The organism is Shewanella morhuae (assembly GCF_900156405.1).
Classification (GTDB): Bacteria; Pseudomonadota; Gammaproteobacteria; order Enterobacterales; family Shewanellaceae; genus Shewanella; species Shewanella morhuae.
Genome location: NZ_FTNN01000002.1, coordinates 3,149 through 60,819, shown reverse-complemented (window position 1 = coordinate 60,819; position 57,671 = coordinate 3,149). Strand labels below are relative to the sequence as shown.

Below are 57,671 nucleotides of genomic sequence, written 5' to 3'. Positions count from 1 at the left end.
TGGTGAACAAGGTCGAAGTGAAAAATGGTCGACCACCGGTGCGTATCGAAGCGATTCCACTCACGGATCAGGCATGTTTTCGTCTGTTAAAAAAATATGAAACGACTGCGGTATTTCAGCTTGAATCCCGCGGGATGAAGGATTTGATTAAACGTTTACAGCCAGACTGTTTTGAAGACATGATTGCCCTCGTAGCACTATTTCGTCCAGGGCCGTTGCAATCGGGCATGGTTGATAACTTTATCGAACGTAAGCATGGCCGCGAGAAAGTCTCTTACCCCGATGCTGAGTATCAACACGAGTCACTTAAAGAGCTGTTATCGCCGACCTACGGCATTATTCTCTATCAAGAACAGGTTATGCAGATAGCGCAGGTGCTATCGGGTTATACCCTTGGCGGCGCTGATATGCTCCGCCGCGCTATGGGTAAGAAAAAGCCCGAAGAAATGGCTAAGCAGCGTGGCACCTTTAAAGAAGGTGCGATCAATAACGGTGTCGACGGCGACTTGTCGATGAAGATTTTCGACTTAGTAGAAAAATTTGCTGGCTACGGTTTTAACAAATCTCACTCCGCCGCTTATGCACTTGTTTCTTATCAAACTTTATGGCTTAAAACTCACTATCCTTCGCAGTTTATGGCGGCAGTAATGTCGGCCGATATGGACAATACCGATAAAATTGTCACCTTGGTCGATGAATGTGAACGCATGGGTTTACCGTTAATTCCGCCAGATGTGAACAAAGGCTTATTTAAATTCACCGTCGATGATGATCTGCGCATTGTATATGGTATCGGTGCAATTAAAGGCGTAGGTGAAGGTCCGGTTGAATCGATTTTAGAAGGGCGTAAAGACGGTCCTTTTATTGATTTATTCGATTTTTGTGCCCGTATCGATTTGAAAAAACTCAATAAGCGCGTGATTGAAAAGCTGATCTGCGCCGGTGCTTTAGATTCTCTTGGACCGCACCGCGCCTCTATGATGGCAACCTTGCCCGAAGCGATTCGTGCCGCCGATCAACATGCGAAAGCCGAGGCCATTGGTCAACACGATATGTTTGGTTTGCTCAATAGCGAACCCGAAGACAGTAAGCAACAGTTTGTTGAATGTGCGCCTTGGCCAGATAAAATTTGGCTTGAAGGTGAACGTGAAACCTTAGGTTTGTATTTGACGGGTCATCCGATCAATCAATATTTAAAAGAGCTTAAGCATTACACCTCTGGCCGTTTGAAAGACGTGCATCCCACAGAGCGGGGTAAAACGGCTAAAGCGGCGGGTTTAGTGGTGGCAACGCGAGTTATGTTGACCAAGCGTGGCTCGAAAATGGGGCTGTTGACGCTTGATGATAAAAGCGCTCGTCTTGAAATTATGTTGTTTACCGAGGCGTTTGAGAAGTTTAATCATCTGCTAGAAAAAGATCGCATCCTGATTTGTGAAGGAGAAGTGAGCTTTGATGATTTCGCCGGCGGCAACCGTATGACGGCGCGTAATATTATTGATATCAGTGAGGCGCGCAGCCACTTTGCCAAGGCGCTAGAAATCGATATGGATGGTAGTGAGTTAACGCCATCAGCCCTCGATATCTTCGAGCAAGCCCTTAGCCCGTGGCGTAACGGCGCAGTGCCTGTGGTGATCAACTACACTCAAGCCCAAGCCAAAGGTCAGTTTAGACTCGCTGATACTTGGCGGGTGAACCCGACCGATGACTTGATGCTATCGCTTGAATCGCTCCTTGGGCCGAACAAGGTAAGAATATTATTCTAATGCGGTCAAATATCTTAAGTAAATACAGATGAAGTTAACCTATGCCGACTCAGTTTGATGCTCCATTGCTAGCGGTTGATCTTAGCGCGCATATTAGCGCCTTTTTGACGGCGCAGTCGTTAGCGCCTGACTGCAAGTTAGTGCTGGCTTACAGTGGTGGGGTAGATTCTGAAGTCTTAGCCTATGGTTTAAGTCAGTTTGCACAGCAACATTCCGAGTTTAATTATCAGCTGATATATGTGCACCATGGCCTAAGTGATAATGCAGACATTTGGGCGCAGCATTGTATTGCGCGTGGGCAGCATTATGGCTTGCCTGTAATCGTTGAGCGCGTAAGCGTCAATCGTGGCCCAAGGTTAAGCCTTGAAGCCGAAGCGCGTAAAGTACGTTATCAAGCCATTGAGCAGCATTTAACTGCAAATGATGTGTTGTTGACTGCGCATCACGAAGACGATCAGCTCGAAACTATCTTATTAGCGCTCAAACGTGGGCAGGGCCCTAAAGGTTTAGCGGCCATGGGACAAGTGCAAGCGTTAGTGCAGGGCAAGCAGTTGCGACCTTTACTGGATATCAGTCGTGAGCACATTGAAGCCTATGCCAAACAGCAAGGTTTAGTGCATATCGAAGATGAAAGTAATCAAGATGATAAATTCGATCGTAATTTTTTACGTTTAGAAATTATTCCGCGCTTAAAAGCACGTTGGCCGAGTATCGCTACGACTGCAAGTCGCAGTGCTACATTGTGCGCTGAGCAACAGACCACGCTGGATTTGCAGGTGAGTGAACGTTTACCTATGTGGTTAACTGTGGCTCCTTACCATGCACAAACCGTATTTAAACTTGATAGCTTTGCCGAACAATCAGTGGATTGGCAGGCGTTACTTTTACGCGGCTTTATTCAATCCCAAGGTTTTGCTTTGCCCTCAAAGGTGCAACTTAATCAGATTATCGTTCAGCTTCTTACCGCAAAGGATGATGCTAAAGTACATCTGCGTGTGGGCGAGTGTGTAATACACCGTTTTGCCAATCAAGTGTATTTATTTAAATATCAGAGCTACAAGCATTGCAATATGCCATTTAATTGGGTGCTTTCTGACGATGTTCTCGTGCCGTTATTGCAAGAAGATCGCACTGAGTTAGTGGTAACTCCCCAAGGGGGATTTTGTGATGCTAACATTCGGTTTAGTATTACAAGTCAAGGGCCTAGAGCTCGGTTACCTCTACCTGATGAAGTGGTCAGCGTGCGCTATCAACTTGCGGGGCAGTTTCGTTGCCATCCCCATTCACGTGATAAAGGCCGCGAATTAAAAAAATTATGGCAAGAATTTGCTGTTCCACCTTGGATGCGTGAAAAGATAGGCTTCGTGTTTTATGGTGAGGAACTCGTGATGGCGATTGGGCTATGGGTAGAAAAGAATTTTAGTGTGGAGTCAAATGAACTTGGCTTGCAGGTAGATAGGGAAATATTGGTTTAATCAAATCTGTTAGTAATTAGTAATGAGGTAAAGCGAGTAAAAAGATGAATGACAGCGCGTCAGTTTGATATAAAGCTTTACTGTTACGCGCTGCGAGTAAATTTTGCATCTCATTTGGCATCCCTGCGCGTATTAAACGAGTTGGTTTTGGCTGAGTTTAAAGCAATTGCGTCCTGCTGCTTTGGCTTGATACAGTGCTTTATCAGCGAGTTCATAAAGCTGTTCAGCCTCGATGGTATCGTGTGATTCTGCGGCGCCTAAACTGCAACTAACCCCAAATTGGTTGAAACTAGGATGTTGATTAATGGTCACAACAATCCGTTCACACAATAAGCTAGTGGCATGAATATCCCCTTGCACAATAATGACAAACTCGTCTCCACCGATACGAAAGGCTTGATCCGTATTGCGAATAGTCGACTGAATAATATCGCCAAACTCCTTTAGAATATAATCACCACACTTATGGCCAAACCTATCATTAAGTTGCTTAAAGTTATCCAAATCTAACACTATGAGTGCAACAGGGCCTTGTTTTCTATGGGCTCTTGCAATCGCCGTTGTTAAACTTTGGCTGTAGTAGTGCCGATTCCCTAAGCCGGTTAACGAATCAAACATGGCTTGTTTCGACATTTCCTCATATTGCATGGCATTTAATAACGGCTGTAATAACAGCGGCTCCATTTCTTGCATATCAGAGGTTTGTGACGGCGTGAGCGGTGTCAGTAACTGATACTGAATATGCAACGTTTGACCAGCAAGAATCAGTTGGCGCTTAACGGTAATACCATAACGTTTACCCCAGCTTAATTTATATTGGCCGTAGGTTAAGCGCGCACCTTGGATCGGCAAATGTTGTCCCAGTATATTGCCATAGCAGGCAAAGACTGTTCTTGGATCTAAACTAGCATGCAGTTGTTGGATCGTTTGTATTAAGTCCAATGGGTTATTGTTGGAACTATAATTCGCTATTTGATAGCGATATTCGTCTGGATATAGCTCGGTGGCTAGGCCAAAATCCATCATCATCACTCCCGTTAATGTCAGTGCGATACACCTTTAAATGATCCATAGCAAATATTGTGCCGCAATGTTCACTACTGTAACTAGTCCTTGATAGTCATTGAGTTAAGGCTCCACTCTATTTTGAATCACGAGTTATATTTTGACATGGCAGTATTTTGACAGGCGCTGTCGAGCGCAATAAACATATTACTTTTCAAACAAATCCTTGGGGACGACATCTAATCCGCTTCCCTAAAGGGATTTGAGCTTTGCTTGGAATGATGTTTTAGCCACGGATAATAGTCACTGATTTATAGGCGAATAGCACATTGATGATGTTTGTAAGTTGTGTAATCGATAAAAAGATTACTTTTGCGATACGTAATGAAAGGTTGTTAGTGTGCTGATGCAATTAGGTAATGATAACAGTATGTTGTGGGTGCATTAACGCTAGAGTTAAAGACAATGCGTAGTGATGCAGCCGAAGTAGGATATCTGGAGCAGTATTTTGTTGATGTCGAGAGTTTTGAAGCGGTCAGATAAAACAGACACTCAAATTTCACAGATACAAAGCTAATGAATAGAATAATTTTAATAGCAGATGAAAATAAGCCAAATTGTAGATATAAAAATGCCGACATAAGTCGGCATTTTTGTCTGGAACTCGTTAACTTAAATTAGACAAAGTCTAATTACAGAATAACTACGTTCGCAGCTTGAGGACCTTTTTGGCCTTGTTCGATATCAAAAGAAACCTTTTGACCTTCAGCAAGAGTTTTAAAGCCTTCTGAAACGATTGCGCGGAAATGAACGAATGCGTCAGCGCCACCATTGTCAGGAGAAATAAAACCAAAACCTTTATCTTCGTTAAACCATTTAACTACACCAGTAGTTTTAGACATGAATGTCTCCAAAATTTTTCAAACAAATAATTCGCAATTATGCGGTATGTTAGCCAGAAATAGAATTATTTACATTGATGATAAGTTATGAGTGGAAAGCTTCATGACAGCAAAAAAAATATTACAGGCGTAGCGAAGGTTTTCAAATACATAATATTGCTTATAAATAGGTCTGAATCACAGGCCGGATTGAAGATTAACACACTCTAGGGGTTTGTATAGTTTTATTTTTAAATATCGTCTCAATGACAATACGTTTTAAGTGTAATAATGGAGTGTTGTAAAACAATATTTTTTATTTTTCAGCATGTTGCAGTCGTTTATTGCGTGTCTTTAAATTTAAAATTATTTTATGTGTGAACCTAGATTTATTTGCAGTATACATTTAATGCTGAATACGCTGCCTATAAAAGTCGAACGTAGTATCGAAAATACGACTGTGCTACGGCTAGATGTGGGTATCAAAATCAAAACTTAATCACTAATTGCTGAAAACTAATTTTTATCGGCTTTACGATAGTAAAAAACGTGTCATGTCTGTAGATAAGTTTGTGGCTGTATCTTGGTGAGGTTGTTTATGATGGTTATCATTCTGGCTTTCGGCTAAGGCTTTCAATACAATCTCATACAACTCATTGATAAATTTCGCAAGGCAATGGTTGTTATTGCCTGTATTTGATATTTTTAGTTTCAAGGCTTTTAGATGAATCGCTTGTCCCCCCAAGATCCTATTCAATTGACTCGAACCAGCATTGAGTCATTATTCACGGCGCCAACCTTAATGCGTGCCCGTGATTACGTGATGAAAAAACGGGTATTAAGCGCTAAAGCGAATGCTGATTTTCGTCATATTGAAGGTCGCGTAATGGGAGCTGAGTCCCAGCCTTATCGGCAAGATATTCGTCTGGTGAGTGTCAACCATAAGCTCATTATGAATGGCTTCTGTTCATGTCCTGCTACAGGGCATTGTAAGCATCTTGCCGCAGTCCTTTATAGTTTGCTCAGTGATAAAACGGTCGAAGATCAACGTATCGCCCAGTGGTTACATCTCCTGGATGAAAGTGATGACCTCACATTATCTAACGTCGATTTACTTTATGATGACCGCGTGCTGTACGTATTATCTAAAGACGATAATGGAGTTTATCTTGAGTTAAGAAAAGGCAAGTTGGCAAAGAAAGGCGACTATAACAAAGGCTCAAAAATCGCGTTATCGGACGTGCAATACTATATGCCGGCTTGGATTGGCGCCGAAGACGTGCTGATCATCAACCTTATTATGTCTACTCGCCGCCACGGCGCCTCACGTTTATACCTAAAAGCCCAGCTAGGCGCTATGGCGCTGGATAAAATGCTGCTGTCTGAGCGATGTTTTTGGGAAGAGAGCCGTTTACCGCTCACCCGTGGCGCGCCGATAAAACCTGAATTTATTTGGCTTGATAAAGATGTTGAACATAAACAAATGCAGCTCTCGCTACCCAATAAAGATAATTGGGAGCTGATTCCTATTGAGCCACCAAGTTATATTGATTTAGATTATTTTACGGTGGGAGCATTAGAGACCGAAATCAGTGTTGAAAAAATGTTATTACTCAGCCAGATGCCACCAGTGCCAAGTTCACAAATTGAGTTGGTGAGTCATAGGTTAATTAAGCATTTTTCACTCAAAACGGTACCCACACCACTGGCTATCGATTTTGTTGAACTAGCGGAGCCACTGCAAATTAGGTTGACAGTCACCTCGCAAGATTTACCCGAGTTTGCCATGGCGCAGCCATTGGTGCTGCTGGAGTTTGTTTATCAGGACGTGGTGCTTGGCGGTCAATATCCAATCGAGCCGTTATCTTTAGTCACTCAACAGGGAAAAACCTATCAAGTTACGCGCCAGTTAGCGGCAGAAAGGGATGTCATTAATCGTTTGATGACATTGGATTTTGTCGAGCTAGCTCCTTCTTTTATGCCTAATAGCGGCAGCTATGTCAGCATTTGGGGTTTAGGTTCACTGCCTGAAGCGATTGACGCTTGGTTGCAGTTTATTCAACAGGAAATCCCGAAATTAGAAACCTTGGGCTACCAGGTGCATTTTGCCGCCAATTTTAATTTAAATGTTATTGATACTCCGCTGGCGATTGAGCTGGATGATACTGAGGCGGGTTGGTTTTCCCTATCACTTAATGCTGATATTGATGGCCAAATCGTGCCAATGCTACCGTTAATTGCCACTTGGCTTAAACAGTATGGTGAACCTGCTGACGATGCTGAATTATTATTGCCAAGCCCTAATGGTGATTGGTTAAAAGTTAAAGCCAGTGCAATTAAGCCGCTGATTAGCATTATCTTAGAGCTATTTGATGGCAATAAAGGTAATAGCGTGTCTTTGCCTAAATACCGCGCACATTTATTAAATGATTTTGCCGACAGTGACATTCGTTTGCTCAATGGTGAGCGAGTACGCAGTTTAGCAACTAAGCTCGACAGTTTTAACGGCGTGGTGGACGTCACAGTGCCTAGTAGCCTCAATACTGAGCTACGTCAGTATCAACAACAAGGATTAAATTGGCTTTGTTTTTTAAAGGAATATCAGCTTGGCGGTATTCTGGCCGATGATATGGGACTGGGTAAAACCATTCAAACCTTGGCCTTTTTACTCAAGCAGCGAGAATTAGCTCCTGTGGGGGCGAGTAGTGCACCGAGTCTGATTATTTGCCCGACTAGCTTAGTGGGTAACTGGGCGAAAGAAGCGGCAAAATTTGCGCCTTCATTAAAGCTTGTGATTATTCATGGCGCATTACGCAAGCCGTTGCTTGAACGCTTAGCTGAGTTTGATATTGTCGTGACGACCTATCCGCTGATAGTGCGGGATAGTGAATATTATCAAGGGTATGTGTTCGAGCATATTGTGCTTGATGAAGCGCAGCAGATTAAAAATGCGCAGGCGAAAGTGACTCAAGTGATTAAAGTGATTAAAGCGCCGTTTAGATTGTGCTTGTCTGGCACCCCGCTTGAAAATCACCTCGGTGAACTTAAATCGTTACTGGATTTTAGCTTGCCAGGATTACTCGGAACCAATGCCTTTTTTAATAAGTCTTTCAGGCACAAAATTGAGCGTTACGGCGATATAGAACAAGCGCAAGTATTGAGTCAACGCATTGCGCCTTTTGTGCTACGCCGCACTAAAGATGAAGTGCTCGGTGAATTACCGCCTAAAACTGAAATATTCCAGACCTTAGCGTTAGAGAAAGATCAGCGGAATCTCTATGAGAGTATTCGATTGGCGATGGAGAAAAAACTACGGGATTTATTTGCTACTCAAGGCGTTGGCAGCAGTCATATCGAATTTCTCGATGCCTTACTTAAATTGCGCCAAGCTTGCTGTGATCCGCGCTTAGTGAAATTAGAGCAAGCGCAGAAAGTAAAGAGTAATGCAAAGTTAGATTGGCTTAAGCAGAACTTACCTGAGATGGTACAAGAAGGGCGTAAGATTTTGATCTTTAGTCAGTTCACTAGCATGTTGTCCTTGATTGAAGCCGAGCTGGTAGACTTAGGACTTAATTACAGTAAGCTCACCGGACAAACTCGTCTGCGCCAAGCGCAAATTGATAAGTTTCAAGAGGGTGATACCCCCGTGTTTTTAATTAGCTTAAAAGCCGGTGGTACTGGGCTAAACCTCACGGCAGCAGATACCGTTATCCATTATGATCCTTGGTGGAATCCAGCTGTAGAAAAACAGGCTACAGATAGGGCCCATCGTATTGGCCAAGATAAGTCGGTGTTTGTGTATAAGTTGATTGCCGAAGGCACAGTAGAAGAGAAAATTCAAGAAATGCAACAGCATAAGCAAAGTTTAGCAGATAGTATTCTTGAAGGTAAAGGTAAGGGCACATGGCAAGGTAGTGCCGATGAACTGTTATCGCTTTTTAGCTAATTAAATTAATGGCTATTTTCTTAATTGATCGCATCATTTGACTGAGGTGAACTATGCAGTACCAAGTCGACACTCATACTCATACCGTGGCTTCAAGTCACGCTTATAGCACGATTCATGACTATATCGCTGTGGCAAAGCAGAAGGGTATTCGTCTTTTTGCCAATACTGACCATGGACCCGATATGGCTGATGCGCCGCATTTTTGGCATTTTGTGAATTTACGAGTATTGCCGCGTATGGTCGATGGTGTCGGCATTTTGCGGGGTATTGAAGCCAATATTAAAAATATCGATGGCGAGATTGATTTCTTTGGTGATTATTTAAAGCAGCTGGATATTGTACTCGCGGGATTTCATGAGCCAGTTTATCCACCGTCAGATAAGGCTACTCACACCAAAGCTATGATTAACGCTATTAAAAGTGGCAATGTTGATATTATTACCCACCCAGGAAACCCTGCTTATCCAATTGATATTGAAGCCGTTTCCCGCGCTGCGGCCGAGTATGGTGTTGCGCTTGAAATCAATAATTCTTCCTTTGAAGTCTCCCGTAAAGGCAGTGAAGCTAATTGCACAGCCATTGCTCAGGCGGCTAAGGAGTTTGGTACGATTTTAGTCATGGGTTCTGATTCCCATGTAGCCTTTAGTTTGGGCGGCTTTGCGCGCGCGCAAGCGATTATCGATGAAGTGGCTTATCCGCCATCACGGTTACTCAATCGTAGCCCCTCGGCATTATTGGCATTTTTAGCCGCGCGTGGTCATGAAACCGTTAGCGACTTAATCGCTTTATTTAACGATGATGATATTGGCGATGGCGCAAATAACTAAAACGACACCAGCCCCATGTGAAACATCGACGATTATAGAAGCTAACTTCCCTGACGTTGTATTAATAACCGGCGCTAATAGCCAGCTGGCGCAAGCGTTACTGCGAGTTGCTGCCGAAGTGGGTTATCTATTCTCGAACACGGGTATACCATTTAAGCTTTGTGCGTTAAACCGCAGCCAATTAGATATCACCAATGCCGCCAATATTGCCGCTGTATTTTCTCAATATCGACCTAATTGGGTGATCAACTGCGCCGCCTATAACGCGGTTGATGCGGCTGAAAACGATATCGTTAAAGCCCATCGCGTGAATGCGCTCGGCCCCGAGTTACTAGCGCAGCAATGTTTGCAGTCGGGCGCGCGCTTACTGCATGTGTCGAGTGATTATGTGTTTGGTGGCAATGCAGCTCACGATATTGACCACAATGCTGAGAATGTGAGTGAAGGTGTTATTGACCCCGCTGCCAAACCACATTATTTAGCATCTCCCTGCGTTGAACTTGATCATCCAAAGCCGCTTTCTGAATACGCTAAGAGTAAGTTACTTGGCGAACAAAAGGTATTTGCGGTTTTGGGGGATCGTGCCACGGTTGTGCGCACCTCATGGCTTTACGGCCAAGATGGGCATAATTTTGTCAAAACCATGCTGAAATTAATGCAAACTCAGCCTAGTTTACAGGTGATTGACGATCAAATTGGTTGCCCAACATGGAGTGATGCACTTGCGCGGGTGATGTGGCAATTAGTGGCGGCGCAGTGCTCGGGGTTATTTCATTACAGTGCTAAGGGCCAATGCAGTTGGCATGAGTTTGCTGTTGAAATTCAGCAACAAGCCTTAGTGCTCAATTTGTTAAATCAACCAGTGGTTATCCTGCCTATTTCTAGCACTGCCTATGCTAAGCAAGCATTAACGCGCGGCGTGAATGTGGCAAAAAGGCCGAGTTATAGTGTGTTAAATAGTGACAAATTACAATTCACTCTGGCTACTCATGCAAGGCACTCAATGTTTGATAACATTGAGTGGCAAGATTGGCGTCAGCAACTGAATCAGATGCTGCGGCAGTTATCTTGATAACGATGAGATTTATAGCATTGATGTAGACTCGCTACATGAAAACAAAGACGGTAAATATCCAATGCAGCTAGTCTAAAATCTCTTCTGTGCCTCGATGACTTGCCTGAGTATCGTCAGCACTTTGTGTGTTTGTGGCTTTACAGTGGACATTTTAAGCAGTAAGTCTTAGTTTATTTTGCTTGATGTATGATGAATTTGTTCTTAATTCTGTTTCGATGACAATGGCATAATACCAAGATATTTAACGCATTAAGGAAATCCGAGTGACAGATAACACGACAACAGCGCAGACATTGACGAAACAAGATCTGCTGCAAGTGGTGGCGATTGCTAAAGCGGCCGGCGATGCCATTATGATGGTTTATGGTCAAGATGACTTTTCAGTTAACCATAAGGCTGACGATAGCCCTGTGACCGCCGCCGATTTAGCCGCGCATCATGTGATAGTGGCGGCATTGGCGCAGCAGTTTGTTGGTATTCCTATTATGTCTGAGGAAGCGGCGGATATTGCGTGGGACGTGCGCCGTCAATGGCACACCTATTGGTTGATTGACCCTTTAGATGGTACTAAAGAGTTTATTAAGCGCAATGGCGAGTTCACCGTTAATATTGCGCTTATTCATCAAGGGGTTGCTGTCGCGGGTGTAGTATATGCGCCTGTGCTCGATACGTATTATTATGGCGCTAAGCATTTAGGTGCATGGCGTCAACAAGCAGGCCAAGAAAGTCCATTATTAGGCGCAAAAACACCACGAGAAATACCGATTATTGTTGGTAGTCGCTCTCACTTAAGCCCAGATATGGCGCAATATTTACAACAGTTTGGCAAGCATGACATCTTAAGCGTCGGTAGCTCGCTTAAGTTTTGTATGTTGGCTGAGGGCAGTGCAGATTTATACCCAAGGCTTGGCCCTACCAGCGAGTGGGATACCGCAGCGGCGCAGGCTGTGCTCGAAAGTGCTGGTGGCACAGTTGTCTGTTATGACTCAGGTGAACCATTAACTTATAACCAAAAATCTGACATTTTAAACCCTTATTTTATTGCCACTGCCCCAGATTGGGTAAAACAACAACCTAGCATTGATGCTTATTGATCTAAATGGCGTGCTAAACATTGGAGTCGTAATTCATGATGCGAATAGGCGTCGATTTAGGTGGAACAAAAATAGAATTAGTCGCACTGAGTGATGAAGGCAATGAGCTATTTCGCAAACGTGTGACTACGCCGCGCGACTATCGAGGCACACTTGCTGCCGTGGTTGATTTGGTTGAAGAAGCAGAAACCACACTCGGCGAAAAAGGCACTGTTGGCGTGGGCATTCCTGGTGTGATATCGCCCTATTCAGGTTTAGTCAAAAATGCTAACTCAACGTGGATTAATGGCCATCCCCTCAACGTGCATTTAGGTGAAATGTTGCAGCGCGAAGTGCGGGTTGCCAATGATGCAAACTGTTTTGCGGTATCAGAGGCGATGGATGGTGCTGCTGCAGGTAAATCTGTGGTATTTGGCGTGATTATCGGTACTGGTTGCGGCGCTGGCGTGGCAATTAACGGCAAAGTGCACGGCGGTGGTAATGGTATCGGCGGTGAATGGGGCCATAATCCTCTGCCTTGGATGACGAAGGAGGAATTTAATACCACCCGTTGTTTTTGTGGTAACCCTGATTGTATCGAGACTTTTATTTCAGGCGCTGGCTTTGTGCGTGATTACAATGTGGCGTTGGCAGCATCAGGTACATTGCGCGCTGCTGCAAAATCAGGTGTCGATATTATGTTATTAGTCGATGAGGCCGATGCTATTGCACTCGCTGCGTTTGAGCGTTATATCGATAGGCTTGCCCGCTCACTCGCCCATGTGATCAATATGCTTGACCCCGATGCTATAGTCCTAGGCGGCGGTATGTCTAATGTTGCGGCAATTTATCCAAGGTTACCGGCATTACTGGCCCATTATGTTTTGGGGCGTGAGTGCCATACACCTGTGCTACAAAATCTTTACGGTTGCTCATCGGGTGTGCGCGGCGCCGCTTGGTTGTGGGAAAAGTAATCTTCGCTTGGATATATGTACTCATTGAGTGAGTTTATTAGGCTTTGAAATCAATGCTTAATGGCCTATGCGTTTGGTAAATATTAGCCCAGCGAAACGCTGGGCTACTGTTATCTGCGATGCGTTTCGCCGTATTTTGATGCTGATGGTTGCGCTCTTTTGGGTTGCTTGGCATGAACATCATGTTTTGGGTTAAGAAAGTTGTTTCACAGGGGATGATGCCTATTCCCTTTATCCTATTGCTTTTACTACTTTCTTTTTTAGTGTGGCGTCGCCGGAGTATGGCGAAATACTTAGTTACATGCGCCTTCTTGCTGTTGCTTTTTTTAAGCAGTCAACTAAGTGTCAATACCCTAGTGCGGCCTTTAGAATCTGTTTACCCTATCAATTCTACCACCATTACTGGCCCTTGTTTTGTGATGGTTTTAGGCTCAGCGCATTCTGATATTCAAGGCGCGACTGCGGTGCAATCTTTATCGACTGTGGCGCTTGCAAGGCTTACGGAAGGGATACGGCAACTTAACTTAGGTCAAGAATGTCAATTGATTGTTAGCGGTTGGGGCGGCGAACTTACCCATATTTCCCACGCTGAAATGATGGCGAATGCTGCGATTGAGTTGGGTGTGGATAAACATCGAATTATCCAATTCCCACTGGCGCGAGATACCCTAGAAGAAGCGCAATATTTGCAATCGACGTTAGGCCAAGTCTCTTTTCGTTTAGTCACCTCAGCGACGCATATGCCAAGGGCCATGACTATTTTCGCTGCTAAAGGTTTATATGCTGATGCCGCGCCAACAGATTTTATTGGGCGGGCTGATTTTTGCTGGCGTTTAAGCGCCGATAATTTAGTGGCATCTCAGCGGGCGATTCATGAATATATCGGCCGCTTGTGGTTATGGCTAAAAACGTTAAGTTAAAGGTGATAGTTTGCGAACTTGGCTATGAGTATATTAAGTGTTAACAGGAATAATAATGACAATTGAGTCCGAAGTGGTGTCAGTACGGCCTTTATCAAAACGAAATGGTTTAACCTTAACTTGGTTGGGTGGGATAGGTCTTGTGCTGGGGTTTTGGCTATTTATCTCAATGCCAGCCCTGTTTGCAGTGGGGTTAGTTTTTTTTAGTTTTGGCGCCATTGCATTAATTCTTGGTTTAGCCAAAGTTTATGAGCCAGAAACAACGTTAGCATTAGATGAGAAAGGGCTGACTTATTTTCATCGCCGCGGCAAAGTGTCCATCGCTTGGGATAATATTCAGCGGGTCGATATCCCGAGGGTAACCAATGGCTTAGATACGATAGAGTTATCCTATTTAGGCATTAAACTGAAGCACTTAAATCCTATTCTCGATAATATTTCCCTGCGTCTAGCGACGGGCTTATTAACCGAGCAACGGCCTTTACTGGTGACAGCAGCCTCTCAAGATGAAGACTTAGCGACCTTGGAAACCTACCTTGGCGCTGAGTTTGGTCCGTTAGTGATAGAAGGCGACCGTTATCGTGGCGTGTTGGCGATGTTTGGTCATCGCTGCGTGATGTTAGATACGCGTTTGGGTTATCACTTGTATATTCCCCAAGACAGTTTAGATAGAGAACCTAAGGACTTTATCACGTTACTTAGGCAACGTATCGCGCAATACCATCGCTTAGCAGACTAAGTTTTTACCGCACTGATTTGAATATTCATCTGAAATTTATCGACAATAAAAAAGGGGACCAAGGGTCCCCAATGAGTTGCAGAGATGAAGTTGGGCTGTGCAGGGCAGCCCTAAGGTACTAGTGTGCTACCTCTGCGTGTACCTTATCTACGCCATAGGTTTTACCTTCAGCATGACAGGTTGCGCAAGATTCTACTGGTAGGTTAGGATCTGTCATTGCATCTGCTTCAACGACCGCGCCGTTACTTCTAAAGTGAGCGACAGCCGCCGCATCAGAGTGAGCGTGACAAGTACGGCATGACTCGGCAACTGGGCTAATGTAGTAGTTACCTACTTTGATTGAACGCTTGCCTGAGGTTAGGCCACCGTCAGTTGCAAACAGTTTAGCATTGTCTTTATGACAAATCGCACAATCTGTTTCTGGCGCGGGATAACCAACCAAGCCACCTGTCGCATCGCGGAAAATCCCTTCGACTTCACCAAAATTACCGCTGTGGAAACGGTGAGACACAGTGAATAAGTCTCTATTTTTAAACGTAACGTTAGGATCGCTAACTAAAACACCGTCCTCACCTTTGTAACCTGTAGCTGAATGATAAGAACCACCCGTGGTGTCATTATGGCAGTGCATACATTGGTCAAAGGTATAAGTACCGTGTTTTGGACCTTTGGCGTAATCTAAAGTGCCATGGCAAGCATTACATTTGGCTTCTTCGACAGTGATGCGAGTGGGATCTGTCATGCGTGCTTTAGTGACTGCGCTACTATCAAGGCTATAGAATTTAACTGCTGCATCATTACCGATAGGGCTCGTTGGACCAAACTCTATCCCCGCAGTATTACAACTAACCACTTTACCTGCTTTAGCACAGAAATTAGCTTCTGAACCTAGATAGATAGTGCCCGTCGCTTGTGCATCAGGAATATCTTTTACAATAGTGAGCACACCGCCAGCAAGCGTACCGTTATTTAGTTTTATGCTGATTGTAGGTTGAGTAAATCCCCATGAGTACACAGTGCCATCAGCAGTTACATTGCCAATCAGCAGGCCGTTGGTAACGAACATAGCCGTAGGATTACTGGTTACATCGTAAGTTGTTAGTGATGTGCCATCAGCAATTGGCGCACCATTTAAACTAACGTTGGCTTTTATGGTAAGTGTTTTCATGCCCAGCGTTGCAGAAGGCACTGTTGTGGCGCTGGTAAAATCAATTTTAAATAAAGATGCATACTCTGCACGTTTACCCACGCTGTGAACCACAGCAGGTGACAGGTTTCCGCTGCCGTGGCAAGAGTTACATTGAGTATCATCCGCTTGGGCTAGGGCAAATTCTGAGTGGTTTTCACCCGTCGTGAAGTTGACTGTCATATGGCAGCCTACACAAGCTTGAGCATAAATGGTGTTATAGCTTGGTTGGTCTGTCGTGTGGCAAGAGGTACATTCTTTCAGCGCAGATGGAAAGCCAATCTCGCTCCATTCTTTCGCTGTTTTATTACTAACATCAAAGTTTGCCGCGTTTTCTGCACCTGAGTGGATCCTGTGAATCATGGGCGCAAAGTCAAATATTAAACCTGCAGCTAAATCAGCATCGCTTGGTAGTTGATCTGGGTTATGGCAGGTGACACAGTTTTTAACACCTTGGTAGTTATGGTGTGCAGAAATATTGGCGATATGACCATTCGCTTCACCGTGACATTTTTCACAGGCTGCATCACTCACGGTATCTTTACCTGATGTAGCCAGTTCGTCAGTGGCTGGAATAAAGTCAACGGGCACTGATAAAATCTTGTCAGATAGGACGACACCAGTGCTATCGGCGATGTTATAAGCCCGTAAAAATATTCTGTGTACTGCATTGGGATTATCATTTGGATTGATAATGGGCGCAGCGCCTTCATGTGTCCAAGTTGCAGTATAAGTGCCTGGTGTTGCAATATCTTCGGTTAACGTACAAGCATTTTTAGTTGCGTCAAGTCCATCTAAAGTACAGGTAAATGAACTACCTGCCGCATTTGCTGTGACATTATTTTGCCATTGAATAGGTGCGCCAGTTCCTGAAGTATTTTCATTAGCCGTTAATGAATAAATAGCAATCTTGTTTAGTCCGGTGAAGGGGACATCTTTATTTGCATTTTTACCGGTAAGCATAAATTTAATACTAAAACCTTCACTACTGGTTACTTTAATGTCGGCGGGGCTTAAAGTGAATGAAAGATCTGTGATGGATTGCGCTGTTGTTGCAAAGGAGCCTGCAGGGGTTCCTGGTATTCCGGGAGCTCCAGGTGTGCCGGGCGTACCCGGTGTTCCGGGAGTGCCATTTTCACCATCACTTCCGTCCCCGCAGGCGGTAAGACTTAAGCTACTGACGAGAGCCAGCGCCAGTAGAGATTTATTATAGTTTTTCATCATCGCGTCCTTTTTCTATCTATAAGACTGCGTGTGCAGTGCCACCAATATAGGAGCATTCACCTACTTATAAAGTGGTTTTTGTAAGTTTGTATCTATTATGTGAACGGTGATTTAACCGCCGAGAATGGCAATTGCAAAATTTGAATTTTGCTATTTTACATATTCAAATTAAGCTCTGTTTTTATGGTGGGTTTCACAATTGTTATATTTCAACTTAGACGTCTAGGGATAATTCATTTTCGGTTAAGTAAAATGAACGAGGCTTAAATAGCCTATATCTTAAGTGTGGATTTAATATTTTTAATATGAAAGTGATGGGAGAAAGTTGTCTAAAGTTAGCGTATGAGTCGTATTTAAGACTATTAAATTGTGCTTTTTTGGACGTTGAGTCATAACGCGACAAACCCGTTTAGTATCGATTCACATCAATAATGTCAACAAGGTTTAATAGACTTGGTATTAATGAGTTGGCTTAACTTATGTCTCGCACGAATACTCTGTATCTAATGTGGCAAGTAAGGAGCACACTACCAGATCACATTGGTTCTGGCTGTATCGCCGATGAATTGCTGGCTTTTGAATGAGGTAATAATGGGGTGCCATCATAGTGTCGTGCAATCTACTGAGCTCAGTATCACTAAGGCGTTCTAGGTGTAATCCTGGCATATGTTTTACCGTGTGCATATCAATGGTGGAGCAAAAGGCCACGCTCTTCATGGTTAATAAATGGGCATGCCATTCTTCTCTATCGAACACTTTTTCTACTGCTGGTAATAAGATACCTTGGCGTTGACAAAATAATTCTAAAGGATCAATTTTACTGTTAAAACCCTTGAATTCTTGAAATAGAAATGGGTGGCGGCAAATGTGCTCTAGGGTAATGTTGGTCTCAATCTGCCAGAGCGGATGTTGTTTGTCCGCTACAATATAAACGCCATTAACTGAGCCAAGTTTGGTGTAGCTTAATTCTTTATTTTCAGCACTTTCTAGGGTAATACCAAAATCCAGTACGCCTGCATGGATCAATTCAGCGCTATTTTCCTGCCACTTATGTAAGTATATTTTACCTAACTTTTGGGCGATTTCGGGAGTACTTAATTGCGGTGCCAAAAAGCTTAGCAGCCCATTACTGGCAGCAATGTGCAAGGGGAGATCACTGTGAGTCGAAGCGTTTTGTATTTGTGTTGCAGATTGTTCAAGGTGATGAACCGCTTCAGTAAACTGGCATATAGCAACATAAAGACTTTCTGCTAATGGCGTTGGTTTGAGTCCCTGTTGACGACGGTAGAACAGTTCATCGTTAAAGGTAAAACGTAATGCATTGAGACAACGGCTAATTTTTGGCGCAGAAACATTCAGTGCTTTAGCTGCGCTATTTGCATGCCCAGTATCGAAAATACTTTTAAAAACAAGCAAGGTAAAAACATCGAGCTCACAGATTTGTTTTAATAACAAATTACTCATTTTGTATTCAGCCTTGTATTGATTTACATATAGTCATTACTGTGCGCGGGTAGCTACAGGGTGTCTGTCTCTTTATCTGCGTTAAGTTTGTTACTCATAGGTCACTATTAGGCATACAAATTTGTCTTGAGGACTTTTAGCTTACATTGAATGAACTGCTGTCAAATAAGATGCCAATTTGGCAGTAAATTAACACGACTTTTGCAGATAAACTGTGATCTTTCTTGGTAAGGTAACAATCTATTAACGATTTTAATTGGGAGAGGGGAAGTTATGGAGTCGACTCTTTGGAGTGTGAGTCATGCTTGCGGTCACAATGAACGTTTAAAAATGCTCACTTTGCATTGCGAGCATATATTAATGATGTACTGATAAAGATTTAGCGAGATTCAATTACATCGCTTTGTGCTAGCGGCAGGTTACGTGAGTCTATCGCAGGTGTGTGGCCGATGGCATGGGAATAAATAGTGGGCGCATCTTCTTTAATTCGCATACCGATGAATTGGCCACCTTCAAGGATTTGCATTGAAGTGCTAGCGACTTCGCCATCGACAACGCCATTACGTTGAATGACTAAACGTTCACAAATGAGTCTACCTTTAAAATACCCATCAACAATACATTCTTGACACTTTACTTCGCCATGAATGGTACCGCCTTGCTCTATGCTGACATTCGCTTGGGACAGAAGTTGACCTTGAATATCGCCACCGATAAGTACATCCCCGGTTAATTCAATATTACCCGTGAGTTTTGTGCCACGGGAAATAAAACTCAACGAGGTACTTTTTTGAGTCGGGGAAAATAATTTTTTAATAAAGGTCATCATAAATTAACTCAGTTCAATCGGCGCGCGATAATAGCCGAAAATAGAGAACAAGCCTAGTAACGCGTTACTCTCCGCTAGGATTATTGGTTTATTCAGTGGGTAGTTTTATATGTATGGCTTGGGTAGGGCAAGGCGCGACACAGGCACCGCAACCGTTACATAAATCAACATCAATATGAGGGCTAGGAGCTTGGCCAATGCTGAATACAAAGTTGATGGCTCGGGGCTCGCAGGTATCCTTACAACTTTGGCACCAGATCCCATGGTTTGTTAAACAAGTCTCTTGCACATAGGCTTTATAATGCCAAGCGGGTTGGGTTAAATCAAAAATGTTCTCAGGACAGCTTTTGGCGCACAGAGTACAAAAAGTACATTCATTGTTAGTAAAGGACACTTCTGGAAATCCAGCATCGCCTTTAATAATAACCTTGGTTTCACAGGCCGTAATACAAGCCGAGCAGCGAGTACACATATCGGTAAATTCGATATCCTCACGTACCCAAGGTGGCCTTATTGCGTTACTTTTACGACGACTAAAGAGGCTGCGACGACTGTGATTAATACTTTGAGTCATGTTGCTCCATGGATCATTTCAAGCGGTATTCTTAGGTAAAGAGATAAAGAAATGGCTTAGTGAGATATTTCAACAAGCCATTAATAGGATTAGCCGCTATAACCTGTGGGATTTGTCGATTGCCAATGCCAACTACTATTGGCCATATCCTCTAAGGTATGCGTGGCTTGCCAGCCTAAATCTTCCCTTGCATGGGTTGGATCGGCGTAACAAGCGGCAATATCACCGGGACGACGTGGTGCAATCTGGTAAGCAATAGTGCGACCACAGGCTTTTTCAAAAGCCTTGACCATATCTAACACGCTATAACCTATACCCGTACCTAAGTTATACGTGACTAAACCAGGTTTTGTCGCTAGTTTGGCGAGTGCTTTTAAATGACCATTAGCTAAATCGACGACATGGATATAGTCACGCACACCCGTACCATCGTGAGTCGGATAATCATCACCAAACACACTTAAGGCGGTACGTTTACCTACGGCAACTTGCGCAATAAATGGCATCAAGTTATTTGGGATATCGTTAGGGTCTTCGCCGATTAAACCACTGGCATGGGCACCAACGGGATTAAAATAGCGTAAACGTGCGATATTCCAGCTCGGATCGGCATTGTGTACATCCGCAAGAATATGCTCAACCATTAACTTAGACTGACCATAGGGATTAGTTGCCCCCGTTGGGAAGTCTTCGGTGATAGGTAAACTTGCAGGATCGCCATACACGGTGGCTGATGAGCTGAAAACGAGATTTTTTACCTTATTCTCTGCCATCACTTGGCAGAGAATAAGGGTACCAGTGACGTTATTCTCATAATACTTGAGTGGTTTAGCAACCGATTCACCCACAGCTTTTAATCCGGCAAAGTGGATAACCGAATCAATTGCATGGTCGCTAAATACTTTTTGTAATAAAGCCTTATTGAGAATATCGCCTTGATAAAAAGTGACTGCTTTACCTGTGATCCGCTCGACTCTGTGTAAGGCTTCTATGCTTGAATTAGACAAGTTATCCAATACAATCACGTCATTGCCTGCATTGAGCAGTTCTACTACAGTGTGGGTACCAATATAACCCGCCCCACCAGTCACTAAAATCGTCATTACTTCATTCCCTTTACGACGGTTTTTAAATATTGTGCAAAGTCTTCACCAATTTCGCTATGGCGCAGAGCATATTCTACGTTGGCACGCATGTAGCCTTGTTTGTTACCGCAATCGTGACTTTTACCTTGCATATAATAAGCATTCACGGTTTCTTGCTTCATCAACATGGCGATAGCATCGGTTAATTGAATTTCATCACCGGCACCGGCTGGTGTTTTTGCCAGTAGCGGCCAAATGCTGGCGGGTAACACATAACGGCCTACAACGGCTAAGTTTGATGGTGCTTCATCTACAGATGGCTTTTCAACGAGCTCGGCTAATGGCTCTGACTCACCAGGTTGTAAATCATGGCCATTTACATCGGCAATACCATATTGGTTGACGACATTATGTGGCACACCTTCTACCATGATTTGACCCACTTGGGTTTGATCAAATAGGGAAACCATGGCAGCTAAGTTATCAGTGCGTAAATTGCAGCTCGACTCATCGATAATCACATCAGGCAGTAATACGGCAAATGGCGCATCACCTACCACAGATTTTGCACATAAAATCGCATGGCCTAAGCCTTTAGCTTGAGACTGACGCACACTGATGATAGTGACATCTTTAGGGCAAATAGATTGTACTGCTTCGAGTAACTGACGCTTAACGCGGCGTTCAAGTTGGGCTTCTAATTCGAAACTGGTATCGAAATGGTTTTCGATAGAGTTTTTACTGGCATGGGTCACCAGTACAATTTCTTTAATTCCTGCGGCAATGGCTTCGCTTACCACATATTGGATCAACGGTTTATCGACAACAGGTAACATTTCTTTTGGAATGGCTTTAGTCGCTGGAAGCATACGAGTGCCAAGGCCTGCGACAGGAATAACAGCTTTACGAATTTGATGTTGTGTCATTGCGAACCTTTTAGATTAAAGAGATACGATTAATGGCCAATATTGTAAATGACCTACACAGAAAAGCTATTCTCAAACGCTGAAATATCAGGGTTTTTTCGGTATTTCAACGGTAAATTTATGCAGAATTTTAACCACGTTAGCATAGTGAATCTAATACATCATGGTTGATATGTGTTTTTAGTGCGTTTTTAATGTTTTTGTAATACTTGCTTTACGTTTTTACCACAACTGCGGATCAACAATAAAGTGTGGGGGAGTTAACAAAATTCAAGGCTTAGATCACTATGGAGCCATCAGTGTTAGCCATGAAGTGAAGACTATGACGAAAGGAACAGCGTACATCGCTCACACAGCCGATGAGACTGGGTTTATTCAATACCCACAAGCAGAGCATGACATATGGAGCCAATTGTATGCCCGTCAAGCGGTGAATCTCCCCGGACGAGCTTGCAAGGAATATCTGCAAGGTCTTGATGCGTTAGCTATGCCTAAGGATCGTATTCCGCAACTCGCTGAAATTGATGCAGTACTGCAAATAACGACTGGCTGGAAAACAGCAGCGGTACCTGCACTGATTTCCTTTGGCCGTTTTTTTGAATTACTCGCGAATAAAGAGTTTCCTGTGGCAACGTTTATTCGTCGCAAGGAAGAATTTGACTATCTACAAGAGCCCGATATTTTTCACGAGATTTTTGGCCATTGCCCTCTATTAACCAACCCTTCATTTGCTAATTTCTCGCATATGTATGGCCAGTTAGGTTTGCATGCCAGTAAGGAGGAGCGAGTATTTTTGGCGCGTTTGTATTGGTTTACGGTTGAATTTGGTTTACTACAACCTAAAGGCGGCCCTTTGTGTATTTATGGTGGAGGTATTTTAAGTTCACCCGGTGAAACCTTATATGCAATGGAAAGTGCAGTAGCAGAACGTCAACCGTTCGATTTACTCGATGTGCTACGAACTCCTTACCGTATCGATATCATGCAGCCGATTTATTATGTTATTGACCATATTGATATGCTAGATGAAATCGCCAAAATGGACATCATGAGTTATGTGGCTAAGGCGCGCCAGTTAGGCTTATTTGCCCCTAAATATTTACCCAAAGTTAAAGTGAGCGAGATAGTGAGTTAGCCAGATAGTGATTTAGTGCCGATATAGTGAACTGAGTTGATTTTTTATGATTGAGTAACTCAATCAGTAATACGTAAAGTGCAACGGATTGACCTTATTGATGTTGCCAATAGGAGTATGTATGACAGCGTTATCGAATATGAAATGTGAAGCGTGCCAAGCCGATGCCCCGAAAGTGACCGATGAAGAGTTGGCAGAACTGGTGCGTATGATCCCAGATTGGGGCGTACAAGTGCGTGATGGCGTAATGCAACTTGAACGAGTCTATAAGTTTAAAAACTTTAAACTGGCGATGGTGTTTACCAATAAGCTGGCAGATTTGGCTGAAGCCGAATTTCATCATCCAGGTATTTTTACTGAGTGGGGCAAAGTGACGGTAACTTGGTGGTCACACTCAATAAAAGGACTACATAAGAACGATTTCATCATGGCCGCCAAGACGGACCAGTTATTTGATTAATTTTTTTAAATAACTAAATCAGCTCGTTAAGTATTTTTCGGCGCTGATTTAGTTACTCCAACTCCGCTCGTACTGTAAACTAGACTTGCCACTTTTGATTTAACCTTTTAACGTATACACGCCCTGCTATTAATTTGCCGCTTACGTTTGCGTAAAGCTGGTTTTATAAGCCAATATGCGTTCTATTGGCGAGCGTAAAAAATAGCTCTGCACGGTTTCTCCCCAAAATTCGAATCAAAAAATGGGAATATCAGTCATTATGCGCTTGGAAGTCAGCTGTCAAGATCGCGTGGGTTTAGCGAAAGATATATTAGTTGTGTTAGAACAGTATGGTATTAATTTAATTGCCATTGATGCCAGTAATCAGGGTTTTTTATACCTACAATTTGCCGAAATTGGCTTTGAAACCTTAAGTGCGTTAATGCCGCAAATTCGTAAGGTGGAAAGTGTGCATGATGTGCGCACGGTTTCGTTTATGCCCTCAGAGCAAGAGCATTACGCGCTCAAGACCTTGTTAAAAACCTTACCCGATTCCGTGTTCTCCATTGATGCTAAAGGCCGTATTCGTATTGTTAACGAGTCTGCCTTGCTCAATATCGGTATGGGCGAGCATGAGGTGCTCGAAGAATCGCTCAACCATTGGGTACAAGGCTTTAACTTCAGTCGTTGGTTGAGTGAAGGCCAAGTGTTACCGCAAGCGGCACGAGTACAAATTGGTCCCAATGAATATTTAGCTGAAATGCTACCCATTTATCTGCCCGATGAGGATAAAAAAAGCATTTTAGTGGGGGCAGTGGTGTCGCTCAAATCTCCCGCACGAGTCGGTAAACAGTTCAATGCGTTGCAGAATCAAACGACTGGCTTTGAGAATGTATTAGCCAGCAGTGACAAAATGAAAGAGGTGCTTAAGCAAGCGCAGCGGATGGCTCAGCTTGATGCGCCTTTATTGATCACCGGTGAAACCGGTACTGGCAAAGAGCTGATGGCCAGAGCCAGCCACGATGCCAGCATGCGCCGTGAAAAACCCTTTATCGCTATTAACTGTGCGGCTTTACCTGACAGCGCCGCCGAAGAAGAATTATTTGGTTATGTCAGCCAAGGCAAAGTCATCAAACGCGGCTTTTTTGAAGAGGCCAAAGGGGGAACGATATTCCTCGATGAAGTGGCCGAAATGTCAAAGGCTGCCCAAGTTAAGTTATTACGTTTACTGCAAGACGGCAGCTTCAGACGCATAGGTGGCGATGACGAAGTGCGTGCAGATGTGCGTATTATCTGCTCGACCCAAAAAAATCTCGCTGAGCTATGCCAAACCGGTGAGTTTAGGGAAGATTTGTACTATCGCATCCATGTTCTGAGTTACCACATCCCCTCATTACGTGAGCGTAAAATTGATATCATTCCATTGACTGAAATGTTCCTCGAACATTACAGCCAGCAATTATCGAGTCCAGTTAGGCGGATTTCGGCTCAGTGCCGTGAACATTTACTCACTTATGCTTGGCCGGGTAATGTGCGCCAGTTAAAAAATGCCGTATTCAGAGCGGTATCTATGTGGGATGGTCCGGCAGAATTGACGGTAGAGCAGCTAAAACTTCCCTCTTATGCCGAAGGGTTTGGTTATTTCGATGATGAGTTCGAAGGCAATCTCGATGATGCAATGAAGCAGTTTGAGGGTAACTTGTTACGCCGTTTGTATCCTGCGTATCCAAGTACTCGCCAGTTGGCTAAAAAGCTCGGTGTGTCGCATACCGCAATTGCCAATAAACTGCGTGAATACCAGATAGCTAAACGTCGTTAGTGATCCGATTTAATCGCTGAATGTAACCGTATCGTTCCACTAAATAGCTGCCTTTTTAGGCATGTCAGTTGGCTAGCTATTGAAAAACGGTAAGGCGTTTATAAGCGTAATCATTAGTTTACAAAATGTAAAATAATTGATTTGGATGTGATTTTGTTCACGCTATAGGAATCTTCGCCGGTATCGGGTATTTCTACGCGCAGTAAATACGTTAGCGTAAACAATTACGGACATTTTGTTAGACCAAAACGTTCAGCATGAGTCAATGATAATCGTCGAATTTAAGTTGGGTGGCGCAGTGCGTTTTCCCGTAGTCCAAAATTGTACGCCTAGCTAAAAAAGTACTGGAGCCAATATGAAACTTGCAAGTTATAACAATGGTCGCCGAGATGGTCAGTTAATGTTAGTGAGTCGTGACCTGACTAAAACGGTTGCCGTGCCTGCCATTGCCCACACCATGCAGCAACTACTCGATGGTTGGGATTTACTCAAGCCACAATTACAAGAACTATACGATGCGCTGAATGAAGGTATGTTTGATAATGCCCAAGCCTTTGATGAAGCTAAGTGTTTATCGCCATTACCTCGCGCTTATCAATGGGCTGATGGTAGCGCCTATGTAAACCACGTTGAGTTAGTGCGTAAAGCTCGCGGCGCTGAAATGCCAGAAACCTTCTGGACAGATCCTTTAGTGTACCAAGGGGGCTCCGATAGTTTTATCGCCCCTAAAGCCGATATTGAAATGGCCAATGAAGACTGGGGTATCGATTTCGAGTCTGAAATCGCGGTAATTACCGATGATGTCCCTATGGGCGTGAGTAGTGATGATGCGGCTCAACATATTAAGTTGTTGATGCTCGTGAACGATGTCTCACTGCGTAATTTAATCCCAGGAGAGCTAGCGAAAGGTTTTGGTTTCTTCCAATCTAAGCCATCGAGCAGTTTTTCGCCTGTGGCGGTAACGCCCGATGAATTAGGCGCACGCTGGGAAGATTCTAAAGTGCATTTACCGTTAATCACCTACTTAAACGGTGAGTTATTTGGCCGCCCTAATGCGGGCGTTGATATGACGTTTAATTTCAGTCAACTCGTTTCACATGTTGCCAAAACACGCCCATTGAGCGCTGGCGCAATTATTGGCTCTGGCACCATTTCTAATTATGATCGTAGCGCGGGTTCGAGCTGTTTAGCGGAAAAACGCATGTTAGAAGTGATTGCTGACGGTAAAGCTACGACGCCATTTATGCGTTTTGGTGACACTGTGCGTATCGAAATGCTGGATGATAACGATGTCACGATTTTTGGTTGTATCGATCAAAAAGTGGTTGAATATAAAGCTTAACGCGGCATTGATTATTGCCAGTATCGATTAATATAACGGGGCTAAATGGCCCCGTTAATGTATCGCCAAACCAGCTTAAAATATCAAGGTTTATTGATAAAACGGTTTGGCTGGCAAGTTCAATGGATAAGGAGATAAAAATATGAAACTGTATGGTTATTGGCGCTCAAGTGCTGCATATCGTGTTCGCATTGCGCTCAATCTTAAGGGCATTTCAGCCGAGCAGTTCTCAGTACATCTGGTACGTGATGGCGGTGAGCAACACCAAGCGCCATATATTGACCTTAATCCCCTAGAATTAGTGCCAACCTTAGTGGTGGACGATGAGCTAGATACTGAGGCATTGTCGCAATCTTTAGCCATTATTGAATATCTTGATGAAATCTATCCTCAAGCGCCATTATTGCCCGCCTCAGCGCTTGAGCGTGCTCACGTGCGCGCAATGGCACTAACCATAGCCTGTGAAATTCATCCGTTAAATAACCTACGAGTATTACAATATTTAACCCAAACACTAGGTATTGATGAGGCGGCTAAAAATACTTGGTATCAGCACTGGGTAACGAGTGGCTTTGCGGCCTTAGAAGTCCTATTAGCCAGGCATAGCGGCCGTTATAGCTTTGGTAATACCGTGACATTAGCCGACTTGTGTTTAGTGCCGCAGGTATATAACGCCCAACGTTTTAATGTGGACGTAACGCCTTACCCCAATATTATGCGCGTATGGGCTGAATGTAATCAGCTTGATGCCTTTGCCGATGCCGCGCCAGAGCGCCAAGCAGATGCTATTTAACGTATTTGAGTACTTATGGCAGGGCAGTTAAGGTGGCGCAGAGTCATTCTGATGTGAACTTGGCATCTTTAACAAAAACAGAGCTTGAGTTACGTTCACGATTACTGGAGTGGATAAGCCAAGACAACGAGCGGGTGAGGGCGCTTGATATTGTTCAACGGTGCGCCAAACAATATTCCATACCACAGTGGTGTATTGCGGCTGGATTTGTGCGTAATTTGGTATGGGATCGTTTGCACGGATTTGAGTTGAGCCCGCTTAATGATATTGATCTGATTTATTTTTGCCCCTTAGATATTCGCCCTGAGCGAGATGCTGCGATTGAAGCTTACCTTAAACAATTGGCGCCCGATTTACCTTGGTCGGTGAAAAATCAAGCGCGTATGCACTTAAAAAATCAAGACCCTGCTTATACTTCCTGTGCCGATGCTATGACCTATTGGCCTGAGTTTGAAACTGCTATTGGTATTTATGTCTCTGATGTTGGCGAGTACGACAAAAATACTCAGGTTACTGCTGAGCAGTCCTTACACAGCCAGTGTGCAACATCTTATGAATTGGTGGCACCTTTTGGTCTTTATGCACTGTTTAATCTTACCTTGCGTGCAAACCCTCGACGTAGCTTACTGATATTTGAGCAAAGAGTGTCTGCAAAGGGCTGGTTACGTCAATATCCTTTACTCAAACTAATGAGTTAACTTTCGATCGCATAACCTAACGATAGCGTAACCTACGCTGTCGTTATCTAACCTGGCTCTCTCACCGCTCTACTCGTTAACTATCCGCTAAACCCCACTGCCAATTGGCGCAATATTCTGCGAACGCACGTAGCTGAAATGTTAACGGTACTTAAGCGAACTACAACTAAAGATGTACATTTGTATTTGTGCATATATGCGCTAACTCACGATAATTAAAGGAGTATTGTCGATAAATGTTTAGGTTTTGTGATCGGTATCCCGCTGCGAATACTCCTAAGTAGGTATTGGTGCGCGCATTTGATTTGGATCAATAAAACCACGTCATTTCTCTGGCAGTGTGAGCTCAAATCGTTATGGATGTAATCACAAACAATCATTTATGTTATATACATGGAGTATGATGATGCGTAAAAATACTGTATCTGCTGTAGTCGCTGCCTCTCTTCTCGCTATTGGTTTTTCAGCTTCGGTATCGGCTCACCAAGCGGGCGATATTATTATTCGTGCGGGGGTTGCTGTAGTGGCACCGAATGAGTCGAGCCAAGATGTCGCTGGAAACGGTGAATTTATTATTAACAACAATACTCAATTAGGGCTCAACTTCGGCTATATGCTGACTGATAACCTGGGCATAGAGTTATTAGCGGCAACGCCTTTTAGCCATGATGTTTCTTTAAAAGGCGTAGGTAAAATTGCTGACACTAAGCAACTGCCTCCTACATTAGTGGCTCAGTACTATTTTGGTGATGCTCAATCTGCTCTACGCCCTTACATTGGCGTTGGTGTTAATTACACTAACTTTTATGATAGTGAATTCACCAATGACTTAAACGGCGCTTTAACGGATCTTAGCTTGAGTAATTCTTGGGGTGTTGCTGGGCAGGTTGGCTTAGATTATCAATTAAGTAAAAATTGGTTAGTTAACGCATCAGTGTGGTATATGCAAATTAGTACCGACGTGAAGTTTAATTTAGCAGAGGCTCCAGTGAAGATTGAAACCGATATCGACCCTTGGGTGTATATGGTAAGCGTAGGTTACACTTTCTAATCTATTGAGTAGATAAGCGTAAAAAAGGAGCCTTGGGCTCCTTTTTCGTTTTGCACTTTTAACACGATATTTTGATCCGTTACTATGTCGGCTTACTATTTTGGTTTTTTAGCCTTCCAGTGGCGCGTGTTGTAGATAAACTCGGGTAATAACACGGTAAGCCAAGCAACAAGGCGCCAGCGTTTAGTCACATAAACGCGGCGTTTACCTTGTTTCATCGCCTTGATAATTTGCGCTGCGACCTGTGGTAATGGTGCAAGCCACATTGCACTTTGCTGCATTGCGGCTTTATCAAGTAAACCGAGTTGAATATCGGTAATGGTAATCGGTAACTTGAGGCGCTGTGCATGCATGCTTAGGCCCTCAAGATACTTCTGTCCAAATGCCTTTGAGGCATGGTAAGCCACGCTTGGCCCACCGCGTAGACCCGCTATCGAGTTTATTGCCGCCAGTTGTCCATAACCTTGCTCGCGAAATAGTCTAAATGCCGTATTACAGATAGCGGCAAAGCCTCGCACATTGACATCGATAATATCTTGCTCAGGTAACCAAGGCAGCTCAGGATCATAGCTATTGAGGCCAGTATTGACTAAGACTAAGTGCGCGCCGCCAAGGCTCTGCCAGACGGATTCAAGTTGATTAATAATTGCTTGAGGCTGTTCAATTTGAAGTGCAAATACTTGTACTTTTGTTGGCAAGGATAGGGCAAAATCGTGAAGTGATTCTGGATCTTGGGCGAATAAGGCTAATTCAACCTGTTGATCTGCCAATTGCTTTGCAAGTTCACGACTTAATTGTGAGCTAGCTCCCACAATGATTGCAGTTGCTTGAGTCATAGGTTTTTCGACAACGAAATGGTGGCTTATGATAGAAAGATATACGCGGCAAGACAAGATTTATAGCTCGAGCGTATGGACATCTAGAAGTCTTTATGTATGATTAGGATAAATAAAATGAACACAGGATTGAGTTTAAGTGCGTTGAGATTAACAGCCTTAGTATTAATGGCCGTCATGGGGGTGTTATCTGGTTGTGCAACGCCCAATGCTCTCGTTGAGATTAAGGGCCAGGCCTTATATCGCGAACGCATTGCACTGCCTGCCGATGCCAAGGTTATAGTGCAACTGCTTGATGTTTCAAAAATGGATGTGCCAGCCATAGTGATGGCTGAACGTGTGCAACAAGGGGCTGCGATTCCCGCGCCATTTAGTTTTGCGATGGGCAGTGATCAATTTCAACCTGGTCACAGTTATGCTATAGGTGCACGGATAATGCTCGGTGATAAGTTATTGTTTATTAACACCCATGCTTATCCTATTGACCTCAACGCCACTGAACCTATGACCATACTGCTGGAAAAAGTCGGTGATTAATTAGCTCACTAAAGGTGAGCTAACATACGCGCCGAATCCGTTGATATTTACGAACAGAAGAGGCGCTGTATGCCGGTTAGAATTCCAGACCATCTGCCCGCGGCAGGGGTATTAGAGTCCGAAAACATTTTTGTGATGTCCGAAACTCGGGCGGCGAATCAAGATATCAGACCGATGAAGGTGCTGATGTTGAACTTGATGCCGAACAAAATCGAGACCGAAACCCAGTTATTGCGTTTACTGGGAAATACGCCACTGCAAGTCGATGTTGATTTACTGCGTATTCATGATAAAGAGTCCAAACATACCTCGATTGATCACATGAATACCTTTTATCGTGATTTTGAAGACGTGCGCCACAAAAACTATGACGGGTTGATCATTACGGGCGCGCCGCTGGGGCAAATTGATTTTGAAGACGTGGTCTACTGGGATCATATACGTGAAATTATTGACTGGTCGCAAGAGCATGTCACCTCAGTGCTGTTTTTATGTTGGGCAGCCCATGCGGGTTTGTATCATCTCTATGGTTTAAATCGACAAATTTTGCCACAGAAGCGTTCAGGCGTATTTGTACATCGTCGTACTTGTCAGCATTTCCCATTGCTACGCGGTTTTGATGATGAGTTTTTTGCGCCCCATTCCCGTTTTGCTGAAATGAATCTTGAAGACATTAAACAACATCCGCAGCTGCAAGTATTAGCTGAATCCGATGAGGCAGGGGCTTATTTAGTATTAAGCCGTAATAACCGCAACTTGTTTGTGATGGGTCATCCTGAGTATCAAAAATCGACGTTAAATGATGAGTATCATCGAGACTTAGCCCAAAACTTAAATCCCGATGTACCACAAAACTATTATCGCAATGACAATCCTGAAGCTGAGGCGATTGCTCGTTGGCATAGCCACGGCAGTTTACTGGTGAGTAATTGGCTTAACTATTACGTCTACCAGTTAACCCCCTATGACTTAAACGATATGACGGCGATGACCCCGTGGGAATCGCGTTAAATCATCATGCATCAGACTAAATTTGTCAGGCTATTGCGCTGAGTGCTTTAGTCCTCCTTCGGGATTAATGCACTCAGCTTGTTGTGGTTTATTGCTATTGGTTAATCTTATAACTTAAATTGTGTTACCAATTTATCTAAGTGAACTGATAGCTTTTGTAAGTTTGCACTAGATGCCGTTAACTCATCGGCAATTTCTGATGTTTCGCTTGTTAACTGATTTATATCTTCCACATTACGACTTATTTCCGTTACAACCATAGATTGCTCTTCGGTCGCAGTGGCCACCTGAATGTTCATATCGCTGATTTGGCCAATATGCGAGGTAATGAGCGCTAACGAATCATTTGCATCATCCGCTTGCTTTACCACAAGGTTGCTTTGTTCATGACCCCGTTTAATCGCGATCACAGTTTTGGATGATTGTTCTTGTAGCTTATTAATCATAACTTGAATTTCATTGGTTGATGCTGCTGAGCGGCTTGCAAGGTTTCTAACCTCATCAGCCACAACGGCAAAACCTCGACCAGTCTCACCCGCGCGTGCGGCTTCAATTGCTGCATTGAGTGCTAACAAGTTAGTCTGTTCGGAAATACTGCGTATGGTATCTAAGATACTGCCGATGGAATTTGTTTGCGTCGCAAGTGAAGTAATATCAGTGCTAATTTGTTGAATTTCAGTTGATAACGAGCTAACACCTTGACGAGCTTTTGCTACTACAGCAGCGCCGTTATTCGCTTGATTATCGGCTTCTTTAGCAGCATTGGCAGCTTGAGTTGCGTTGCCAGCAATGTTTTCTACCGTGGTACCCATCTCATGAATAGCTGTTGCTATTTGGGTGGTGCGATCGCGCTCATTAATACAATTTCTATGGGTTGCTTTAGCTTTGCTGGCAACATCATTAGCCGTATGGGCGAGTTGGCGTGAGTTGTCTGCTACGGCTTCAATAGCGCTGCGAATCTTAAGAACAAACTGATTAAAATGTAGAGCAATATCGCTGAGTTCGTCGTGTCCTTTTAACTCGAGCATATTGTGTAAATCCAGTTTGTCACTGGCAGAAGAAATATGTTGTTGTAAAAGTGCCACGCGAAGTCGTAAGCGGCGCAGCATAATAAAGCCTAGAAAAATGGAAATGATTAAAGCGATTGTTAATACGGTAAACATTTCCATACGTGTATCTTGGTAGTTTTGCTGGCTGTCAACAAAGCTGGCATTACCCTGCTCAAGTAATGAGTCAAGAATGGCGTTGGTATTTTTTCTCATAACGTTATAGCTTGCGGCAAATTGGTTACGATAAATTTCTTGTGATTTTGCGACGTCACCTTGTTCCATTGCCAAAAGCATGGGTATAAGTTCGTTGCTTTTGACTTTCTCAAAAATGTCGATCAACTTTTGTACTTCGGCATAGGTGACTGGGTTTACTTGTGTGTCACGTGCTGATTTTAATGCCGCCTCCATTTCTGGAATATCCTCAGCACGGGTTTCTTGGACTCGCGTTAATACGCCTTTTTCATCTTTCATTGTCGGTATTTGTTGCAAGATAATGATATCAATGCCCACTCGCATACGAGGAATACGGGAGGCGACTTCTGCCATTGAACGTAATGGTGCGCTGGTGTTTTCGGCGAGTTTCTTAGTTTGTTCTTGCATACCAGACAACCCTTGGATGGCTGTTAAGCTGATTAAGATAAGGGCAATACAGGGGATCGCGATGACCCCGATAAACTGTGTCTTGAGCGTCATCTTATTTAGCATGTTTTTCCTTCCTACTTTTATTTAAGGCCATCTGGATGTTGAGTATACGAGTAGAACATTTGGCATTGTTAACTAATAGGGACAGTTGTTAGATTTTATACCCTTAAGTTTCTGTACAGAGCTAAGGTACTCCACTTTTTGTACTGTGGATATATGTGAATGGGCCGATAAAAATGTTAACTATGTGGTTGAGCGTAGTGATTTTATTGATAACTACTAAATTGTTCTATTAAGGCGTTAATTGGTCTGCCCACTCGAGCTTGCTGGGTGATAAAACGCATTAGTCTTTTTCTTGATAGTTGGCACACCTTATGTGCTTGGAGGGCGATAAGTAACAGTGCGAGCCTAGATATCATCTACTGAAAGTCATGGGGCTAAGTAAGGTTATTTCTGCTGCATAATGGCGGGTGAGTTTGATATTTTTTGTCATTAATGTTGAATTTTTACGCTTTTTAGTTCAAACGGATTAGCCATTACTGCGCATACTTTTATATCAAAGTCATCATTCTTACTACTTTATCAATACTTGTCCTTTCTTATTCTTAATCCCACTTTACTGTAAATTCTTACTGACATTTTCACCTGATAAAATCTGCACATTAGACCAAGGAATACTTGCTTTACGTTAGCGTAAACGTCAGAGTGGTTTTATTGTGATTATTTTATTCGCTATGGGCATGTTTTGACGTGCTTGGCATTATCGGTTGGAGTTTCAATGAGTACTGAACAGTTAAATCAAGATATCGTCATCGTTGCCGCAAAACGCACCCCAATGGGTGGGTTTCAAGGTAGTTTATCATCCGTTGCATCCCCCATATTAGCCGCGACTGCTATTAAAGGCTTGTTAGCAGATACGCAATTGGCGGGTGAATATGTTGATGAGGTCTTGATGGGCTGCGTATTACCCGCAGGTTTGGGCCAAGCACCCGCGCGTCAAGCGACTTTAGGCGCAGGTTTGCCTTTGTCTGTTGGCGCAACAACAGTGAATAAAGTCTGTGGTTCCGGCATGAAAACGGTGATGTTAGCTCACGATTTAATTAAAGCAGGCAGCGCAAAAGTGGTGATTGCTGGTGGCATGGAGAGCATGAGCCAAGCACCGTATTTGCTGGATAAAGCCCGCAGCGGCATGCGTATGGGCCATGGTAAAGTGCTTGATCATATGTTTTTAGATGGGTTAGAAGATGCCTACACCGGTGGTGCTATGGGCACCTTTGCCCAGAAAACTGCCGATGAATTTGGCATCACCCGCGAGCAGATGGACGCTTTTGCTCTCAGTTCGTTAGAAAAAGCCAATGCTGCTATTAACTCTGGAGCCTTTAAAGCCGAAATTTCGCCAGTCACCATCAGTGATCGTCGTGGTGATGTGACTATTGATACCGACGAACAGCCCGGTAATGCTCGTCCTGAAAAAATCCCTACGTTGCGCCCAGCTTTTACTCAAGATGGCACCATTACCGCAGCAAACTCTAGCTCAATTTCCGATGGTGCGGCGGCGCTTATGTTGACCTCGCGCGGCGAAGCTGAGCGTTTAGGTTTAACTGTGTTAGCTACCATTAAAGGCCACACCACGCACGCTCAAGAGCCTGCACTCTTTACCACTGCGCCCGTTGGCGCAATGACAAAATTACTGGCTAATGTCGGCTGGTCAAAGGATGACGTTGATTTATTTGAAATTAATGAAGCCTTCGCGATGGTGACTATGCTCGCCGTATCTGAATTAGGCTTAGATAACGCTAAAGTTAACGTTAATGGAGGCGCCTGCGCCTTAGGTCATCCGATTGGTTGCTCGGGCTCACGTTTGTTGGTGACCTTAATCTATGCATTAAAAGCCCGCGGCCTTAAGCGCGGCGTGGCTTCGTTATGTATTGGCGGCGGCGAAGCAACTGCGATGGCTATCGAAATATAAGTTATCGTTTTAAATCAACAAGACGGCTGGCAAGGGCAATCACTTCCCTTGAGGATAATTATAATATCGCACCGCCAGCCCATCACTCTACAAAGAAAGGATTGCAACATGACCACACAAGTAAAGCATTACATTGACGGTGAGTTTACCCATGGTACGGGTACATCACAGATTACAGTCACTAATCCGGCAAATAATCAGCCTATCGCAGTAATCAATGCGGCCACAAGCGCTGAAGTCCATGCGGCTATTGCGAGTGCTAAAGCGGCATTTAAAACCTGGAAAGAAGTGCCGGTGTCTGAGCGTGCGCGAGTCATGTTGCGTTATCAGCATTTATTAAAAGAACACCACGATGAGCTGGCGACCATTCTTGCAAAGGAAACCGGTAAAACCTTTGAAGATGCTAAGGGCGACGTGTGGCGCGGTATTGAAGTGGTAGAACACGCTTGTAACGTGGCGTCATTATTGATGGGCGAAACCGTTGAAAACGTCGCGCGCTCAATCGATACCTACAGCTACACTCAACCGCTGGGCGTGTGTGCGGGTATTACGCCGTTTAACTTCCCTGCAATGATCCCGTTATGGATGTTCCCATTAGCGATTGCTTGCGGTAATACCTTTATTTTAAAACCGTCAGAACAAGATCCAATGACGCCGCAGCGTTTAGTTGAGCTGTTTGTTGAAGCTGGTGCGCCTAAGGGCGTATTACAGTTAGTGCATGGCGACAAAACTGCGGTTGATATTTTACTTGCTGACCCAGCCATTAAAGCCATTTCTTTCGTAGGGTCAGTTGCTGTTGGGCAATATATTTATAAGACCGGTACCGATAACTTAAAACGTGTACAGGCGTTTGCGGGAGCGAAAAATCACTGCGTAATTATGCCTGATGCTAACAAACAGCAAGTGATTAACAATTTAGTTGGCGCTTCTGTGGGCGCAGCGGGTCAGCGTTGTATGGCGCTATCGGTAGCGATATTTGTCGGTGCGGCTAAAGAGTGGATCCCAGAACTTAAAGATGCGCTAGCTAAGGTTCGCCCAGGTTTATGGGACGACAAAGAAGCCGGCTATGGTCCTGTTATTAGCCCAGCTGCCAAAGCGCGTGTGCTTAAGCTGATTGCTCAAGGTAAAGAAGAAGGGGCAGAGTGCGTGCTTGATGGCAGTCATTTTACGGTTAAAGGCTATGAAGAGGGAAACTGGGTTGGCCCAACCATGTTCACTAAAGTCACGACCGACATGAGCATCTACAAAGAAGAAATCTTCGGCCCAGTATTATGTTGTATGGAATCGGACTCTTTAGATGAAGCCATTGAGCTAGTTAATGCAAGTCCCTACGGTAACGGCACCTCTATTTTTACTGCCAGCGGTGCAGCGGCGCGCAAATATCAGCATGAAGTGGAAGTAGGCCAAGTGGGGATTAACGTGCCGATTCCAGTGCCATTACCCTTCTTCTCATTCACTGGTTGGAAGGGCAGTTTCTATGGCGATCAACATGCTTATGGTAAGCAAGCGGTACGTTTTTATACTGAGACTAAGACCATTACTTCCCGTTGGTATGAGTCTGATATTGCCATCGCTACCGCACCCAACATGAGTATTAACTTACGTTAAAAATAGATGTAAAAACAATATATTAGCGGTTGTTTATTCAACTATCTTACTGACTAGACGGCGCCCTTAAGGCGCCAGTCTATTAAATAAAATAAGTGGCCACAGAGTCATAGGAGAACTAAATGGACTTTAATTTCAACGATGACCAACGTCAATTTGCTGAACTTGCGCGCCAGTTTGCCGCAGAAGAGTTAACCCCGTTTGCTGCAAAATGGGATGAAGAACATCATTTTCCGAAAGATGTGATCCAAAAAGCCGGTGAACTCGGTTTTTGCTCGCTCTATTCGCCTGAATCTGAAGGCGGTATGGGATTATCGCGCCTCGATGCGTCGATTATTTTTGAAGAGCTCGCCAAAGGCTGCACGGCGACGACTGCCATGTTAACCATTCACAATATGGCCACTTGGATGGTGACGACTTGGGGGACTGAAACCCTGCGTCAGACATGGTCTGAACCGTTGACCACAGGGCAGATGTTAGCGTCATATTGTTTGACTGAGCCGGGCGCAGGATCGGACGCCGCCTCATTACAAACTAAAGCTGTACGTGACGGTGATGAATATGTGATTTCTGGCTCTAAAGTGTTTATCTCTGGAGCAGGCGCCACAGAGTTACTCGTGGTGATGTGCCGCACAGGACAAGCGGGGCCAAAGGGAATATCAGCCATTGCCATTCCAGCCGACGCCGCAGGCGTTATTTATGGTAAAGCAGAAGATAAAATGGGTTGGAATGCCCAGCCTACGCGCCAAATTACCTTTGAAAACGTGCGCGTACCAGTGGCTAATTTACTTGGCGAAGAAGGCCAAGGCTTTACCTTTGCAATGAAAGGCTTAGATGGCGGTCGCATTAATATTGCAACCTGTTCAGTGGGCACAGCGCAAGCTGCACTTGAGCGTGCCACTCAATATATGAATGAGCGCCAGCAATTCGGTAAGCCGTTAGCAGCTTTCCAAGCCTTGCAATTCAAGCTCGCCGATATGGCCACTGAACTAGTTGCAGCGCGCCAAATTGTGCGTCTTGCTGCTTTTAAATTAGATAGTGGCGATCCAGAAGCCACGGCTTATTGCGCCATGGCGAAACGTTTTGCCACCGATGTGGGTTTTCAGGTTTGCGATGCAGCGCTGCAAATTCATGGCGGATATGGTTATATAAGGGAGTACCCACTAGAACGTCATTTCCGTGATGTGCGTGTACACCAGATTTTAGAAGGCACCAACGAAATTATGCGCTTGATTATCGCCCGTCGTTTACTCGATGAAAATGCAGGGCAAATTCTGTAAATCAGCTCGTAAGATGCGTGGATTATCGGTAGGCGATAACATAAAAGGAGTCTAAACAGATGGAATATTTAGTTGAACGCATCGAAGGCCATACGGCCATACTGACGATGAATAATCCACCGGCAAACACTTGGACCGCTGAGAGTTTGCAGGCGCTTAAAGCCAAAGTGCTGGCGCTCAATGCCAATAAAGACATTTATGCTTTAGTGTTAACAGGTGAAGGGCAAAAGTTCTTTTCTGCTGGTGCTGACTTAAAGCTATTTAGCGACGGAAATAAAGACAATGCCGCGGCTATGGCTAAGCATTTTGGTGAAGCCTTTGAAACCTTAAGTCAATTTCGCGGTGTGTCGATTGCAGCCATTAACGGTTACGCCATGGGCGGCGGCTTAGAAGTGGCATTGGCTTGCGATATTCGTATCGCAGAAACCCAAGCTGTTATGGCATTGCCTGAGGCGACCGTTGGCTTATTACCCTGTGCGGGCGGCACCCAAAATTTGACTGCATTAGTCGGTGAAGGTTGGGCTAAGCGGATGATTTTATGCGGTGAGCGTATTGATGCGACCAAAGCATTGGGTTTACGTTTAGTCGAAGAAGTCGTCGAAACTGGCGAGGCACTTAATGCTGCGATAGCGTTAGCCGCTAAGGTGGCTAATCAAAGCCCAAGCAGCGTAACAGCGTGCAAGACACTGATTCAAGCCGGTCGTACTATGCCACGCAATCAAGCGTTGCCAATTGAACGTGAATTATTTGTCGGATTATTTGATACCGAAGATCAGGCCGAAGGCGTAAACGCGTTTTTGGGTAAACGTAAAGCTGATTGGAAGAACCGCTAATGACTAATGTAGTAGATAACGCATCAAGCAGTGCCGCACATCCGGCCACGACCACGCAAAACGTGGTGTTCCAAACCTTAGCCACCGCCTCAGGCAAGTTGGTTGGGGTGGTCACACTCAATGTAGAGAAAGCCCTCAACGCCTTAGATTTAGACATGGTGCGCGCAATGACGGCGCAGCTTAGTCTGTGGAAGAAAGACGCGCTTATCGCCTGTATTGTGTTGGATGGTAGCGGTGAGAAGGCCTTTTGTGCTGGTGGCGATGTGCGTGCGCTATACCACGCTTCCATTGCCACTAAGGGAGAAGTGACTGAAGAAGCGAAAGTTTTTTTCGAGGAGGAATATCGCCTCGATTATCTACTACATACCTATGGCAAACCTGTATTGGTGTGGGGCGATGGCATTGTGATGGGTGGCGGACTCGGTTTGATGGCCGGAGGCAGCCACAGAGTTGTTACTGAAACATCGCGGATTGCTATGCCTGAAGTGTCGATTGGGCTCTATCCCGATGTGGGCGGCAGTTATTTTCTTAACCGCATGCCAGGTAAAATGGGGCTATTTTTAGGGCTCACCGCCTATAACATGAAGGCTGCCGATGCCTGTTATGTTGGCCTTGCAGATCATTATTTGAATCGTGACGACAAAGAGCTAATGTTTGATGCCATGGCAACCTTAGATTGGAGCGATACAGCGGCGCTCAACCATCAACGTTTAGACAGCATGATCAACGAGTTATCTAATCAAGTCGATATTCCTAAGGGCGATAGCATATTGGCTGACAGCCAAGACATTATCGATAGACTCATGGCGGGCAGTTTAGCGGATATCGTCACGCGAATGTCGACTCTGGTGTCTGATGATACTTGGTTAATGAAGGCGAGAGATACTTTCCTTGCGGGCAGCCCTATTAGCTGGCATTTGGCTTATAGCCAAGCGCAACTTGGCACTAAGTTAAGCTTAGCCCAATGTTTTAAATGGGAATTAACCGCCAGCGTCAATGTGTGTGCTCACGGTGATTTCTGTGAAGGCGTGCGGGCATTGTTGATAGATAAAGACAAGCAACCCCAGTGGCGCTTTAAGGATGTTGATTCTGTGCCTGCCGCCGTCATTGAGCAAATATTAACGTCACCGTGGGGCGAGTCGCATCCCTTCAATCAATTAAGCTAAGCGTTGAATTGATTTAATAGCTGAGTTTATACAAATTAAACTCAGCCATGCGCGTTTTACTCTGTGGTAGTGACAACATTACCACCATATAAAAAAGAACAGCACACAGGAGTGTCAGCATGAGTACAGTCGCATTTATTGGTCTTGGCAATATGGGCGGCCCAATGGCGGCCAATTTATTAAAAGCGGGCATGACCGTTCGTGTATTCGATTTAGTCCCCGAAGCGATGAAAAGTCTTGCTGACCAAGGAGCTTTTGTATCGAGTACCGCTTGCGGTGCTGCAGCGGGCGCAAGCGTAGTAATCACTATGTTACCTGCGGGTAAGCATGTGAAAAATTTATATTTAGGCAATGGTTCAGACAAAGGTCTGCTTGACGTGGTTGCTGGCGATACTTTACTGATCGATTGCTCCACCATCGATGCGCAAAGTGCGCAATTAGTCGCGGCTGAGGCGGCAAAAAGTGGTATCGAATTTATGGATGCGCCGGTTTCAGGTGGCACAGCAGGTGCCGCTGCTGGCAGTTTAACCTTCATTTGTGGCGGCTCCGATGCGGCGTTTGAGCGCGCGCAGCCCGTATTAAAAGCCATGGGGATGAACATATTCCATGCCGGCGGTGCGGGTGCGGGGCAAGTCGCTAAAATTTGCAATAACATGCTGTTATCCGTGTTGATGGTTGGCACGTCTGAAGCGTTGCAAATGGGCGTTGACCATGGTCTAGATCCTAAGGTGTTATCGGACATCATGAAGGTCAGTAGTGGTGGTAATTGGACGTTAGAGAAGTACAATCCCTGCCCAGGTGTGATGGAAACGGTACCTTCTTCTAAGGGCTATGAGGGCGGCTTTATGGTAGATTTGATGGTTAAAGATCTCGGTTTATCGCAAGAAGCGGCATTACTGAGCAATTCTAGTACGCCAATGGGCGCCTTAGCCCGTAGCTTGTATGTTAATCATGCAAGACAAGGTAATGGTCGTCGAGATTTTTCCAGTATTTTTGAACAATTTGCACCACTTAAAAAATAAACATTAGAACAAGGGATAACCAGATGGATTTAAAAGATAAGGTTGTCGTCATTACTGGCGGCGCGGGTGGTTTAGGCCTAGCAATGGCACAAAATTTTGCACAGGCAGGCGCTAAAATAGCACTTATCGATGTGGATCAAGACAAACTCGAGCGAGCTTGTGCTGAGCTAGGTTCAGACACTGAAGTCCAAGGTTATGCCTTAGATATTACTGATGAAGAAGATGTGGTTGCTGGGTTCGCCTATATTTTAGAAGACTTTGGTCAAGTTAACGTACTGGTCAATAATGCCGGGATTTTACGTGATGGTATGTTGGTCAAAGCCAAAGACGGCAAAGTCACTGACCGTATGTCACTGGAGCAGTTCCAATCGGTTATCAATGTTAATTTGACGGGGAGTTTCTTGTGTGGTCGTGAAGCCGCCGCCGCTATGATTGAATCCGGCCAAGCAGGGGTAATAGTGAATATCTCTAGCTTAGCTAAAGCGGGTAATATGGGGCAATCAAACTATGCGGCCTCTAAAGCGGGCGTTGCGGCTATGTCGGTTGGCTGGGCAAAAGAGCTGGCACGTCACAATATTCGTAGCGCTGCCGTTGCGCCAGGCGTGATTGCAACCGAAATGACTGCTGCAATGAAACCCGAAGCGTTAGAGCGTTTAGAGAAGTTAATCCCCGTTGGCCGCCTTGGTCATGCTGAAGAAATCGCTTTAACCGTGCGTTTTATTATTGAAAACGATTATGTGAATGGTCGTGTATTTGAAATTGATGGCGGTATTCGCCTGTAAGCATATTGATGATTCATATCTCATCGAGATGAATAAAAACCGAGCCTAAGCTCGGTTTTTTATGTGTAAAGCCAAGATAATAGCGACTATCGCAGCGGGTTGTTCCTTGTTGTTAGAGTTGACATTTACTGGTTAACCTTAAACAATCGCCATCCACTTTTTACACCATACAATAAACTGGTTTATTGTATGTCATGGAGCTTAACATCCGCATGTCTTGGCAGCATAAAGCCCTCTGGCTTGAGAAGATAACGAAACGCATGATGCTGATTGTCGGTATTTTAGGGCTTATTGTGATTTATTGTGGGTTCTTTTTTTTGCTTTTCAGTGGCCGTTCTGTGGCAGTCATTCCTTGGTTTTTCCTACTCTCACCTTGGATATGCATTTATTTTGGTTTGACTCAGACACAGCAAGCGCAAGTCGTGCATTGGTTTTTTAAAAAATGTAAAAATCCATTTAAAAAATAATCTGTTTTTGCACGTTCATATTTTTTGTTTCGGTTTGCGCTGTAAGCAAACATTGGAGAGAAACAATGGGGTTATATCGATACTTATACCTCTTGGCTGGCTTGTTATGTTTGAGCGGATGCGAGCCTTCTAACGAGCAGGTGTCACGCCCTAGTGATAATGACACGCCGATCATCGCCTCTTATGGCAGCTGGGCTTCTCCTTTATCGGCGGCGAATGTATTTCAACAGTCCGATAGCGTGATTGAATTGCAAAGCGTGGCAGGCATGCTGTATTTTGCAGAATCCAATGGCGAACAGCAGGGGCAAGTTGGCATTAAGCAGCTCAATAAGCAAGGTAATATCATTGAGGTGGTGCCTTCGAGTTTTAATGTTAAATCTACCGTACATGAATATGGCGGAGCCGCCTTTTTAGGCATTGGCCAGAGTTTATTTGTCACGAAGGCGAACGATCAATTATTTTATCGTTTTGCGCCTAACCAACCGTCATTAGCGTTAACCCCAAATGGTACTCGCCATGCCGACTGTGTTGCTTATCCTAAGGGTTCGCGAATTATCTGTGTGCGTGAAGATCATCGTCAAGCGGGTGAACCTAAAGCCAGTTTAGTGACCATTAACCTCAATTTTGCCAAAGAAGGTGACACGCTTGTCTCGGACCATGATTTTATCTCAGCGCCAGCCATTTCGCCCGATAACTCGAAGCTTGCATGGATCACATGGGAACACCCCTACATGCCATGGGATAACAGCGTTCTCTGGCTTGGAGATCTTGACCGTAAAGGTCAGCTACGCAATATCCATAAGATCAATACGCCGACAGATTCTTCTGTATCTCAACCATTATTCAGTCCTGATGGGCAACTCTATGTCGTCTCGGATATGAGCGATTGGTGGAATATCTATCGTGTTACGCCGAAAAATACCTTAGCCCCTGTACTGAGCAAAAGTGCCGAATTTGCAGTGGCTGATTGGTATTTAGGTAATCATAACTATGCCTTTGAATCCGAAAACACGATTATTGCCAGCTATATGTTGGGGAGTCAGGCGGCGTTAATTCGGTTGCATTTGGATTCTGGCTTGGTTGAATCTTTAGCCGTCGACTTTGGTGAAATAACCCAAGTTACAAAGGGGGAAGATGGCGTTTATTTTGTCGGCGCTAAGGCTACCCCTGAGAAGGGCATTTATAAAGTGATTGGCCGCGGCACAGAGTTGGTTTATAGCCCCAACTTAGCCAAGCTTGATCCTAATTTCATTTCACGGGCGAAAAACATTACCTTTGAAACCGGTAATCATCAGCAAGCCTACGGTTATTTTTATGGGCCCGTTAACCCCAATTATATCGCCCCCCATGATACTCGACCGCCATTAATTGTGATGTTGCACGGCGGCCCGACTGCGCGCGCGAGTCTGGCTTATCGTAGTGATATCCAGTTCTGGACTAGCCGTGGTTTTGCGGTACTTGATGTTAATTTTCGTGGAAGTAGTGGTTTTGGCCGTGCCTATCGCCAAAGTATCTATGGAAAGTGGGGCCAAGCCGACGTGGAGGATGTCGTCAATGCGGCTCAATATGTGGTCGCTAAAGGTTGGGTCGATGCGCAAAAGTTAGCGATTCGCGGTATTAGCGGGGGGGGGCTAACGGTTATGTCGTCTTTAGCCTTTTACGATGTATTTCAAGCGGGCGTGAGTTACGCAGGGATCAGTGATTTTGAGCAGCTTGTTAATAATACTCATAAGTTTGAGACTGGCTATTTAGATCAACTTATTGGTCCCTATGCAGAGAATAAAGCGCGTTATCGAGAGCGATCGCCTTTTTATCATCTTGAGGGATTAAACGAACCTTTACTTATTATTCAAGGTTTGAGGGGGCAAATTGTACCGTCACAACAATCGCAACAAATTTATGCCGCCTTAAAAGCCAAAAGGGTGCCGACAGCCTATATCAGTTATGAAGACCAGACGCATGATGGCTGGACACCCGAGCATAAAGCGGCGAGTTTAGACACTGAACTGGCATTTTATGGACAAGTGTTTCATTTTACGCCTGCGGGTACATTACCTAGCTTGCTACTTGATAATGCTGCGGCGCTAAAGCCAAGCAGTGCCAGTCATCAATAACCCAGAATTTCAGTGGTTGATACTGGCCGTTGTTATTCTGCGGCGTTTTTATGGCAACACGAAGAGGTTGTATCTTGTAAGCTCTCTTCCTTTTGTGGCGTATGACTTAGGCTATCAATAATGGCGCAGTGGGGTTGTTCGCCACCTTGGCATTGGGTCACCATATGTTGTAATTGCGTCCTAAGTTGCTGCAACTTGCTAATTTGCTGCTCGACATAGGCAAGATGAGTGCGGGTAAGCTGTTTTACATCTTCTGCATTACGACTTTCGTTGCCCTTAAGACCCAGCAATGACTTGCAATCCTCTAAGCTAAAACCTAAGTCGCGGCATTGGTGCACAAACTTAAGGGCCTCAATATCTGAATGGCGATAAACCCGATAGCCTGCCTGATTTCGCTCGGCGCAGACTAAACCAATATCATGATAATAACGGATACTTTTAACGCTTAAGCCCGTTTGTTTTGCCACTTCACCTATTTTCATTTCTACCTCGATTTTAACTATGACTACGGCCATGACGTTAAGCACTAGGATGGGCTAACACAGCGTTTTACTGATCTTTTGATGGTAAATTGTTAGTGCTGTCACATTCGGCCAACTTAAGCTTGACTCTCCCTTAATGGGAGACTTTATCTTAAGCCTATCGCGTAAAAGTTCAACTAAGGAATATTTTATGGCTCAGATCAGGCTCTATGTTGCCAATATGAATTGTGCAGGCTGCGTTGCTAAAATTGAAAAAGCACTTGCCGCTCAAGAGGGCGTCGAGGCGCGCGTTAACCTCGCGGATAAGCAAGTGACGGTAGACGGCAACATGAATGTTGATACCGCGTTAGCTGTGATGGCTAATGCGGGATTTCCCGCACAGGTGGTGGTTGATGCTAAGGCCGCCGCCGAAGAAAAACGCATCGCAGATGCCGCTGAGTATCGGTTGCGAATGCGCCAAGCGATAGCGGCGCTCGCTGTCGGTATGCCTATGATGTTATGGGGGTTACTGGGCGGTGAAATGATGATCAACAGTCCGAGTATGCAACTTGGCTGGGGCATAATGGGACTGGTAACGTTGGCTTTACTGGTGACGACGGGTGGGCATTTTTATCAAGGTATGTGGCGGGCACTCAAAGCCAAAACGACTAATATGGACACCCTAATCGTGCTCGGTACCACTACGGCATGGGCGTATTCTATGCTGGTGGTGATTATGCCAAGTGCTTTTCCCATCGAGACTCGCCATGTGTATTTTGAAGCGAGTGTGATGATTTTAGGATTAATTAACTTAGGCCACGGATTTGAGCTCAAAGCGCGTGGCAAAACGAGCGAGGCAGTACAGAGATTACTCGGATTACAATCGACTACGGCTATCCGTATCAGCGACAAAGGCGATGAACAGGTTGAAATAAGTCAGCTTAAACTTGGCGATAAGTTGCGCTTACGTCCTGGGGATAGAGTGGCGCTCGATGGCGTTGTTGAAACTGGGCAATCCCTATTAGATGAAGCCATGTTGACGGGCGAGCCTATTCCCGTGCTTAAAAATCGCGGAGATAACTTAAGTGCAGGTACAGTAAATGGGAACGGCAGCTTGGTTTATCGAGTAACAGCTGGCCAGCAGGATACTAGACTTGCCAAAATTATTGCGTTGGTACAACAGGCGCAAACCTCTAAGTTACCCATAGGTCGGTTGGCCGATAAAGTTTCAGCCGTATTTGTGCCTACGGTCGTTATCATCGCCCTTCTTGCCGCCGCGATTTGGTATTTTGTGGGCCCAGAGCCAGCTTTGAGTCATGCGCTAGTGGTATTGACCAGTGTGCTGATTATTGCTTGTCCTTGTGCGCTTGGACTGGCAACCCCCATGTCGATTATGGTGGCCGTTGGCCGCGCAGCTCAAATGGGCGTCTTAGTCAAAAATGGTGAGGCACTGCAAACAGCAAGTAAGGTCGATTGCGTTGTGCTTGATAAAACAGGCACTGTGACGTTAGGCAAACCGCAAGTGACGGACTTTACCTTAGTTCAAACACTAGATAATGCGGAACAAGCGCAATTACTCGGTGCGATTGCTAGCCTTGAACAACATTCAGAGCACCCATTGGCCAGTGCTATTGTCAATTACGCCAAGGAATCGCTATCGCAATTACCTGATACCCAAAGTTTTATTAACCATCAAGGTAAAGGTATTACTGGCGAAGTTGATAGTGTTCACTTTGCTATTGGTAATCTTGCCTTGATGACGGAATTAGACATTGTTAATCCCGATGGCAGTGCGTTAGACCCGCAAGCAACCTTGAGTTTTGCTAACCAAGGCAAAACCCCCATTTACGTTGCAAGGGCAGGTACGTTAGTGGCCACTATCGCACTGGCCGATCCAATTAAACCCGATGCAGAAGCGGCGATAGCAGCTATGTTACAAAGTGGTATTCGCGTGGTGTTATTGACCGGAGATAACCCACAAACAGCGCAAGCCGTGGCAAGCCAAGTGGGGATTAGTGAAGTGATCGCCGGTGTACTACCAGAACAAAAACAACAGCATGTGCAGGATTTGCAAAAGCAAGGGCATGTAGTTGCTATGGTAGGTGATGGCATTAACGATGCGCCAGCTTTAATGAGCGCCGATGTGGGCATCGCGATGGGCTCTGGCACTGAAGTGGCGATAGAAAGTGCGGATATGACCTTGTTATCACCACAGTTAATCGTGATTGCTCACATATTGGCACTGTCGCGGGCAACGATTACCAATATTAAGCAAAACCTATTTGGCGCCTTTGTGTATAACAGTTTAGGCATTCCCATTGCTGCAGGTGTGCTTTATCCGCTAACCGGTATGTTATTGAGCCCTGTGATCGCGGGGGCGGCTATGGCGTTGTCTTCGTTAACCGTCGTGACTAACGCTAATCGCTTAAGACGACAGAAGTTATAAGCGGGCGATTAATGTTCAGTCTTGGTGTTAGCGTTATTCTCGACGCCAAGCGATACTAGCCTGAGTCTTACTATAGACAACCCGAACTAAATTATTGAAAGTTAAGCTAATCGATTAAGTGTATTCAGTTGCTTAATATCGATGTTAAGCGGCAATGGCAGTATTGGCGTTAAAGGCTAATACTGCCTTGGTAGTTGATAATTTAGCCCAAACTGCTATAGTGCCACGTTTATTTTTACCCCTTCGGCATAGCGTTATTAGGTTTATGCTTATTTAAAGCGGCGTCAGCTGGCTAGGCCAACATTACTCGATTTGGAAGTTCATTTTGATCACAACAGCAAATATCACCATGCAGTTCGGCGCTAAGCCACTGTTTGAAAACATCTCAGTTAAATTTGGCGGAGGTAACCGTTACGGTCTTATCGGCGCGAATGGCTGTGGTAAATCGACCTTCATGAAGATCCTGTGTGGTGATCTAGACCCTAGCAGCGGTAACGTCTCGTTAGATGTCAATGAGCGTCTGGGTAAATTAAGCCAGAACCAGTTTGGTTATGAAGAATTCAACCTGATTGATACTGTGATCATGGGCCACCGCGAACTGTGGAAGGTCAAGCAAGAGCGTGACCGTATTTATTCTTTACCTGAAATGAGTGAAGAAGACGGCATTACCGTGGCTAACCTTGAGATGGACTTTGCTGAGATGGACGGTTATACCGCCGAATCTCGTGCGGGCGAATTGCTGCTGGGTGTGGGTATTAGCATAGAAACCCATTTTGGTTTGATGTCAGAAATCGCTCCAGGTTTGAAACTACGAGTATTGTTAGCGCAGGCGTTGTTTTCTGATCCTGATGTGCTGCTACTTGACGAACCTACCAACAACTTGGATATCGACACTATTCGTTGGTTACAGGACATGCTGAATCAACGTAATAGCACTATGGTGATCATTTCGCACGATAGATATTTCTTAAACTCAGTTTGTACCCATATGGCTGATTTAGATTACGGCGAGCTGCGCGTTTATCCTGGTAACTACGACGAATACATGCAGGCTGCCACTCAAGCTCGCGAGCGTTTATTGTCGGATAATGCTAAGAAAAAAGCCCAGATTTCTGAGCTGCAAACCTTCGTAGCGCGCTTCTCTGCGAACGCATCTAAGGCGAAACAGGCTACATCACGTGCCCGTCAAATCGACAAAATTAAGTTAGATGATATTAAAGCCTCTAGCCGTGTGAACCCGTTCATTCGTTTTGAGCAAGAAAAGAAATTATTCCGTAATGCCTTAGTGGTTGAGCAATTAACTAAAGGCTACGATACGCCACTATTCAAAGACTTAAACTTGATTGTTGAAGTGGGTGAGCGCATTGCGGTATTGGGTGAAAACGGTGTTGGTAAAACAACGCTGTTACGAACTTTGATCCATGATATCCCACAGGATAGCGGTACGATTCAATGGTCTGAAAACGCAAATATTGGTTATTATGCGCAGGACCATGAGTCTGATTTCGAAAACGAAATGACCTTGTTCGAGTGGATGAGCCAATGGCGCAAACCTGAAGATGACGACCAATCAGTACGTGCTATTTTAGGCCGTATGTTGTTTGGATCTGACGACATTAAAAAGTCAGTCAAAGTGTTATCGGGTGGTGAGAAGGGCCGCATGTTATTTGGCAAGCTCATCATGCAAAAAGCTAACATTCTGGTACTCGATGAACCGACCAACCACATGGATATGGAATCGATTGAGTCATTGAACAACGCGTTAGAAATGTACGAAGGCACATTGATTTTCGTCAGTCATGACCGTGCATTTGTATCGTCACTGGCGAACCGTATTCTTGAAGTGACTCACAAAGGCGTGAATGATTTCAGAGGTAATTACGATGAGTTCCTTGCCAGTAAAGGGATTGAATTATAAAACTTGTTAGCCTGTGATAATACACGGAGCTAAACTAAAAACGCCGCAATAAATTGCGGCGTTTTTGTTTCTGCTTTCAGCTTTCAGCTTAATTTTCGTTATGAGTCAGCATTATTTTTGTTGTACGTAAATTAAGTCATCAGTATTAAACCCACGCGCTTTTGACATTTCAACAAACTTGTTAAGCACTTCTGCTGGCACAGTCGGTGTTTTTGCTAGTAACCACAAATAATCTGTGTCTGGCCCCGATATAAAAGCATATTGGTAGTTTTCATGATCTAATTCAAAGACCACATAGGAGCCATAAAATGGCCCAAAGAAGGAGACTTTTAAATAGCCTTCGTTATCGCCATTAACAAAATAGGCTTTACCTTCGGCTTCTTTCCATGCATTTTTTTCGGTTGAAAAACCACGGTTAATCACCATCACGCCGCCATCATCTTTTAGGCTATATTCGGCGCTAACTTGGCTTAATCCTCTTTCAAATGAATGATCTAATCGTGCTATCTCGTACCATTTACCCAGATATCGATTCAGCTCAAAATTATTTACGGGTTCAACATATTTGGGCATGCCTAAGCAACCGCTCAGTAAAAAGACACTGATGACTAATAATAATTTTCTCAATTTCGCCTCCCTGTATAAAGTGTTCCTTGCCGCTTTGTGTCATGTTTTTAGTCGTCGCAGCGCTGAGTTTAGACGCATTTCTAAAAACTATTTTCCTCGATAAACAATCGATTAACACCCTTGTACTGTAACGTAATCATGGATATTAAACATAATACAAAACACGCCTTGGCTTAATCATCTGAATTAATGTATTGCTTGCGGTCTAAATCGTATTTTCGCATTTTGTCATAGAGCGTTTTACGCGGTAGCTCAAGTTGTTCCATCGTCAGTTTAATGCTGCCTTTATTATGGCTGAGAGCTTCTTCAATCAATACGCGCTCAAAAAACTCGACTCTTTGAAGTAAGGACATGCTGGAGTGCAAACTGGGTGTATTACCCAAGGAGCCGGCAAAAGCCGCTTCTCCGCCTAATAGTACAAAGCGTTCTGCTAGGTTACGTAACTCACGTACATTACCCGGCCAGTCGTGGGAGGTGAGTATGGCGTTTTGTTCGGCATTTAGGGCGATGAGCGCCTTGTGATAGCGCGCTGACGCAACACGGGCAAAATGCAGAAATAGCAATGGAATATCTTCACGGCGATCTCTTAGTGGCGGAATAGGTACTGTCACGAGATTTAAGCGATACAATAAATCCTGACGAAATTCCCCTGTATCACATAGGCTTTTTAAATCCACTTTTGTGGCCGCTATCACGCGAATATCCAGATTGATGCTTTTATTTGAACCTAAGCGCTCAACCTTACGATCCTCAAGTACTCGTAGTAGTTTGACTTGCAGTGACAGTGGCGTACTTTCGATCTCATCTAAAAATAATGTGCCGCCATTGGCATATTCAAACTTACCAATGCGCATCTTGTCTACACCGGTAAATGCGCCTGCTTCAGCGCCAAAAAGTTCACTTTCAATCAGGTTTTCAGGGATAGCGCCACAGTTGATAGCAACAAAGTTAGCTTGGTTACGGCTACTATGATCGTGTAAATAGCGGGCAACGAGCTCTTTACCTGTACCGGTTTCGCCTTCAATTAACACGTCGGCTGGGGTGTCTATCACTTGAGTAATAATATGGCGCATGCGGTTAATGCCGACACTGTTGCCTAAAATGCGTGGCCCTGGCACGCTCTGGCTTTGGAGATCCTTTTTGAGTTTACGGTTTTCTAAGGTCAAGCTACGTTTATCTAGTGCGCGCTTTACCACGTCGAGGATATGTTCGTTATTAAAGGGTTTTTCAAGAAAATCATAGGCACCTTGCTTTAACGCATTAACCGCCATAGCGATATCACCAAAGCCTGTGAGCAGTACAACGGGCAAGTCGGGGTCTTGTAGACGGATTTGCTGCATTAAACTGATGCCATCTAAGTGTGGCATGTTGACATCTGATATCACCATGCCAGCCCAATCTTTATGCAAAAGCTTAGCGATACCTTTAGGTTCAGTGGTCGCAATTGCTTTGATGCCTTCGAGTTCAAATAATTGAACAAGAACAGTGCCGATGTGTGGCTCATCGTCAACGATGAGAACAGAATAATCTTGGATCGAATTGAGCACACTCATGAGACTAACGTTCCTCGAGCAAATAAATAGGTAAAATAATCTGGAAAATGGCACCGCCATCCTCGGCATTAGCCACGTTAATCTGGCCTTGCATGGATTCGATAATACGCTGTGAAATCGATAAACCCAAGCCAAGGCCGTGACGTTCACTGGTGGTAAAGTAGGGCTCAAATATTTTTTCGATTTGGCTTTCACGCACGCCAGGACCTGTGTCTTGAATGCTGATACAGAACTTGTCCTCGCAGGTCACTCGAATGATCAAATGGCGCTTAACTGATTGTTGCATCGCGACAATGGCGTTGCTCATAATATTGACAAATACTTGTTGTAGTCTGACCTTATCGCCCCAAACCTGATACTGACTGCTGGGTAACTGCACGTCTAATTCAACACCTTGCTTATCTATTGCGGGCTGAACTATGGTCAGCGCTTGTTTAAGACAACGGCTAATATCGGTGGCGCTATCTGTGCCTTGGCTTTTACGGGTAAAACTTTTAAATTGTCCCACAATATCAGCCAGCCTGTCGGTTAGCTCAATAATAATTTTGATATTATCCAAAGCTTTATCTTGCATGTTGCGGGTTAGAAAGGTTTGGGTATTTTGGGCGTAACTGCGAATAGCCGCCAGAGGTTGGTTTAGTTCATGGTTAATACTGGCAGCTAAGCTACCTATTACAGTGAGTTTTGCTGCTTGGATTAGCTCGTCTTGAGTGTCTTTGAGTTGATGGTTAGCCTGCAGTAAGTCTTGAGTACGCTCTTCAACTCTTTGTTCTAATAGGCTCTGCGCCAATTTCATACGGTGTAAGTTACGACGACGCTCGGCGCTAAATAAAATACTTAATGCCAATAGCAGATAAATACTGGCTGAAAGTAGCATCAGTGCTGGCAAAGATGTCATTAAAGGCTTAATCGGTGCAAATATATGTACTCGCCAACCCGCTTTGGACATTTGTTGGTGATTGTCCATGTATTGCTCACGATCTTTGCCCGTTTGCAGTTGGTAGATCATGGCTTGACGATCACTCTCATAGGCTGGCTTTATTAATAGCTCGCCAATAGGACGTTCAGCGTAACGTTTTGACGTATCTATAGTATGTTGTTTGATTTTGGTGAGTGGCGTCAGTGATTTTAAACGCCATTCATCGATGCTGGAGATAAACACAATATCTTCGGGATCACTAATCATAAATTGGTATTGACCCGCGATGGCAATACTCGTGCTTTGTTGCTCGATACCACTAATATCCACTTTAACGATTATCGCGCCCAGTATGCCTTTACCACCTTGCTGATAAATCGGATAAGAAAAGTAAAACCCGCGCTTATCAGAGCTGGTACCCACGGCATAATAACGGCCTAAATTACCTGAAATTGCATCGGTGTAATAAGGTCTAAAGGAATAGTCCTTACCGATGAACGAGAAACTCTGTTGCCAGTTACTGGCGGCAATCGCGACCCCTTGCTCATCGATAAGATAAATATCCGATGCTTCGGTGACATGTTGAATTTCTTCTAGATATAGATTGAGATCTTGCACCTTGCTAGAGTTTTTTGGGTCGTTTAGAACACTAGCCAACATAGGATTAGTCGACAGTACATGGGGAATACTTTCGTAGCGGGACAATGCACCGTCAAGAAAGCTAATTAACTCCTTCAGTTGTTTTTCTGATTGAGCTTGAATATCAATTTTACCTTGATGTAAATGTACCCAATAGGTCAGTTTTAGCGTTAAAAATAAGCCAACGAGCAGGACTACAGTCAAAAAGAGGCGTTTTTTAGCCTTAGAGGTCATAGGTAACATGGTGGCTATCCTGGTAAAACATGGGCATTAATACGATTGGTATAATATCGGATACGGTTTGCTTTAAAAAGAAAGCGAGCCCGTTTAGGCTCGCTTAAAAATTATCTGTAATCAAGGGTTAATGTCATAACCCTTGAACGGTAGGCTAATAACCACGCATTGAATCGAGCCATTCAGGTAAGAAAAGCGAAATTTGCGGCACATAGGTGATAAGAATCAAGAAAGCCAGCATCAATACTAACCACGGCAGAACCGATTTAATTACCCAACCAATACTGTGTCCGGTTATGCCCGCCGTCACAAAGAGGTTGAGTCCCACTGGCGGCGTGAGCATACCTATCTCCATGTTGACCACCATGATGATACCTAAGTGAATAGGATCTATGCCTAACTGAGTCGCGATAGGGAAGAGGATCGGCGCCATAATCAACACAATTGCAGAGGGTTCCATAAAGTTACCGGCAGCAAGCAGCAGCAAGTTAACGATAATTAGGAATCCCCAAGCGGGTAAGCCCATGTTAACAATATGCTCAGCAATGATATGTGGGATGCGCTCTGTCGTTAACACATGCGCGAACAGCATCGCGTTAGCGATGATAAACAGCAGCATGATACTGACCTTAGCGCCATCGCGAACAACGTTACGTATATCTTTGTTAATAGGCGTTTTGATAAGACCTAAGGCCATATAACCTAAATTACGCATGCTAGCGCTAAGGATATTTTCACCGTCATTACGCCAAGCTACATCTTTTAATGGGCCGATATCGCGATAACCAAACACCGCAATAAAGTACGCATACATACAGGCTACTGCCGATGCTTCTGTAGGGCTCGCAACGCCGCCATAGATAGAGCCTAATACAATAAAGATGAGTGCTAATCCACCCAAGGCTTTAATACTTGAAATACCTAATTGTTTAAAACCAGGGAAAGGGCGTGAAGGCAAGTTTTTGAAACGTGCGACTATGTAGATAACAACCATCAGTATAAATCCCATCATTAAGCCTGGGATTAAACCTGCCATAAACATTCTTGCTGCCGACACTTCTGTCGCTGCCGCATATACCAACATGACAATTGATGGTGGAATTAAGATTCCGAGTGTGCCCGAGGTCGTGATAACCCCAGCGGCAAACTTTTCTGGGTAACCGGCTTTAACCATGCCCACAATCACGATAGAACCGATAGCGGCAACAGTGGCTGGAGATGAGCCCGATACGGCGGCAAACAGCATACACGCCATAACGGATGCCATAGCTAAGCCACCGCGGACATGTCCGATACTGTCCATTGCAAAATCAATAATTCGTCTTGCTACGCCACCAGTTGATAAAAAAGCGGATGATAAAATGAAAAAGGGGATCGCGAGTAAAGTGTAATGCTCTGATGAAGACTCATATAATTTAAGTGCCACTGAGGCTAAAGAGTCATTAGAGAAAAATAATATCGTGAGCATACTAGAAAAACCTAACGCGATAGCGATGGGCATCCCGAGGAACATACACACAAATAGGGCGGTGAATAGGGTTGCAATAGCCATTATTTAATCTCCTTTTCGTCAGAGATAACAGTGGTATTGGCTTGTTTAACGCTTTCATCAATTAAATGCATACTTTCTTTCGCTTCATCGGCAAATTGGAGGCCAGATATTTGGTTACGTAAAATACCAATAAACAGTTCGACGAAACGCCACGTCAACATTATAAATCCAATAATCAGAATGCTTTGAGATAACCAAATAGGCACAGCGCCATCTTCTACGTCAATTCGTAAAGTGTTCCAAGCAAAATCCGGATCGAGACTTTTTAGTAAAAACTGCGGGAAATTAATATCTTCCATCGGCACGCCAATTTGGTACATCTGGCTTAAATAATCCCAACTGCCTTTTAAAAACAGCCCACAATAAATAATACAGACCGAGGCGGTAATTAAAGCGGTTATTTTTTTTGCTCGAGGTGCTAAGTTTTTAACAAAGGCATCCACTCCAATGTGTGCACCGACTTTTACGCCGTAGGACATACCAAACAGCACAAACCAACCGCAAAGGGTTAACGTGAGCTCTTGGATCCACAGAAACCCCGTATTAAAGAAAAATCGTGCGATTACTTCTGAAAATACTAACAATGTCATCAAGGTGATCAGTAGATTCAGTACACCCTCTTCAAAATAACCAAATATTCGCGATATCACAGCCATAACTTCCTCACTGAAATAACCGCTTAAACCCAAATGAGTTTAAGCGGCTTGTTATTATTATTTATTTGCAGCTACAGCGGCATCAATCACATCTTTACCGATTTGGTCTTCAAACTTAGCCCAAACAGGCTTCATTACATCAATCCACTTTTGGCGATCAGCTGGAGATAGTGTCACTAATTGTGAACGTTTAGAATCAAGAATTAACTGCTTATCTTGATCATCTTTCTCAGCGGCAATCTTGTTACCTAACGCGATAGATTCATCTAAAGATTCTTTGATGATCTTACGTTTGTCAGCAGGTAAACCTTTCCAGAAAGTATCTGAGGTCACGACCATATAATCGAGTACACCGTGATTACTTTCAGTAATCTGGCTTTGTACTTCATAAAATTTCTGTGAGTACGTATTTGACCAAGTATTTTCTTGACCATCGATAGCGCGGGTTTGAAGCAGGGTAAATACTTCTGAGAAAGGCTTTTTCACTGGAATGGCGCCAACAGCATCAAACTGAGCCGCTAGAACATCTGATGCCATTACGCGAAATTTTAAGCCTTTCGCATCAGAAGGGTTTTTAAGTGGTGTATTGGCAGAGAACTGCTTCATACCATTGTGCAAATAACCTAGACCCACGACACCTTTACGTGTCATCGAGTTTAGAAGTGTTTGACCCGCTTCACCTTGTTGAAAACGGTTTACAGCGTCCATATCATTGAATAAAAAAGGTAAATCAAATACTTGCAAACGTTTGGTGTAACGTTCGAATTTTGAGAGTGACGGTGCGACAAATTGCACATCATTTAGTAGAAGTGCTGCTAACTCATTGTTATCCCCAAATAACTGTGAGTTAGGGAATACGTTTACTGTGTATTCTCCCGGCAAGCGTTGTTCAACGAGTTCTTTAAATTTAAGTGCCATTTGGCCTTTAGGAGTATTTTCTGCAACAACATGCGAAAACTTAATTTCAACTGGTGCAGCAAGTACGTTAAAGCTACTGGCGAATACAGAAGCAACGGCGAGCATCTTAACGAGGGTTTTAAGTGGGCGAGTGAATTCAGTGTGTTGATTCAATGTCATCTTGAGTTCCTTTTTCTATTGTTAGGATTTATCCTCAGTCTTGGTTAGTTTGTTACCAAGTTTGAGTCGGAATACAGCCTTGATTTCCCTGAGGTCTGTCTTACTAAAAGCAAGTACCGCGCCAACTTACACTAAAATCTGTAAGTGTTTGGTTGCTAAAGTGTAGTTCATTTGATGTTTGTCACACTTTTTGTTTACTGGGTGAGATCTCGCTCACAGTGAGGCGTATTTTGGGTGGGAAACCACCCAAAACAAATATTCATCATTGCTTTAGCGTATTTTAAGATGCCGACTCATTCAGCAAAAGCTGTTATTTAGAGATCAAAATATGCGAATAAATTGTACTAAGATGCCAGCTGAACCTGAGGAGCGTAGCTTTATGGGAGGAGAGTGAAAAGGCTGATAATTAGTTGCTAACTGTTATTATCGTGAGCTTACAGACTATTTAACCTGAGCTCGAGATAAGCAGAGCCGCTGAATAGGCCTCTTTGCGTTGCTCTGTCTAACCATAGCTCGCTATGGCGTACTACAGAGCGCCTTGATATGCGCAAAAATCTGCGCATTCAGTCAGAAAATAGATTTCTCGTTTCAAACTAATTATTTATAGCATTGATCTAGTTTGTTAAATGTAGATTTTTCGACACTCGTTATCCCGAGTTCAGGTTATTTAGCGTAACGATTTATATATTCTAATATCGATTATATCGTATGACACCTGACACCTTAAGCATACATACCTAAGGTAATCGCTAGATAATAGCTCTTAAATGACCTTACTCATTACCTGCGTGGAGGTTTTAACTCAGCGGTTGTGCTACAGAAAGGGGCAGGTTGATTAGTACAGCGATAACATGCTCTGGAATGCCTCAAAGGAAATATACAATCCAATTCATTAAGTTATTTGTAGTCAATATAGTTTAGTTAGTAAATTTATAACGAGGTGAATATGGTGGTCGCTACTGGGCTCGAACCAGTGACCCCCTCCTTGTAAGGGAGGTGCTCTCCCAGCTGAGCTAAGCGACCTGGG

46 protein-coding genes and 1 tRNA gene (1 of these 47 cut by a window edge) are annotated in these 57,671 nt (G+C 44.2%); 29 read left to right on the top strand and 18 right to left on the bottom strand.

All coding sequences use genetic code 11. The features are described from left to right. Both dnaE and tilS read left to right on the top strand, forming a co-directional pair. A protein-coding gene (dnaE, locus tag BW947_RS02635) for a DNA polymerase III subunit alpha (protein WP_076496776.1) crosses the window boundary here: on the top strand, positions 1–1,763 show its 3' portion. The gene continues 1,711 nt to the left of window position 1, outside the view; the window shows 1,763 of its 3,474 coding nt (coding positions 1,712–3,474); the start codon falls outside the window, past its left edge; it ends in the stop codon at positions 1,761–1,763. Between the two features lie 41 nt (positions 1,764–1,804). Then, complete coding sequence (tilS, locus tag BW947_RS02630) at positions 1,805–3,238, top strand: tRNA lysidine(34) synthetase TilS (RefSeq protein WP_076496775.1); 1,434 nt, start codon at positions 1,805–1,807, stop codon at positions 3,236–3,238. A 132-nt stretch (positions 3,239–3,370) separates the two neighbouring features. Here the strand turns inward: tilS and dgcS are convergent, their stop codons facing one another. Continuing rightward, positions 3,371–4,261, bottom strand: coding sequence for a diguanylate cyclase DgcS (gene dgcS / locus BW947_RS02625; RefSeq protein ID WP_076496774.1), 891 nt, complete (start codon positions 4,259–4,261; stop codon positions 3,371–3,373). Between the two features lie 674 nt (positions 4,262–4,935). Beyond that, positions 4,936–5,145: a transcription antiterminator/RNA stability regulator CspE gene (gene cspE / locus BW947_RS02620; RefSeq protein WP_006080998.1), complete on the bottom strand. Its 210-nt coding sequence runs from the start codon at positions 5,143–5,145 to the stop codon at positions 4,936–4,938. Positions 5,146–5,848: 703 nt separating this feature from the next. Here cspE and BW947_RS02615 point away from each other — a divergent pair. The 7 genes from BW947_RS02615 to BW947_RS02585 all read left to right on the top strand — a co-directional run bounded on the left by BW947_RS02615 (position 5,849) and on the right by BW947_RS02585 (position 14,681). Continuing rightward, positions 5,849–9,070, top strand: a complete 3,222-nt coding sequence (locus tag BW947_RS02615; RefSeq protein WP_076496773.1) for a DEAD/DEAH box helicase — start codon at positions 5,849–5,851, stop codon at positions 9,068–9,070. A gap of 53 nt (positions 9,071–9,123) precedes the next feature. Next, positions 9,124–9,900, top strand: coding sequence for a phosphatase (locus BW947_RS02610; protein ID WP_076496772.1), 777 nt, complete (start codon positions 9,124–9,126; stop codon positions 9,898–9,900). Beyond that, on the top strand, positions 9,869–10,972 hold the full coding sequence (rfbD, locus tag BW947_RS02605; protein ID WP_076496771.1) for a dTDP-4-dehydrorhamnose reductase: 1,104 nt from the start codon (positions 9,869–9,871) through the stop codon (positions 10,970–10,972). The genes BW947_RS02610 and rfbD overlap by 32 nt, the downstream gene beginning before the upstream one ends. Before the next feature lie 266 nt (positions 10,973–11,238). Next, positions 11,239–12,069, top strand: a complete 831-nt coding sequence (cysQ, locus tag BW947_RS02600) for a 3'(2'),5'-bisphosphate nucleotidase CysQ (protein ID WP_076496770.1) — start codon at positions 11,239–11,241, stop codon at positions 12,067–12,069. Positions 12,070–12,104: 35 nt separating this feature from the next. After that, positions 12,105–13,022, top strand: coding sequence for a fructokinase (gene mak / locus BW947_RS02595; RefSeq protein ID WP_076496769.1), 918 nt, complete (start codon positions 12,105–12,107; stop codon positions 13,020–13,022). 218 nt (positions 13,023–13,240) lie between these two features. Then, positions 13,241–13,942: a YdcF family protein gene (locus BW947_RS02590; protein WP_076497065.1), complete on the top strand. Its 702-nt coding sequence runs from the start codon at positions 13,241–13,243 to the stop codon at positions 13,940–13,942. A gap of 55 nt (positions 13,943–13,997) precedes the next feature. Continuing rightward, entirely contained in the window at positions 13,998–14,681 is a 684-nt protein-coding gene (locus BW947_RS02585) for a DUF2982 domain-containing protein (protein ID WP_076496768.1), read from the top strand. Between the two features lie 118 nt (positions 14,682–14,799). On the opposite strand, the gene BW947_RS02580 is transcribed toward BW947_RS02585, so the two are convergent. From BW947_RS02580 to galU, 6 genes are all read right to left on the bottom strand, one after another. Beyond that, complete coding sequence (locus tag BW947_RS02580; RefSeq protein WP_076496767.1) at positions 14,800–17,091, bottom strand: OmcA/MtrC family decaheme c-type cytochrome; 2,292 nt, start codon at positions 17,089–17,091, stop codon at positions 14,800–14,802. 477 nt (positions 17,092–17,568) lie between these two features. Then, a complete protein-coding gene (locus BW947_RS02575; protein ID WP_076496766.1) occupies positions 17,569–18,555 on the bottom strand; it encodes a LysR family transcriptional regulator in 987 nt (328 codons plus the stop codon). Positions 18,556–18,934: 379 nt separating this feature from the next. Continuing rightward, on the bottom strand, positions 18,935–19,384 hold the full coding sequence (locus tag BW947_RS02570; protein WP_076496765.1) for a bactofilin family protein: 450 nt from the start codon (positions 19,382–19,384) through the stop codon (positions 18,935–18,937). A gap of 88 nt (positions 19,385–19,472) precedes the next feature. Then, positions 19,473–19,958, bottom strand: a complete 486-nt coding sequence (gene napF / locus BW947_RS02565; RefSeq protein ID WP_076496764.1) for a ferredoxin-type protein NapF — start codon at positions 19,956–19,958, stop codon at positions 19,473–19,475. A gap of 89 nt (positions 19,959–20,047) precedes the next feature. Next, positions 20,048–21,061 carry a UDP-glucose 4-epimerase GalE gene (gene galE, locus BW947_RS02560; RefSeq protein WP_076496763.1) on the bottom strand — a complete coding sequence of 338 codons (1,014 nt, stop codon included), beginning with the start codon at positions 21,059–21,061 and terminating at the stop codon, positions 20,048–20,050. Then, positions 21,061–21,969, bottom strand: coding sequence for a UTP--glucose-1-phosphate uridylyltransferase GalU (galU, locus tag BW947_RS02555; RefSeq protein WP_076496762.1), 909 nt, complete (start codon positions 21,967–21,969; stop codon positions 21,061–21,063). Before galU ends, galE begins: the two co-directional genes overlap by 1 nt. 322 nt (positions 21,970–22,291) lie before the next feature. Between galU and phhA the strand changes: the two genes are divergently transcribed. From phhA to ompW, 7 genes are all read left to right on the top strand, one after another. Next, positions 22,292–23,104, top strand: coding sequence for a phenylalanine 4-monooxygenase (gene phhA / locus BW947_RS02550; RefSeq protein ID WP_076496761.1), 813 nt, complete (start codon positions 22,292–22,294; stop codon positions 23,102–23,104). A gap of 121 nt (positions 23,105–23,225) precedes the next feature. After that, a complete protein-coding gene (locus BW947_RS02545) occupies positions 23,226–23,564 on the top strand; it encodes a 4a-hydroxytetrahydrobiopterin dehydratase (RefSeq protein ID WP_076496760.1) in 339 nt (112 codons plus the stop codon). Positions 23,565–23,823: 259 nt separating this feature from the next. Then, complete coding sequence (gene tyrR / locus BW947_RS02540; protein ID WP_076496759.1) at positions 23,824–25,362, top strand: transcriptional regulator TyrR; 1,539 nt, start codon at positions 23,824–23,826, stop codon at positions 25,360–25,362. 355 nt (positions 25,363–25,717) lie between these two features. Beyond that, complete coding sequence (locus tag BW947_RS02535) at positions 25,718–26,704, top strand: fumarylacetoacetate hydrolase family protein (protein WP_076496758.1); 987 nt, start codon at positions 25,718–25,720, stop codon at positions 26,702–26,704. A gap of 142 nt (positions 26,705–26,846) precedes the next feature. After that, positions 26,847–27,497, top strand: coding sequence for a maleylacetoacetate isomerase (gene maiA / locus BW947_RS02530; RefSeq protein ID WP_076496757.1), 651 nt, complete (start codon positions 26,847–26,849; stop codon positions 27,495–27,497). 32 nt (positions 27,498–27,529) lie between these two features. Beyond that, positions 27,530–28,195, top strand: a complete 666-nt coding sequence (locus BW947_RS02525; protein WP_076496756.1) for a nucleotidyltransferase family protein — start codon at positions 27,530–27,532, stop codon at positions 28,193–28,195. Between the two features lie 403 nt (positions 28,196–28,598). Then, positions 28,599–29,246, top strand: a complete 648-nt coding sequence (gene ompW, locus BW947_RS02520; RefSeq protein WP_076496755.1) for an outer membrane protein OmpW — start codon at positions 28,599–28,601, stop codon at positions 29,244–29,246. Between the two features lie 95 nt (positions 29,247–29,341). Here the strand turns inward: ompW and BW947_RS02515 are convergent, their stop codons facing one another. Beyond that, entirely contained in the window at positions 29,342–30,082 is a 741-nt protein-coding gene (locus tag BW947_RS02515) for an SDR family NAD(P)-dependent oxidoreductase (protein ID WP_076496754.1), read from the bottom strand. A 117-nt stretch (positions 30,083–30,199) separates the two neighbouring features. On the opposite strand from BW947_RS02515, the gene BW947_RS02510 reads away from it, so the two are divergent. Both BW947_RS02510 and metA read left to right on the top strand, forming a co-directional pair. Then, the gene (locus BW947_RS02510) at positions 30,200–30,619 is read left to right on the top strand and encodes a YbaY family lipoprotein (RefSeq protein WP_076496753.1); all 420 of its coding nucleotides are present in this window, start codon (positions 30,200–30,202) and stop codon (positions 30,617–30,619) included. 69 nt (positions 30,620–30,688) lie between these two features. Further along, positions 30,689–31,630, top strand: coding sequence for a homoserine O-acetyltransferase MetA (gene metA / locus BW947_RS02505; protein WP_076496752.1), 942 nt, complete (start codon positions 30,689–30,691; stop codon positions 31,628–31,630). Positions 31,631–31,737: 107 nt separating this feature from the next. Here the strand turns inward: metA and BW947_RS02500 are convergent, their stop codons facing one another. Continuing rightward, complete coding sequence (locus BW947_RS02500) at positions 31,738–33,384, bottom strand: methyl-accepting chemotaxis protein (RefSeq protein WP_076496751.1); 1,647 nt, start codon at positions 33,382–33,384, stop codon at positions 31,738–31,740. A gap of 715 nt (positions 33,385–34,099) precedes the next feature. Here BW947_RS02500 and BW947_RS02495 point away from each other — a divergent pair. The 9 genes from BW947_RS02495 to BW947_RS02455 all read left to right on the top strand — a co-directional run bounded on the left by BW947_RS02495 (position 34,100) and on the right by BW947_RS02455 (position 44,562). After that, the gene (locus tag BW947_RS02495) at positions 34,100–35,290 is read left to right on the top strand and encodes a thiolase family protein (RefSeq protein ID WP_076496750.1); all 1,191 of its coding nucleotides are present in this window, start codon (positions 34,100–34,102) and stop codon (positions 35,288–35,290) included. Between the two features lie 108 nt (positions 35,291–35,398). Then, positions 35,399–36,898 carry a CoA-acylating methylmalonate-semialdehyde dehydrogenase gene (locus BW947_RS02490; protein ID WP_076496749.1) on the top strand — a complete coding sequence of 500 codons (1,500 nt, stop codon included), beginning with the start codon at positions 35,399–35,401 and terminating at the stop codon, positions 36,896–36,898. Between the two features lie 122 nt (positions 36,899–37,020). After that, the gene (locus BW947_RS02485; RefSeq protein ID WP_076496748.1) at positions 37,021–38,178 is read left to right on the top strand and encodes an acyl-CoA dehydrogenase family protein; all 1,158 of its coding nucleotides are present in this window, start codon (positions 37,021–37,023) and stop codon (positions 38,176–38,178) included. A gap of 59 nt (positions 38,179–38,237) precedes the next feature. Then, positions 38,238–39,011, top strand: coding sequence for an enoyl-CoA hydratase (locus tag BW947_RS02480; RefSeq protein WP_076496747.1), 774 nt, complete (start codon positions 38,238–38,240; stop codon positions 39,009–39,011). Next, complete coding sequence (locus BW947_RS02475) at positions 39,011–40,177, top strand: enoyl-CoA hydratase/isomerase family protein (protein ID WP_076496746.1); 1,167 nt, start codon at positions 39,011–39,013, stop codon at positions 40,175–40,177. Before BW947_RS02480 ends, BW947_RS02475 begins: the two co-directional genes overlap by 1 nt. 119 nt (positions 40,178–40,296) lie before the next feature. Then, positions 40,297–41,199 (top strand): 3-hydroxyisobutyrate dehydrogenase, encoded by a 903-nt coding sequence (gene mmsB, locus BW947_RS02470; protein WP_076496745.1) that lies wholly within the window; start codon positions 40,297–40,299, stop codon positions 41,197–41,199. A gap of 23 nt (positions 41,200–41,222) precedes the next feature. After that, complete coding sequence (locus BW947_RS02465) at positions 41,223–41,981, top strand: SDR family oxidoreductase (protein ID WP_076496744.1); 759 nt, start codon at positions 41,223–41,225, stop codon at positions 41,979–41,981. 212 nt (positions 41,982–42,193) lie between these two features. Then, entirely contained in the window at positions 42,194–42,448 is a 255-nt protein-coding gene (locus BW947_RS02460; protein WP_076496743.1) for a hypothetical protein, read from the top strand. 65 nt (positions 42,449–42,513) lie between these two features. Further along, the gene (locus tag BW947_RS02455) at positions 42,514–44,562 is read left to right on the top strand and encodes a S9 family peptidase (RefSeq protein WP_076496742.1); all 2,049 of its coding nucleotides are present in this window, start codon (positions 42,514–42,516) and stop codon (positions 44,560–44,562) included. A 32-nt stretch (positions 44,563–44,594) separates the two neighbouring features. Here BW947_RS02455 and BW947_RS02450 read toward each other — a convergent pair whose 3' ends face one another. Further along, positions 44,595–45,044 carry a Cu(I)-responsive transcriptional regulator gene (locus BW947_RS02450; protein WP_076497064.1) on the bottom strand — a complete coding sequence of 150 codons (450 nt, stop codon included), beginning with the start codon at positions 45,042–45,044 and terminating at the stop codon, positions 44,595–44,597. A gap of 190 nt (positions 45,045–45,234) precedes the next feature. Here BW947_RS02450 and BW947_RS02445 point away from each other — a divergent pair, with 190 nt between their 5' ends. Further along, positions 45,235–47,469 carry a heavy metal translocating P-type ATPase gene (locus BW947_RS02445; RefSeq protein ID WP_076496741.1) on the top strand — a complete coding sequence of 745 codons (2,235 nt, stop codon included), beginning with the start codon at positions 45,235–45,237 and terminating at the stop codon, positions 47,467–47,469. A 325-nt stretch (positions 47,470–47,794) separates the two neighbouring features. Then, positions 47,795–49,387 carry an ABC-F family ATPase gene (locus BW947_RS02440; RefSeq protein ID WP_076496740.1) on the top strand — a complete coding sequence of 531 codons (1,593 nt, stop codon included), beginning with the start codon at positions 47,795–47,797 and terminating at the stop codon, positions 49,385–49,387. 111 nt (positions 49,388–49,498) lie between these two features. On the opposite strand, the gene BW947_RS02435 is transcribed toward BW947_RS02440, so the two are convergent. The 7 genes from BW947_RS02435 to BW947_RS02405 all read right to left on the bottom strand — a co-directional run bounded on the left by BW947_RS02435 (position 49,499) and on the right by BW947_RS02405 (position 57,667). Further along, complete coding sequence (locus BW947_RS02435; RefSeq protein WP_076496739.1) at positions 49,499–50,014, bottom strand: lipocalin family protein; 516 nt, start codon at positions 50,012–50,014, stop codon at positions 49,499–49,501. Positions 50,015–50,187: 173 nt separating this feature from the next. Continuing rightward, positions 50,188–51,567: a sigma-54-dependent transcriptional regulator gene (locus BW947_RS02430; RefSeq protein WP_076496738.1), complete on the bottom strand. Its 1,380-nt coding sequence runs from the start codon at positions 51,565–51,567 to the stop codon at positions 50,188–50,190. A 4-nt stretch (positions 51,568–51,571) separates the two neighbouring features. Then, the gene (locus BW947_RS02425) at positions 51,572–53,368 is read right to left on the bottom strand and encodes a sensor histidine kinase (protein ID WP_076496737.1); all 1,797 of its coding nucleotides are present in this window, start codon (positions 53,366–53,368) and stop codon (positions 51,572–51,574) included. A gap of 145 nt (positions 53,369–53,513) precedes the next feature. After that, a complete protein-coding gene (locus tag BW947_RS02420; protein WP_076496736.1) occupies positions 53,514–54,911 on the bottom strand; it encodes a TRAP transporter large permease in 1,398 nt (465 codons plus the stop codon). Next, positions 54,911–55,567: a TRAP transporter small permease gene (locus BW947_RS02415; protein ID WP_076496735.1), complete on the bottom strand. Its 657-nt coding sequence runs from the start codon at positions 55,565–55,567 to the stop codon at positions 54,911–54,913. Before BW947_RS02415 ends, BW947_RS02420 begins: the two co-directional genes overlap by 1 nt. Positions 55,568–55,624: 57 nt before the next feature. Beyond that, positions 55,625–56,644 (bottom strand): TRAP transporter substrate-binding protein, encoded by a 1,020-nt coding sequence (locus BW947_RS02410; protein WP_076496734.1) that lies wholly within the window; start codon positions 56,642–56,644, stop codon positions 55,625–55,627. Between the two features lie 947 nt (positions 56,645–57,591). Further along, positions 57,592–57,667: transfer RNA gene (locus tag BW947_RS02405), tRNA-Val, on the bottom strand. Between the last annotated feature and the right edge of the window lie 4 nt (positions 57,668–57,671).

What these genes read in the sequence shown, in the direction of transcription:
- ompW (WP_076496755.1), top strand. Translation starts at nt 28,599, where the DNA reads ATGATGCGTAAAAATACTGTATCTGCTGTAGTCGCTGCCTCTCTTCTC.
- BW947_RS02475 (WP_076496746.1), top strand. Translation starts at nt 39,011, where the DNA reads ATGACTAATGTAGTAGATAACGCATCAAGCAGTGCCGCACATCCGGCC.
- BW947_RS02490 (WP_076496749.1), top strand. Translation starts at nt 35,399, where the DNA reads ATGACCACACAAGTAAAGCATTACATTGACGGTGAGTTTACCCATGGT.
- BW947_RS02445 (WP_076496741.1), top strand. Translation starts at nt 45,235, where the DNA reads ATGGCTCAGATCAGGCTCTATGTTGCCAATATGAATTGTGCAGGCTGC.
- BW947_RS02510 (WP_076496753.1), top strand. Translation starts at nt 30,200, where the DNA reads ATGAACACAGGATTGAGTTTAAGTGCGTTGAGATTAACAGCCTTAGTA.
- galU (WP_076496762.1), bottom strand. Translation starts at nt 21,969, where the DNA reads ATGACACAACATCAAATTCGTAAAGCTGTTATTCCTGTCGCAGGCCTT.
- BW947_RS02575 (WP_076496766.1), bottom strand. Translation starts at nt 18,555, where the DNA reads ATGAGTAATTTGTTATTAAAACAAATCTGTGAGCTCGATGTTTTTACC.
- napF (WP_076496764.1), bottom strand. Translation starts at nt 19,958, where the DNA reads ATGACTCAAAGTATTAATCACAGTCGTCGCAGCCTCTTTAGTCGTCGT.
- metA (WP_076496752.1), top strand. Translation starts at nt 30,689, where the DNA reads ATGCCGGTTAGAATTCCAGACCATCTGCCCGCGGCAGGGGTATTAGAG.
- dgcS (WP_076496774.1), bottom strand. Translation starts at nt 4,261, where the DNA reads ATGGATTTTGGCCTAGCCACCGAGCTATATCCAGACGAATATCGCTAT.
- BW947_RS02535 (WP_076496758.1), top strand. Translation starts at nt 25,718, where the DNA reads ATGAAACTTGCAAGTTATAACAATGGTCGCCGAGATGGTCAGTTAATG.
- BW947_RS02420 (WP_076496736.1), bottom strand. Translation starts at nt 54,911, where the DNA reads ATGGCTATTGCAACCCTATTCACCGCCCTATTTGTGTGTATGTTCCTC.
- BW947_RS02425 (WP_076496737.1), bottom strand. Translation starts at nt 53,368, where the DNA reads ATGTTACCTATGACCTCTAAGGCTAAAAAACGCCTCTTTTTGACTGTA.
- BW947_RS02515 (WP_076496754.1), bottom strand. Translation starts at nt 30,082, where the DNA reads ATGACTCAAGCAACTGCAATCATTGTGGGAGCTAGCTCACAATTAAGT.
- BW947_RS02485 (WP_076496748.1), top strand. Translation starts at nt 37,021, where the DNA reads ATGGACTTTAATTTCAACGATGACCAACGTCAATTTGCTGAACTTGCG.
- BW947_RS02455 (WP_076496742.1), top strand. Translation starts at nt 42,514, where the DNA reads ATGGGGTTATATCGATACTTATACCTCTTGGCTGGCTTGTTATGTTTG.
- BW947_RS02495 (WP_076496750.1), top strand. Translation starts at nt 34,100, where the DNA reads ATGAGTACTGAACAGTTAAATCAAGATATCGTCATCGTTGCCGCAAAA.
- BW947_RS02500 (WP_076496751.1), bottom strand. Translation starts at nt 33,384, where the DNA reads ATGCTAAATAAGATGACGCTCAAGACACAGTTTATCGGGGTCATCGCG.
- BW947_RS02615 (WP_076496773.1), top strand. Translation starts at nt 5,849, where the DNA reads ATGAATCGCTTGTCCCCCCAAGATCCTATTCAATTGACTCGAACCAGC.
- BW947_RS02580 (WP_076496767.1), bottom strand. Translation starts at nt 17,091, where the DNA reads ATGATGAAAAACTATAATAAATCTCTACTGGCGCTGGCTCTCGTCAGT.
- galE (WP_076496763.1), bottom strand. Translation starts at nt 21,061, where the DNA reads ATGACGATTTTAGTGACTGGTGGGGCGGGTTATATTGGTACCCACACT.
- mak (WP_076496769.1), top strand. Translation starts at nt 12,105, where the DNA reads ATGATGCGAATAGGCGTCGATTTAGGTGGAACAAAAATAGAATTAGTC.
- BW947_RS02610 (WP_076496772.1), top strand. Translation starts at nt 9,124, where the DNA reads ATGCAGTACCAAGTCGACACTCATACTCATACCGTGGCTTCAAGTCAC.
- BW947_RS02545 (WP_076496760.1), top strand. Translation starts at nt 23,226, where the DNA reads ATGACAGCGTTATCGAATATGAAATGTGAAGCGTGCCAAGCCGATGCC.
- mmsB (WP_076496745.1), top strand. Translation starts at nt 40,297, where the DNA reads ATGAGTACAGTCGCATTTATTGGTCTTGGCAATATGGGCGGCCCAATG.
- rfbD (WP_076496771.1), top strand. Translation starts at nt 9,869, where the DNA reads ATGATGATATTGGCGATGGCGCAAATAACTAAAACGACACCAGCCCCA.
- BW947_RS02465 (WP_076496744.1), top strand. Translation starts at nt 41,223, where the DNA reads ATGGATTTAAAAGATAAGGTTGTCGTCATTACTGGCGGCGCGGGTGGT.
- BW947_RS02590 (WP_076497065.1), top strand. Translation starts at nt 13,241, where the DNA reads ATGCCTATTCCCTTTATCCTATTGCTTTTACTACTTTCTTTTTTAGTG.
- BW947_RS02480 (WP_076496747.1), top strand. Translation starts at nt 38,238, where the DNA reads ATGGAATATTTAGTTGAACGCATCGAAGGCCATACGGCCATACTGACG.
- maiA (WP_076496757.1), top strand. Translation starts at nt 26,847, where the DNA reads ATGAAACTGTATGGTTATTGGCGCTCAAGTGCTGCATATCGTGTTCGC.
- tyrR (WP_076496759.1), top strand. Translation starts at nt 23,824, where the DNA reads ATGCGCTTGGAAGTCAGCTGTCAAGATCGCGTGGGTTTAGCGAAAGAT.
- BW947_RS02585 (WP_076496768.1), top strand. Translation starts at nt 13,998, where the DNA reads ATGACAATTGAGTCCGAAGTGGTGTCAGTACGGCCTTTATCAAAACGA.
- BW947_RS02450 (WP_076497064.1), bottom strand. Translation starts at nt 45,044, where the DNA reads ATGAAAATAGGTGAAGTGGCAAAACAAACGGGCTTAAGCGTTAAAAGT.
- cspE (WP_006080998.1), bottom strand. Translation starts at nt 5,145, where the DNA reads ATGTCTAAAACTACTGGTGTAGTTAAATGGTTTAACGAAGATAAAGGT.
- tilS (WP_076496775.1), top strand. Translation starts at nt 1,805, where the DNA reads ATGCCGACTCAGTTTGATGCTCCATTGCTAGCGGTTGATCTTAGCGCG.
- BW947_RS02430 (WP_076496738.1), bottom strand. Translation starts at nt 51,567, where the DNA reads ATGAGTGTGCTCAATTCGATCCAAGATTATTCTGTTCTCATCGTTGAC.
- BW947_RS02570 (WP_076496765.1), bottom strand. Translation starts at nt 19,384, where the DNA reads ATGATGACCTTTATTAAAAAATTATTTTCCCCGACTCAAAAAAGTACC.
- phhA (WP_076496761.1), top strand. Translation starts at nt 22,292, where the DNA reads ATGACGAAAGGAACAGCGTACATCGCTCACACAGCCGATGAGACTGGG.
- BW947_RS02410 (WP_076496734.1), bottom strand. Translation starts at nt 56,644, where the DNA reads ATGACATTGAATCAACACACTGAATTCACTCGCCCACTTAAAACCCTC.
- BW947_RS02415 (WP_076496735.1), bottom strand. Translation starts at nt 55,567, where the DNA reads ATGGCTGTGATATCGCGAATATTTGGTTATTTTGAAGAGGGTGTACTG.
- BW947_RS02460 (WP_076496743.1), top strand. Translation starts at nt 42,194, where the DNA reads ATGTCTTGGCAGCATAAAGCCCTCTGGCTTGAGAAGATAACGAAACGC.